Annotated in this window: 37 protein-coding genes, 1 tRNA gene, 1 rRNA gene and 1 other annotated feature (1 of these 40 running past the window's edge); of the genes, 34 read left to right on the forward strand and 5 right to left on the reverse strand. The window is 39.5% G+C overall.

From position 1 onward, the window contains the following. The 18 genes from BN1082_RS07895 to BN1082_RS07980 form a co-directional block, all read left to right on the forward strand. A protein-coding gene (locus BN1082_RS07895) for a cell wall hydrolase (protein ID WP_090632974.1) crosses the window boundary here: on the forward strand, positions 1-186 show its final stretch. 411 nt of this gene lie to the left of the window's left edge; 186 of the gene's 597 nt are visible here — the last part of the coding sequence; its start codon lies beyond the left edge, outside the window; its stop codon occupies positions 184-186. A 418-nt stretch (positions 187-604) separates the two neighbouring features. Further along, positions 605-1,957: an APC family permease gene (locus tag BN1082_RS07900; RefSeq protein ID WP_090632976.1), complete on the forward strand. Its 1,353-nt coding sequence runs from the start codon at positions 605-607 to the stop codon at positions 1,955-1,957. Positions 1,958-2,519: 562 nt separating this feature from the next. Then, on the forward strand, positions 2,520-3,809 hold the full coding sequence (locus tag BN1082_RS07905) for a Glu/Leu/Phe/Val family dehydrogenase (protein ID WP_090632978.1): 1,290 nt from the start codon (positions 2,520-2,522) through the stop codon (positions 3,807-3,809). Positions 3,810-3,825: 16 nt separating this feature from the next. Further along, positions 3,826-4,116 carry an SAV0927 family protein gene (locus BN1082_RS07910; protein WP_090632980.1) on the forward strand — a complete coding sequence of 97 codons (291 nt, stop codon included), beginning with the start codon at positions 3,826-3,828 and terminating at the stop codon, positions 4,114-4,116. A gap of 17 nt (positions 4,117-4,133) precedes the next feature. Next, entirely contained in the window at positions 4,134-4,382 is a 249-nt protein-coding gene (locus BN1082_RS07915; protein ID WP_090632981.1) for a biotin/lipoyl attachment domain-containing protein, read from the forward strand. Between the two features lie 154 nt (positions 4,383-4,536). Then, a complete protein-coding gene (locus tag BN1082_RS07920) occupies positions 4,537-6,669 on the forward strand; it encodes a sigma 54-interacting transcriptional regulator (protein WP_090632983.1) in 2,133 nt (710 codons plus the stop codon). Positions 6,670-6,866: 197 nt separating this feature from the next. Further along, entirely contained in the window at positions 6,867-8,360 is a 1,494-nt protein-coding gene (locus tag BN1082_RS07925) for an aldehyde dehydrogenase family protein (RefSeq protein WP_090632985.1), read from the forward strand. Between the two features lie 21 nt (positions 8,361-8,381). After that, complete coding sequence (locus tag BN1082_RS07930; protein ID WP_090632987.1) at positions 8,382-9,755, forward strand: putrescine aminotransferase; 1,374 nt, start codon at positions 8,382-8,384, stop codon at positions 9,753-9,755. 42 nt (positions 9,756-9,797) lie between these two features. Beyond that, positions 9,798-11,165, forward strand: coding sequence for a 4-aminobutyrate--2-oxoglutarate transaminase (gabT, locus tag BN1082_RS07935; protein WP_090632988.1), 1,368 nt, complete (start codon positions 9,798-9,800; stop codon positions 11,163-11,165). 42 nt (positions 11,166-11,207) lie between these two features. After that, positions 11,208-12,626: an NAD-dependent succinate-semialdehyde dehydrogenase gene (locus BN1082_RS07940; RefSeq protein WP_141650843.1), complete on the forward strand. Its 1,419-nt coding sequence runs from the start codon at positions 11,208-11,210 to the stop codon at positions 12,624-12,626. Positions 12,627-12,827: 201 nt separating this feature from the next. Continuing rightward, positions 12,828-14,012 (forward strand): CaiB/BaiF CoA transferase family protein, encoded by a 1,185-nt coding sequence (locus BN1082_RS07945; RefSeq protein WP_090632991.1) that lies wholly within the window; start codon positions 12,828-12,830, stop codon positions 14,010-14,012. A gap of 13 nt (positions 14,013-14,025) precedes the next feature. Next, positions 14,026-15,234, forward strand: a complete 1,209-nt coding sequence (locus BN1082_RS07950; protein WP_090632993.1) for an acyl-CoA dehydrogenase family protein — start codon at positions 14,026-14,028, stop codon at positions 15,232-15,234. Positions 15,235-15,241: 7 nt separating this feature from the next. Next, on the forward strand, positions 15,242-15,565 hold the full coding sequence (locus tag BN1082_RS07955) for a DUF3870 domain-containing protein (RefSeq protein ID WP_090632995.1): 324 nt from the start codon (positions 15,242-15,244) through the stop codon (positions 15,563-15,565). A gap of 97 nt (positions 15,566-15,662) precedes the next feature. Further along, positions 15,663-16,340 carry a helix-turn-helix domain-containing protein gene (locus tag BN1082_RS07960; protein WP_176699691.1) on the forward strand — a complete coding sequence of 226 codons (678 nt, stop codon included), beginning with the start codon at positions 15,663-15,665 and terminating at the stop codon, positions 16,338-16,340. Then, a complete protein-coding gene (locus BN1082_RS07965; protein ID WP_245640357.1) occupies positions 16,301-17,227 on the forward strand; it encodes an IS3 family transposase in 927 nt (308 codons plus the stop codon). Before BN1082_RS07960 ends, BN1082_RS07965 begins: the two co-directional genes overlap by 40 nt. 130 nt (positions 17,228-17,357) lie before the next feature. Then, complete coding sequence (locus BN1082_RS07970) at positions 17,358-18,488, forward strand: HAD family hydrolase (protein WP_090633000.1); 1,131 nt, start codon at positions 17,358-17,360, stop codon at positions 18,486-18,488. Positions 18,489-18,698: 210 nt separating this feature from the next. Then, positions 18,699-19,085, forward strand: a complete 387-nt coding sequence (locus BN1082_RS07975; protein ID WP_090633002.1) for a nucleoside 2-deoxyribosyltransferase — start codon at positions 18,699-18,701, stop codon at positions 19,083-19,085. A gap of 670 nt (positions 19,086-19,755) precedes the next feature. Next, the gene (locus BN1082_RS07980; RefSeq protein ID WP_425412136.1) at positions 19,756-23,088 is read left to right on the forward strand and encodes a trifunctional glycoside hydrolase family 18/polysaccharide deacetylase/glycosyltransferase family 2 protein; all 3,333 of its coding nucleotides are present in this window, start codon (positions 19,756-19,758) and stop codon (positions 23,086-23,088) included. Between the two features lie 144 nt (positions 23,089-23,232). On the opposite strand, the gene serA is transcribed toward BN1082_RS07980, so the two are convergent. Together serA and BN1082_RS07990 are read right to left on the reverse strand one after the other, a co-directional pair. Beyond that, positions 23,233-24,876, reverse strand: a complete 1,644-nt coding sequence (serA, locus tag BN1082_RS07985) for a phosphoglycerate dehydrogenase (protein ID WP_090633006.1) — start codon at positions 24,874-24,876, stop codon at positions 23,233-23,235. Then, the gene (locus BN1082_RS07990) at positions 24,869-26,026 is read right to left on the reverse strand and encodes a pyridoxal-phosphate-dependent aminotransferase family protein (protein ID WP_090633008.1); all 1,158 of its coding nucleotides are present in this window, start codon (positions 26,024-26,026) and stop codon (positions 24,869-24,871) included. The genes serA and BN1082_RS07990 overlap by 8 nt, the downstream gene beginning before the upstream one ends. Before the next feature lie 102 nt (positions 26,027-26,128). Further along, positions 26,129-26,339 (reverse strand) — a binding site (T-box leader). Between the two features lie 316 nt (positions 26,340-26,655). Between BN1082_RS07990 and BN1082_RS07995 the strand changes: the two genes are divergently transcribed. The 13 genes from BN1082_RS07995 (at position 26,656) to BN1082_RS08055 (ending at position 42,133) form a co-directional block, all read left to right on the forward strand. Continuing rightward, entirely contained in the window at positions 26,656-27,951 is a 1,296-nt protein-coding gene (locus BN1082_RS07995; protein WP_090633009.1) for a homoserine dehydrogenase, read from the forward strand. Next, the gene (thrC, locus tag BN1082_RS08000) at positions 27,948-29,018 is read left to right on the forward strand and encodes a threonine synthase (RefSeq protein WP_090633012.1); all 1,071 of its coding nucleotides are present in this window, start codon (positions 27,948-27,950) and stop codon (positions 29,016-29,018) included. The genes BN1082_RS07995 and thrC overlap by 4 nt, the downstream gene beginning before the upstream one ends. Continuing rightward, a complete protein-coding gene (gene thrB / locus BN1082_RS08005; RefSeq protein WP_090633014.1) occupies positions 29,005-29,922 on the forward strand; it encodes a homoserine kinase in 918 nt (305 codons plus the stop codon). Before thrC ends, thrB begins: the two co-directional genes overlap by 14 nt. A 148-nt stretch (positions 29,923-30,070) precedes the next feature. Then, positions 30,071-33,334: a winged helix-turn-helix domain-containing protein gene (locus BN1082_RS08010; protein ID WP_245640358.1), complete on the forward strand. Its 3,264-nt coding sequence runs from the start codon at positions 30,071-30,073 to the stop codon at positions 33,332-33,334. Between the two features lie 364 nt (positions 33,335-33,698). Further along, entirely contained in the window at positions 33,699-34,883 is a 1,185-nt protein-coding gene (locus BN1082_RS08015; RefSeq protein WP_090633247.1) for a substrate-binding domain-containing protein, read from the forward strand. Positions 34,884-34,954: 71 nt separating this feature from the next. After that, a complete protein-coding gene (locus BN1082_RS08020; RefSeq protein WP_090633018.1) occupies positions 34,955-35,710 on the forward strand; it encodes an ABC transporter ATP-binding protein in 756 nt (251 codons plus the stop codon). Further along, the gene (locus tag BN1082_RS08025; RefSeq protein ID WP_090633020.1) at positions 35,707-36,414 is read left to right on the forward strand and encodes an ABC transporter ATP-binding protein; all 708 of its coding nucleotides are present in this window, start codon (positions 35,707-35,709) and stop codon (positions 36,412-36,414) included. Before BN1082_RS08020 ends, BN1082_RS08025 begins: the two co-directional genes overlap by 4 nt. A gap of 17 nt (positions 36,415-36,431) precedes the next feature. Beyond that, positions 36,432-37,292, forward strand: coding sequence for a branched-chain amino acid ABC transporter permease (locus tag BN1082_RS08030; RefSeq protein WP_090633022.1), 861 nt, complete (start codon positions 36,432-36,434; stop codon positions 37,290-37,292). A gap of 4 nt (positions 37,293-37,296) precedes the next feature. Further along, on the forward strand, positions 37,297-38,295 hold the full coding sequence (locus BN1082_RS08035) for a branched-chain amino acid ABC transporter permease (protein WP_090633024.1): 999 nt from the start codon (positions 37,297-37,299) through the stop codon (positions 38,293-38,295). Positions 38,296-38,309: 14 nt separating this feature from the next. Then, positions 38,310-38,489, forward strand: a complete 180-nt coding sequence (locus tag BN1082_RS08040; protein ID WP_090633026.1) for a hypothetical protein — start codon at positions 38,310-38,312, stop codon at positions 38,487-38,489. 11 nt (positions 38,490-38,500) lie between these two features. Further along, positions 38,501-39,520, forward strand: coding sequence for a 3-oxoacyl-ACP synthase (locus BN1082_RS08045; protein ID WP_090633250.1), 1,020 nt, complete (start codon positions 38,501-38,503; stop codon positions 39,518-39,520). A gap of 1 nt (position 39,521) precedes the next feature. Further along, positions 39,522-40,409, forward strand: coding sequence for an intracellular short-chain-length polyhydroxyalkanoate depolymerase (gene phaZ / locus BN1082_RS08050; RefSeq protein WP_176699709.1), 888 nt, complete (start codon positions 39,522-39,524; stop codon positions 40,407-40,409). 230 nt (positions 40,410-40,639) lie between these two features. Continuing rightward, positions 40,640-42,133, forward strand: coding sequence for an acyl-CoA synthetase (locus BN1082_RS08055; protein ID WP_090633027.1), 1,494 nt, complete (start codon positions 40,640-40,642; stop codon positions 42,131-42,133). Positions 42,134-42,159: 26 nt separating this feature from the next. Here BN1082_RS08055 and BN1082_RS08060 read toward each other — a convergent pair whose 3' ends face one another. Further along, the gene (locus tag BN1082_RS08060; protein ID WP_176699692.1) at positions 42,160-43,056 is read right to left on the reverse strand and encodes an ABC transporter permease subunit; all 897 of its coding nucleotides are present in this window, start codon (positions 43,054-43,056) and stop codon (positions 42,160-42,162) included. Between the two features lie 52 nt (positions 43,057-43,108). Continuing rightward, positions 43,109-43,954, reverse strand: coding sequence for an ABC transporter permease subunit (locus BN1082_RS08065; protein WP_090633031.1), 846 nt, complete (start codon positions 43,952-43,954; stop codon positions 43,109-43,111). Between the two features lie 422 nt (positions 43,955-44,376). On the opposite strand from BN1082_RS08065, the gene BN1082_RS08070 reads away from it, so the two are divergent. After that, complete coding sequence (locus tag BN1082_RS08070) at positions 44,377-45,255, forward strand: alkaline phosphatase family protein (protein ID WP_090633033.1); 879 nt, start codon at positions 44,377-44,379, stop codon at positions 45,253-45,255. Positions 45,256-45,372: 117 nt separating this feature from the next. Here the strand turns inward: BN1082_RS08070 and BN1082_RS08075 are convergent. Beyond that, a tRNA-Ala gene (locus tag BN1082_RS08075) sits at positions 45,373-45,445 on the reverse strand. A gap of 227 nt (positions 45,446-45,672) precedes the next feature. Between BN1082_RS08075 and BN1082_RS08080 the strand changes: the two genes are divergently transcribed. Both BN1082_RS08080 and BN1082_RS08085 read left to right on the forward strand, forming a co-directional pair. Further along, positions 45,673-46,371 (forward strand): MgtC/SapB family protein, encoded by a 699-nt coding sequence (locus tag BN1082_RS08080; RefSeq protein WP_090633035.1) that lies wholly within the window; start codon positions 45,673-45,675, stop codon positions 46,369-46,371. Between the two features lie 806 nt (positions 46,372-47,177). Beyond that, positions 47,178-47,251, forward strand: a 16S ribosomal RNA gene (locus tag BN1082_RS08085); the annotation flags it as partial.

Below are 47,251 nucleotides of genomic sequence, written 5' to 3' on the forward strand. Positions count from 1 at the left end.
GTCCAAAATGGTGCCATTAATCAAGCGGCCGATGCTGATTCAATGAGAGCTGTGAATGAGGCATTAGCTTTAGAAGGACAAGGAAATGGTTCTTTATATTTCTACAATCCAAAAACGGCTAAAAGCTCTTGGATTTTATCACGTCCAGTAACAGTTACGATTGGGAATCACCGATTTGCCAAATAAATAAAAGTAGTGAACTAGGTATCTTCTTTTTGGGGGAAATGGGTTTAAGGAACCTAAATTTCTCCAAACAGTGAGATGCCTTTTTTTTGCTAAATGGAAAGTAAAAATTCAACTGCGCCTTATAAACACCTATCGAAATCGCCAATCATCGATTTTCATTTATGCATTTTAGAGTAAATTATGCAGAATTTCATAATCTTAATCGCTATTTCTTTATTAAATTTTTTTAAAAGCAAAAAATTACCTTGATTAGTATATAACGATAAATGGCATGAAAATTGCAACTATTTAAAATAGTATAATATTTTTTGTGATTAGGAAGGAGGGTCTGATAAAAAGCTGAATGCTTTAACCATTTACAGTTAAATGTAAATGCTTACATTTTTTTAAAAATTGAGCTAAAAAGGAGAGTTGATAAATGGAGAATGTTACTCTTAAGAGATCACTTGGAATGTGGGCTATCGTCGGCCTGGGATTAGGTTATATGACACCAACTATTGTGTTTGACACCTTTGGGATTGTTTCGAATCAAACGAATGGTGTTGTTCCGCTTGCGTACCTCACAGCCTTAGTAGTTATGCTGTTTACAGCTATTAGTTACGCGAAGATGGTAAAAGTGTTTCCAAGTGCTGGATCAGCCTATACGTATACAAGAGAGACAATGAACCCATATCTTGGATTTATCGTCGGGTGGGCAGCGTTACTTGATTATATCCTACTTCCAATGGTAAATGCCTTAATTATTCGAATTTATATGATGTCCGTATTTCCTTCTGTCCCGGCATGGGTTTGGGTTGTCACTTATGTAGCAGTTGTCACGGCTATAAATGTATGGAGTATTGGGAAAACATCAAGTTTGAATTCACTGCTTGTTATTTTTGAAATTGTCTTGATTGCGGCCTTTATTGTGCTGGCCTTTGTGAAGTTTTCCCAGGGGATGGGACAAGGTACCATTTTAACTACGGAACCGCTGTTTCACTCCAATATCCATTTTGGTTCAATTTTAACTGGAGCCACAGTGGTATGTTTCTCCTTTATTGGCTTTGACGCCGTAACAATGTATGCTGAGGAAGCCAAAGATCAAAAAGTAATGACAAAAGCAATTATGTTGACTGTTTTTATTGGTGGAGCGATCTTTTTTGTCGCTGGCTACTTCGCACAGGCCTTATTTCCAAATGTATCGCATTTCAAAGTGACTGACGACACGTTACCTGAAATAGGATTATACGTGGGCGGCACCCTCTTTAAAATGCTGTTTATTTCAGGGGCATTTGCTGCAACCGTTGCTTCGGGACTTGCCTCTCATGCCAGTGTCTCCCGGCTTTTATATGTTATGGGACGAAATGGCGTTCTTCCAAAAAAGTTCTTTGGTTATGTCCATCCTAAATTCCAGACACCTGCCTTTAATGTTATTCTGGTGGGAGTTGTCTCCCTGCTTGCCATAACTCCAAGTCTAGAGTTAATTTCTTCATTTATTAACTTTGGAGCATTAATCGCTTTTACTTTCGTTAATTTATCTGTTATTGCCCATTTTGCTGTACGGAAAAAAAGATATAAAACAATGAAAGATATTTTCTCTTTCTTGATTATGCCTATTATCGGAGCGGGATTAACGGGAATTTTGTGGGCCAATTTACATGCTGATGCTCTTATAGGCGGTCTAGTTTGGGCTGGGATAGGATTTATCTATATGCTCTTCCAAACAAAATTCTTTAAGATTAAGCTTATGGATTTTGACTTTGATGAAGCAGATAGATCGTCTACATTATAAGATTATGAAGAGTCTGTCCCAAAAGGTGACAGGCACCACTATATGTACAAAGTTCATGAAAATTTTTCCGCAATGTTGATTGGAGCGAAAGGCACTCGATTCCTGCGGGAGTACGGGGCAGGGGAGACCCCGCAGGCGCAATAGCGCCGAGGAGGCTCCCCGTACCGCCCGCGGATGCTCGCTTCTTGAGCGGAAATCAACAGACAAGTTTAATAGACCATTAATAAGAAAGGGGGTGCCCATAAAGGTTATACTTTTGGGACACTCCCTTTCCTTCTTTATTTTCTATGTCTTGTGATTCATCTACCTGCTGAAATCCTAATTGATACGTCAATCGGCTAAATTTATAGATGCAAAACCCAGGTATGCAGAAATGAATAATTGTTCCATTTTTTCATAGATTCTGAATATAAAAAATATGAAAACGGTCTTCATCGAGCACACAGCGATTCGAGTAGCTCAGGTCCAGTCTAGATGCAGCCTTAATGATCGCTTCGTTTTTCATGTTGGCACGAAAATTGCTAAATATTTAGATAACTTTAATTAAATGAGGTGTTATTTTATGACAATCGATTCATTAGATGTAAAAAAGAAAGAAGTTACAGAGGAAAAAGATAACTCCCTGCTTGAGTTTCAGGAAACGCTTAAGGAAGCTGTGGATATTTTGAATTATCCACCGCAGGTTTTTGAATTTTTAAAGAAACCATTGAGATTTTTAGAGGTAAGCATACCAGTTAAGATGGATAATGGGCAGACGGAGATTTTCCAAGGGTACCGTGCTCAGCATAATGATGCTGCGGGGCCGACAAAAGGAGGAATTCGCTTCCATCCGGATGTCACGCCGGAAGAAGTGAAAGCGTTGGCAGGCTGGATGAGCTTAAAATGCGGGATTACCAACCTTCCTTACGGTGGCGCAAAAGGTGGTATTATATGTGATCCTAGAAAAATGAGCCTTGATGAATTGGAACGGTTAAGCAGAGGATACGTACGAGCCGTCAGTCAAATTGTGGGTCCTACAAAGGATATTCCGGCACCTGATATGTATACAAACTCGCAAATAATGGCATGGATGCTCGATGAGTATGACCATATTCGCGAATTTGATTCACCAAGTTTTATTACAGGAAAGCCGATTGCGCTCGGAGGTTCAATGGGTAGGGAAACGGCCACTTCAAAAGGGGTTTTATATACGCTGCAGATCGTATGTGAAAAAAGGAAGCTGGAGTTAAAAGATACCAAGGTCATTATTCAAGGTTTTGGGAATGTTGGCAGTTATTTAGCACTATATTTACATGAATTAGGAGCAAAGGTTATTGGTATTGGGGATGTATTAGGCGGCCTATATGATGAAAATGGTTTAGATATTCCATATTTATTAGAGAGCAGGGACTCATTTGGAATTGTTTCTAATCAATTTTCTAATAGTATCTCTAACCAAGAATTATTAGAAAAAGAATGTGATATTCTGATTCCAGCAGCGATTTCTGGCGTGATCAATAAGCATAATGCATCAAAAATCAATTGTCAGATTGTCATTGAGGCAGCGAATGGTCCAACGACAAAAGAGGCACTTGGAATCTTGGACGAACGCGAAATCCTTGTGGTTCCTGATATTCTTGCGAATGCCGGCGGTGTTGTTGTTTCCTATTTCGAGTGGTGCCAGAACAACCAAGGATATTATTGGACAGAAGAAGAAGTGGATACCCGCCTAAAAGAAAAAATGACTCAGAGCTATGCAAATGTTTATAACACCGCTGAAAAATACAACGTAAATATGAAAACAGCTGCCTATATAGAAGGAATTCAAAAATTAGCTGAGGCTTCAAGATTGAGAGGCTGGTTGAAATATTAAAAGGAGGAATGAGTAAATGAAATTGGAAGTTATTTCTGAAACGAGAGAAAAACAGCTTTTACACTACTTTTGTCTTATTTCTCATAACCATCGTTACGATTTGACGATCGGTTACTCGGAACATTTTTTTGGGAAAGCAATGGTGACTTCCATTCAAACCGGAAAGATGGTCCTCCTTTGCCAAGAAGATACGTATGCAGATGATCATTGGGCTGGTCAATTGGGAATCGAAGCAGAGGATATTCCGGAGTTCAAGGAATTCTTTGGTCTCGTCTTACAGGAGCGGCCTTTTCAAGAGCAATATTAAAAAAAGGGGTGTAATTCATGTGTTTTGGCGTGATTATTAGCCCGTGCTACGGTATTGTTGATAAAATCACAATTAATCGTACAGATCGCCTTTATGAATGGGAAACGTTATTTTCAATCAAAACGGATGACGGTCCTACTGAGATGATTCAAACAAGTGTAAGCGGTGAAGTTGAATCGATTGAAGTGCAGGAAGGGGATAATGTCATCCCTGGGATGGTTCTTGCTTATATTAAAGAAGATATGTTTGTAACCGGTAGTGATTAATAAAGAGGAAGAAGCTCAATCTCTTAAATGAGCATTTTGCTTCGATCCTGTCAAAAAAGAAGATGGATTAATCATCTTCTTTTTTTTTTGAATGAATTTTTTATTTAAAATTTTCCAATAAGTTGATAGTATTAGAGGGAAGGGGGTTGAAATGATGTTTACCGTTGCAAATGAAAAAATAAAGCCGATTGAAACAATTTCAGTAGATGAAGAGTTTTTAATCCCGCAATTAAAAAAATCCAAAGAACCCTTTATTTTTTTAAAAAAACAAGGACAATTATTTGCTTATGCAACATTGAATAATCAATTGCTTAATAAGTTAGAAAAGGAAGGCGCTTCAAAAGATGTTTTGCTTGAACACGCCAAATCCATAGAAAGTATTTGTTATCTAACGGAGGAAATTTCTCTCCCCGGCTTGTTCCAAATAATCGGTGAGCCATTTGCTATAAAAATCGATGAGAATGGAAAACCAATGGGATACATACTAAGGGAAGATGTCCTCGCTGAACTTTTGAAACAGGAAAATAAGAGTGTAGATTTACTTAAAATCCTTCTAACCTCGATTCCAATGGGGATTTTTGTTGTGAATAAGGAAAAGAGAATTATTAATTACAATGAAGCTGGTTTGGAAATGATTAAATCCACTGCTGAAAAGGTATTGAATGTTCCTGGCGAAATCATTTTTAGCGGTGAGCACATTAATAATGTATTTTCGACAGGAAAAACCTTCCTTAATCATCTTGAGTTTTTGAATGGAATCGGTGTCCTCGTCGATTACAGTCCAATTTTAAACTATAATGATGGAGTTGAAGGAATCATTATCGTTATCCAGGATTTGCCTATGGTTGAAGAGATGGCACTGGAAATTGAACATTTTAAGGACTTATATAAAGATTTAAATGCGATTTTATCCAGTATTTACGATGAGATCCTCGTCGTCAATGCCAAGGGAGAACTAATTAGATTCAGTGAAAAAATTATTCAGGATTTTTGGCAAGTCGAATTAAGCGAGATGATTGGAAAAAATATAATGGAGCTTGAGGAGCAGGGACTTTTTACACCCTCAGTCACAAGACTTGTAATTGAAAAAAGAAAAAAGGTTTCCGTTGTCCAGGAAACACGATCGGGAAGGAAAATCCTCGCTGTCGGAAATCCTGTATTTAATGAAAAAAATGAACTGGATCGAATTATCATCGCATCACGCGATATCACTGAAACAACAAAGCTAAAAAATGAATTACAGGAAATGAGGAAAATATCGGAGCAATATAAAAAAGAATTGGATGATTTTAAAAGCAAGGATCGTTTTTTAAAAAAGCTGATTTATTGCAGTCCCAAAATGGAGAAAATCATGAACCAGGTGAAAAAAATTGCAGCCTTTTCATCGACTGTTTTGCTCTACGGGGAATCAGGAGTAGGAAAAGAAGTCATTGCCCAGGCTATTCACCAATTAGGCAGGCGTTCCGATAAGCCATTTCTCAAATTGAATTGCGGTGCCATTCCTGATAATTTGTTGGAAAGTGAATTGTTTGGGTATGCTAGGGGTGCGTTTACAGGCGCCGATAAAAACGGAAAAGACGGATACTTTAAACAGGCGGATGGTGGAATTTTGTTCCTTGATGAAATTGGCGAGATGCCGTTGTATTTGCAGGTAAAACTCTTGCGAGTACTCCAGGAGCAGGAGGTTATTCCGATTGGAAGCACAACACCGATTCCGGTAAATGTACAAATCATTGCGGCCACCAATAAAAAATTAGAAAAAATGGTGGAGGCTGGAACCTTCCGCGAGGATTTATTTTATCGTTTAAACGTTATTCCGATTCACATCCCAGCGTTAAGAGAACGAACGGAAGATATTTCGCTGTTGGCCTTTCACTTTCTCCAGCAGCTAAATGAAAAATACGATCGTAATTATCACTTAACTCCTGATGCGATTAATGTTCTGGAATTTTATCCATGGCCAGGAAATGTTAGAGAACTGCAAAATATTATTGAAAGATTAGTAGTTACTGCTGATCATCCTGCTATTAATGCCGAGTTCGTCAGTGAATTTTTATCGACAAACTATGAGCATAAAAAATTGAAGCCTGTTGTAACTCGGGTAATTCCGCTTCAGGAAGCCGTCGATTATGTGGAAGAGCAGCTGATCGTGATGGCGATGGACCAATACAAAACGACCACAAAGGCAGCAAAAGCATTAGGAATCAGTCAATCATCTGTGAGTAGAAAATATCAAAAAATCTTAAGCGATAAACATATTCAAATGGAAGACTTTTCTTCTAGATAGCGACAAGCTGTTTCGGATTTTACCAATCTGAAACAGCTTTTTTAGTTTATAAAGTGATATGCACAATGAAATAAGGTATGCAGAAATGAATAGAATTTTATAAATAAATTAAAAAATTTGCAATTTTTTCAATGTTTCGCGATTTGGCACAGTTCTTGCATTATAAGTATTGAGAGGTATAAAAGGAGGACTGAAGAATGGTCGAGGTAAAAAATCGAGTAATCAATTTGAAGATGTATATTGATGGTGAATGGAAAGAATCCGAAAATCTAGAAACACGTCCAGTCATAAATCCTGCTAATGGGGAAATTATTTCATACGCTCCAGAAGGAACAATTGCTGATGCACGTGTAGCCATCTATGCAGCACGGAAGGCTTTTGAAGAGGGAGTATGGTCCGGTATTTCCGCCCAGGAAAGAGCCTCCTATTTATATAAAGTTGCAGACAAAATCGATGAATATGCCGATGAACTCACACAGCTTGAAACAATGGATAATGGAAAAACATTGAGAGAAGCGGGTTTTGATGTTGCTGATGCCGCTGCCTGCTTTCGTTATTATGCAGGATTGATTACGAAGCCTGATGGACAGACCTATCATGTAGCAGACCCAATGCAAGCAATGGTTGTCCGTGAGCCTGTTGGGGTTTGTGGACTCATCGTACCTTGGAATTTTCCACTATTAATGAGTGTTTGGAAAATTGCCCCTGCACTTGCTGCAGGAAATACCATTGTTTTTAAACCTTCTGAAGTGACACCGGTTACCCCGACAAAGTTGTTTGAAATCTTTGAAGAAGTCGGACTTCCAAAGGGTGTTGCCAATATGGTAATGGGTGCTGGACCTGTGGTCGGTAATGAAATCGCTTCCCACCCAGAAGTGGACATGGTTTCGTTTACTGGTGGTACGAAAACCGGTAAGCATATCATGAAGACGGCTGCCGACACGATGAAAAAGGTTTCGCTAGAATTAGGCGGTAAATCACCTAATATCATTTTTGCCGATGCAGATTTTGAAACTGCAGTGGATTATGCTTTATTTGGAATCTATGCAGGTGCTGGTCAAGTGTGTTCTGCAGGTTCAAGAATCCTTGTTGAAGAAAGTATATTCGATCAATTCGTTGATCGCTTTGTGGAAAGAGCGAAGAAAATTCAAGTTGGACCTGGAAATGATCCTTCAACGGAAATGGGGCCGCTTGTCAGCCAACAGCACTTAGAAAAAGTCCTTTATTACATTGACCTTGGAAAGCAGGAAGGTGCAACCATTGCATGCGGTGGAAACCGAATTACAAAGAATGGCTTAGATAAAGGCAATTTTGTTGAGCCAACAGTTTTCGTCGATGTGAAGCAAGACATGAGAATTGTGCAAGAGGAAATCTTTGGTCCTGTCTGCGTCATTCAAAAATTTAAGGATGAAGAAGAAGCGGTAAAGCTTGCTAATGGTACTGTTTATGGTCTGGCCGGTGGTGTATTTACAAAAGATGGTGCTAAAGGATTGCGGGTTCTTAAAAAGCTGCGTTCTGGTATTACATGGGTGAATTCCTATCATCCTACTTATAATGAAGCGCCATGGGGCGGCTATAAGCAAAGCGGAATTGGCCGCAGCCTAGGAACATTTGGTCTAGAGGAGTTCCAAGAAATTAAACAGATGAATATCAATTTGCAGGTAGAGCCAATTGGCTGGTTTTCAAATTAAAACATAGAGGAGGCCCATTTTATGAGTATTGATTTATCTCGAGAGGCAAAGAGTGAGCAAATGAAAAACGTGAGCGCATACATTGATAAGGTTTTAAGTTTAATAGAAAAAGAGGAAGTAACTACTGAAGAGGCAGCATGGATTACAAAGGAAACTGTTGATGGATTCCGCGAGAATGTGAATCCTGGATTTCTTTCTTATCGTAAAACGGTGACGAAGGACAGCCAATTTGCTGCGGTGGAATGGTCCGATACTGGTTCTTGCTTCAAAGATGTTAACGGTAAAGAATATATTGATTGTCTAGGGGGCTTCGGTATTTATAATGTGGGTCACCGTAATCCCAAGGTTGTGAAGGCAGTTACTGATCAGTTGAAACGCCAAGCACTTCATAGCCAGGACTTGCTTGACCCGCTAAGGGCAATGCTGGCAAAGATTTTAGCAGATATTACACCTGGTGATTTGAAATATTCCTTTTTTAGCAACAGTGGAACAGAAAGTGTCGAGGCTGCATTAAAGCTTGCTAAGATGTACAGTGATCGAACAACTTTCATTTCCACAACTCGCGCTTTCCACGGCAAAAGTCTTGGCGCATTGTCAGGAACAGCCAAAGGAATGTTCCGTAAACCATTCCTGCCGTTAATTCCTGGCTTCCGCCATGTTCCATTTGGCGATATCGATATGATGAGAAAAACGTTTGAAATCTGCTCGTCTGTTGGCGAAGATGTTGCTGCTGTTATTTTAGAACCAATTCAAGGTGAGGGTGGAATTATTCTTCCGCCGGAAGGTTACTTAAAACAAGTTCGAGAGCTTTGCGACCAATACGGAGCCTTGTTAATTTTTGATGAAGTGCAGACAGGAATGGGCCGGACAGGAAAAATGTTTGCTGCTGAATTATATGATGTCGTTCCCGACATAATCTGTCTTGCTAAAGCTTTTGGTGGTGGTGTGATGCCGGCAGGCGCTGTTGTGGCCAAAGAAGAAGTATTCAAGAGCTGGTTCCCGAATCCGTTCATGCATACGACGACCTTTGGTGGCAATCCGCTAGCTTGTGCAGCGGCCATTGCGACAATTGGAGTTCTAATTGAGGAAAATTTACCGGAAAGAGCCGCAGTTGTTGGAGAATATTTCCTTAAAGAACTGAAAGAAGCAGCAAAAGGACATGAAGATAAGGTTCTTGAGATCCGCGGCCAAGGCTTAATGATTGGGATTGAATTCCATAAAGATGAAATTGGCTACGATGTATCAAAAGGAATGTTTGACAACGGAGTCCTTGTGGCAGGAACTCTTATTAATTCAAAAACCATTCGCATTGAGCCAGCGTTGACGATTAGCTATGAAGAAGTAGATCAAGTCGTCAGTATCTTCAAAAAGGTGTTATCACAAGTAGAAGCATAAGACTAAATACATTAAGGATAATTTAGAAGGAGGAGCAGTAAATTGGAAAAAAAGTATGTTAAGCTCCAAACGGCGATACCAGGACCAAAATCAAAAGAAATTTTGGAGCAAAGAAATAAGTATGTTCCTAAAGGAATCAGCAATAATTGCAACTCCTTTGTGAAAAAGGCACAAGGTGCCCTTGTGGAGGACGTTGATGGCAATGTTTACATTGATTTTGCCGGTGGGATCGGAACTATAAATGTTGGGCATTCTCATCCGAGAGTCGTAAGGGCTCTCCAGGAGCAGGCAAGTCAATTTATCCACACCAGCTTTAATGTCATGATGTATGAATCATATATCAACCTTGCCGAGAAACTGGCTAAACTTGCACCGGGGGATTTCGATAAGCAGGTTGCCTTTTTTAACAGTGGTGCAGAAGCGGTTGAAAATGCTGTGAAAATAGCGAGAAAGTATACGAAGCGCCAAGGCATTATCTCTTTTACAAGAGGCTTCCATGGCAGAACGTTAATGACAATGACGATGACAAGTAAAGTAAAGCCATATAAGTTCGGCTTTGGTCCATTTGCACCTGAGGTGTACAAGGCTCCATATCCATATGTTTATCGTCGTCCTGAAGGAATGAGTGAACAGCAATATAGCGATATGATTATTGAACAATTTGAGCACTTCCTTCTTGCGGAAGTGGCGCCTGAAACTATTGCTGCTGTCGTGATGGAACCCATTCAAGGGGAAGGTGGATTTATCGTGCCTGACACCGCCTTTGTGAAACGGGTAAGAGAAATCTGTACGCAGTATGGAATTTTGTTTGTTGCCGATGAAATTCAAACAGGATTTGCTCGGACAGGAAAGACTTTCGCAATCGAACATTTTGACGTTGTACCGGACTTAATGACGATTTCTAAATCAATGGGTGCTGGGGTACCTATTAGCGGTGTCATCGGTAGAGCAGATATTATGGATGCAGCGGAAGTAGGGGAAATTGGCGGAACCTATTCCGGAAACCCGCTTGGCTGTCGAGCGGCACTTACGGTGTTGGATATCATTGAAAGTGAAAATCTCAATGACCGGGCTGTGAAGATAGGTGCTAGAGTGATAGAAAAAATGAACCTTCTTGCAAACCGTTTTGAGTGTATTGGAGACGTCCGCGGACTTGGTGCCATGATTGCCATGGAATTGGTAAAGGATCGACAATCAAAGACTCCTGACAAAGAAGGGGTTTCAAAAATTGTGAAAGCAGCAGGTGAGAGAGGGCTACTGTTACTTAGCGCTGGACTTCAAGGAAATGTTATCCGTTTTCTCATGCCATTAACGATTACAGATGATCAGTTGGAAGAAGGATTACAAATCCTTGAAGAGTCCTTTGAAGCAGTATATCTCAATGACCATGCCATTTCATCTGGGAGGTAGAACAAAATGGATACCATTAAGCAAAAATATGAAATCTATCCAATGTATCTTGATGGAAAATGGGTCGGCAGTGACTATGAGGTTTTGACTGAAGTAATAAATCCAGCCACAAAGGAAGTTTTAGGAGCCATCCCTACCGGAGGTGCTTTTGAAGCAGAGCAGGCTGTCGATGCTGCTCATAAGGCCTTCAAAACATGGTCGAAAAAAACAGCTGATGAGCGCTATCATCTGCTTATGAAATGGTTTCAGCTAATTGATGAACACAAGCATGAAATTGCAAGGATCATGACAATGGAGCAAGGGAAACCATTAAAAGAGGCGTTAGGTGAGGTCGTGTATGCCAATGGTTTTATTTCCTGGTATGCAGAAGAAGGGAAAAGGGTTTATGGTGAAACGATCCCCGCCTCCCATCCTAATAAACGGATTTTGGTTAGAAAAGAACCAATTGGGGTGGTTGCGGCCATTACACCATGGAATTTCCCTGCAGCCATGATTACAAGAAAGGTAGCTCCAGCACTTGCAGCAGGATGTACCTGTGTCGTAAAACCGGCCAATCAGACTCCGTTGACTGCATTAAAAATGGCTGAGCTTGCTCATGAAGCTGGAATTCCTGACGGTGTATTAAACGTCATCACCGGCAGATCCTCTGAAATTGGTGATACTTGGCTAAAGGATCCGCGCGTGACGAAAATTACGTTTACCGGTTCCACAGAGGTAGGTAAAACTCTAATGCGCGGTGCTGCCGAAAATGTTAAAAAAGTATCTTTAGAGCTTGGTGGTAATGCTCCATTCATCGTGATGGATGATGCGAACTTAGCCAAAGCGGCTGTTGGGCTTGTGCAATCAAAATTCCGCAATGCCGGTCAAACCTGTATTTGTACGAATCGTGTCTATGTCCAAGAAGGGGTTAAAGACGAATTCATTAAGCTATTCCAAGCCGAATTAGAGAAACTTAAGGTTGGTAACGGTCTTGAAGAAGGAACGGATATTGGTCCATTAATCGATCAATCTGCTTACAAGAAAGTAGAGGCACTAGTCAATGATGCGGTTAATAAGGGTGGAAAAATTACTTACAGCGGACTTAAACCTGCTGAAGAAAACGGCTATTTCCATGCCCCAATGATATTGACCGACATCGACGACGATATGGAATGTATGAAAGATGAGATTTTTGGTCCACTTGCACCAATCTCTATCTTCAAAACAGAAGAGGAAGTTATTGAAAGAGCAAATAACTCACGTTTCGGATTAGCTGCATATGTGTTTACAGATAATCTGAGCCGTTCCTTTAGAATAACTGAACAGCTTGAGTATGGAATCGTTGGTCTTAATGATGCCCTGCCTTCAGCCGTACAAGTTCCATTTGGCGGTTATAAGGAAAGCGGACTTGGACGCGAAGGCGGTCATTTCGGAATCGAAGAATTCCTCGAAGTAAAATATATTTCGATTGGGTTGGACTAATTGAGTTGACTAAAGGCGTAGCTGCCAAATTCGTTTGAACCTCCTTCCAGAGGTCAATCCACGAATCAAAGCCAGCGAAACTTTCAGTGCGTTTATTTGTCATTGATTGTGTTCGCTGGCTTTTTCCAAATTATTTCACTGGTGGACGTGGATCAAACAATTTTAATTGAATTACATTTTCATAAAAAAGGATGGAATTACATGCCAGGACCTTTGCATGGAATAAAAATAGTTGATTTGTCTCGTGTTCTCGCTGGTCCCTATTGCACGATGATTTTAGGTGATATGGGAGCAGAAGTAATTAAGATTGAAAATGTTGATACGGGGGACGAAACAAGAGGGTGGGGGCCTCCGTTTATGGATGGAGAGAGTGCCTACTACTTATGCGCCAATCGAAATAAGCAAGGAATGACCTTAAATCTAAAATCAGAAAAAGGCCTTGAAATAGTAAAAAAGCTTATTTCAGAGGCAGATGTTGTGGTACAGAATTTTAAGTCCGGGACTATGGAAAGATTAGGTTTGGGCTACGAGGAAATAAAGAAGATCAATGAAGGAATTATTCTTGCGTCGATTAGCGGTTTCGGCAATACAGGTCCTTACTCTCATCTACCAGGCTACGATTATATTGTTCAGGCAATGTCCGGTTTAATGAGTATCACAGGAGAACGGGAAGGACAGCCAACTAAGGTTGGTGTTGCAATTTCCGATGTCCTTACGGGCCTTTATACATGTATTGGAATTTTAGGAGCAATCCAGAATCGTAACAGAACCGGAGAAGGGCAGGTAGTGGATATCTCCTTATTTGATTCCCAACTCGCTTCGTTGGTGAATGTCGCAAGCAACTACTTGTGTTCAGGTCAAATCCCTGAACGGCTTGGCAACGCTCACCCAAATATTGTGCCATATCAATTGTTTCCGGCGAGTGACGGCGATTTTATTATCGCAGTTGGAAATGACAGGCAATATCGTAAACTAGCGATCCTCCTTGGGGATGAGACGCTGCTTGCAGAAAAATATGAGAAAAATTCTGACCGTTTGCTACATAAAAACGAGCTAATAAATAGAATTTCCTTGACGATTGGAACGAAATCAAGGGCTGAATGGAAACAACTGCTTGATGAAGCAGGGATCCCGAATAGTCCGATTTACAATGTAAAGGAAGCGCTAGAGTCTGATCAGGCCATTTCAAGGGAAATGGTCGTGAATGTCAAGCATCCTATCATCCCGGATCTGAAGCTTGTCGGCTCGCCATTAAAATTCTCAAAAACACCAGTAACCATTGATAGGCATCCACCTATTTATGGCGAACATACTGAAGAAGTTTTAATGAAACTTGGCTACTCCAAAGCTGAGATTGAAGAAATGAAACAAAACCAAATTATTTAAGGGGGAAATGAACATGAATTTTTCATTTACAGAAGAACAAAAAAGTGTCAGAAAGGTAGTAAGAGCATTCGTAGATCGTGAAATTATTCCTTATATTAAGGAGTGGGATGAGAAAGTACATTTTGAAGAAAATATTCTTAAACGCTTAGCAGATTTACAGCTCATGGGGGTATGTATACCAGAGGAATATGGCGGCGTTGGCATGGATTACAATACACTTGCAATCGTTTGCGAGGAGTTAGAACGCGGGGATACCGCTTTTCGTACTGCTGTTTCCGTTCATACTGGATTAAACAGCATGACTCTTCTCCAATGGGGAACAGAGGAGCAGAAGCAGAAATATCTTGTTCCGCAAGCAACTGGAGAAAAAATTGGTGCGTTTGGATTAACGGAACCGAATGCCGGCTCTGATGTGGTTGCAATGGAAACTACTGCTGTAAAAGCAGGAGACCACTATATTTTAAATGGATCGAAAACTTGGATATCTTTATGCGATGTGGCCGATCACTTCTTAATTTTTGCAAAAACAGACACAAAAGCTAAGCATCACGGCATTTCCTGCTTTATTGTCGAACGTACCTTTGAAGGTCTTTCTACTAAAGCGATTAAAGGAAAAATGGGTATTCGTGCAGGTAATACTGGGGAAGTATTCTTAGACAATGTAAAGGTGCCAGCTGAGAATTTGCTAGGTTACGAGGGTGAAGGTTTTAAAATTGCGATGTCCGCGCTCGACAATGGCCGATTCACTGTTGCTGCGGGAGCATGTGGAACCATTATGGCTTCGCTCGAAGCAAGTGTAAAATATTGTGAGGAAAGAAAAACATTTGGGAAAGAAATAGGCAAGCATCAGCTCGTACAGCAAATGATTGCAAAAATGTCGGCCAACTTAGAGATTTCCCGTTTACTAGTCTATAAAGCTGGCGAGTTAAAAAATAACGGCAAACGCAACACGCAGGAAACCTCATTGGCAAAATGGATTTCATGTGACGCTGCTTATGAGGCAGCAAACGACGCAGTGCAAGTTCATGGCGCTTATGGATTCTCAAATGAGTTCCCTGTCGAGCGTTATTTACGAAACGCCAAGGCACCTGTAATATATGAAGGAACAAGAGAAATCCATACGATCATGCAGGCAGAATATGCACTAGGATACCGCGAGGACAAAACTCTTAGAAAAATGCTTCCTGCCTGGCCATTTGCAGAAAGTCTCGTAAGAGGATAGGTGGAAAATGACAGGTTTAAAAACCCATTTCCTCGCAGGTCATTCTCGGCTACCTCAGGGAATGGCGGCTCAAAGTGTTTTTGACTCTTTGACCATCACGGTTGAGGTCGATAAAAAATATGGTGTCATTGTCGAATCCTCCTGTACGCTGGCAACTGAACATGGAAGATCCTATGTTCAGCATCTTCTAAAAGGACATAGCCTGCAGGATGGTATTGATGAAATCATAGAGATGTTAAAAGAAGGCTATCGGGGGAAAGCCGTTAACGCTTTAATCGCTGCAATAAAAGATTTAAATACTCAGTATATTAATTACGAGAGCTCTTTGTAAAAAATAGAAAAAGCCGTTATGCTTGAAAATGATATGCTCCCCTTAAAGTAGACAGATGAAAAAACAAAAATCTGTTGTTACTTTAGGGGGATTTTTTATGTCTAAAAGAAGTAAATATTCTTCTGAGGAAAAGTACCAAATTCTAATGAAATATTTAGAAGGGGAAATAAGCCCCAGCAGATTAATAAAGGAATACAAAATTTCTAATTCCACACTTCTCAGTTGGAAAGACAAATATGAATTATATGGTATTGATGGTTTAGAGGAATCACATGGATGGAAAGAGTATTCAGATGAATTAAGATTAAGTGCCATTCAAGATTATTTATCGGGGGCTTATTCGATATTGGAAATATGTAGAAAGCGTAAAGTAAGCCGTGGCGCTCTCAGAGTCTGGATAAAGAATTATAATAATCATAAGGAAACGAAGAATACTCATCGGAGGAAATCCCTTATGATTCAATCAAAAAAATTATCATTTGAAGAGAAAGTTGAAGCAGTTCATCTCTGTATAAAAAATGGACATAATTATTCAGCTGTAATAGAAAAATATCATATTAGCTACCAGCAAATATACAGCTGGACAAAAAGGTATGAAGCAGAGGGACCAGAATCCCTACGGGATCACCGGGGAAGAAAGAAACCTGTAGAAGAAATGACAGAACAAGAGAAATTAAGGATAAAGGTTAAGGAATTAGAAGCGAAAAATTATCGATTAGAAGTAGAAAATGCTTTATTAAAAAAGTTGGAGGAAATCGAAAGAAGGCGGTACTAAGCAGGGTTCGGAATGAAGTAGTTTATTGTGCTATACGCGAATTAAATGAGGAGAAGAATTGCCCTATTCATCTTCTTTGTTCATTATGCAAGACCAATCGATCTTCATACTATAAATGGCTTAATCGAAAAGAAACGGATCAAGAACGTGAAAATCGTGGTTTATTTAAAGAAATCAAAGCAATTTATCAAAAAGTGGAAGGAATTTATGGTTATCGAAGAATGACAATGAATCTTAACCGCAAAATGAATAAACATTATAATGCGAAAAGGATTCATCGTTTAATGAAATTAGTTGGATTACAAGCGAAGATACGACGGAAAAAGAAATGGGATCATCGTCCTTCAGATAATAATGTAGCAGATAATATCTTGAATCGGGAATTTACAGCAGCACATCCCAATGAAAAATGGGTAACCGATATAACAGAATTGAAATACGGAGAAGGCCAAAAAGCCTATTTAAGCGCTGTTTTAGACCTGTATGACAATTCTATTGTTTCCTATGAAATTGGACATCGAAATGATAATGAGCTAGTCTTTAAGACCATTAAGCGTGCTTTAGCTACGGCTACTTTAGAAGATGAAAAATTATTAATACATAGCGACCGTGGGTTTCAATATACATCAAATGGATTTAAAAAAATAGTCAAAAAAAAACATCTTACTCACAGTATGTCTAGAGTAGGAAAATGTATTGATAATGGATGTATGGAATCATTCTGGGGGACTTTGAAAGTAGAAAGATATTATCTTCATCATTATCAATCCTTTAAGGAACTTCAAAAGGATATAAAAAACTACATTCAATTTTATAACCAAGACCGTTTACAAGCTAAATTTAATGGCCTTAGCCCGATAGAATATCGAACTAAGGCCATTGCCTAGTTTTAGTTTTTGATACTGTCTACTTGACAGGGTGCAGTTCAAAAAGCTACGGCTTTTTTTAATTTAACAATTTATAGATACTGTGTTACGATAACGTATAAAAGTAAATTCGTAATGGGGGGCGGGATTGTTGGTTAAAACGATTTTATTTGACGTAGATGGAGTTCTCTTAAGCGAGGACCATTATTTTGATGCTTCTGCATTAACAGTTTGGGAAATGCTCGTAAGTGAGAATTATCTGGGTTTGTCACCTGAAAATTTTAAAACAGATTATAGCGAAGCCGAGATTAAAACCATTAGACAGCATGTCTTTGAAAGAAATGATGAGGTTCTAAAATTTATGAAATCCCGAGGCCTAAACGCCAACTGGGACATGATTTATTTATCATTCACACATCAACTAATCCACCTACTGTCACAAATTAAAGATAGAGAGTTTGTGAAAATAAAACAATGGTGTCAGGCACCCATTAATCGCGAAACGTTATTGGAGATAGGAAAGGTTTTAAATAAATATGAGGTAGAAACAGATTTCACTTTGTTTGTGAAGGATTTCGAGCGTTCTGAGGCTGTGAAACAGGAATTGCTTGGATACTTAAATGAACTTGTTAAGGAGAAGCTTGGGGTGGAAACGGACACTTTTGGAGGTAAGAATGAGCTTTGGTCCGTCTGTGAGCATGTTTCCCAGGAATGGTATGTTGGCGATGAACATGTCATTGCTTCAACTGGTAGACCATCTACGCAAACAGGCAAAAAAGGCTTCTTTGCAAACGAAACAACATTAGCTCCGAGAGAGATGATTGCTGAGCTTTTTGAATTTCTTAAAGACTCCGGTTATGAAATTGGAATTGGAACTGGCCGTCCGGCATTAGAGACGATTCAGCCATTTCAGCATTTAAACTGGCTAATATACTTTGATGAAAACAGAATCGTAACAGATGACGAAGTTGTCAAGGCGGAAAAAGAGCTTTCGGAAGGGAAATCATTATCAAAGCCGCATCCATTTACCTATATTGCTGCTCTTTATGGTAAGAGCACATCTGTTCAAGAATGCTTGCAAAAAACATTACCGCTGAAAAATGGAAATGAAGTCTTAATTGTCGGAGATTCTTTAGCAGATCTGCTAGCAGCGAGACAAATAGGCTGTCAGTTTGCAGCCGTTTTAACTGGTCTTTCTGGTAAAGATGCCAAAAGTGAATTTGAAAAGCACGAAGCGGACTATATTCTTGATTCTGTACTGGACATAAGAGGAATTTTATAAAACAACCATTATAATAATCTAAAGTATAAGACCAGATCACTCACATATCGATTTGGTCTTATTTTTTTCTGATAAATCTATTTTTTAAGAATCTTAAAGATGAAAAGTTTATTTAATGGACTAATGGTATACGAAATAAATTCGTTTAAGGTTTGTTAAACAGTGTTTTTTGGTTACCTCTGACATTAAATGTTGAAAGTAGGATAAAAAATGAAGTTTTATATTGCATCTGGTTTTAATAATAAAGATTCAGTTAGGTACGTTAGCGAAAAGTTAAAAGACAAAGGTTATCTTCATACATATGATTGGACTAAAAATGAAAGAGCATCAACAATAGATGAACTTAAAGAAGTTGGTCAGAAGGAGAAAAGTGCTGTAATTGAGGCCGACATATTAATAGTTTTATTACCAGCAGGAAAAGGGAGTCATATTGAATTAGGTATTGCACTAGGACAAGGCAAAAAGGTTTATCTTTATTCACCAACTGAAGAAGTATATAACTTTGAAACAACAAGTACATTTTATCATTTACCAGGGGTCGAAATATTTATTGGAAAATTAGATGAGTTAATTGAAGTGGTGTCTTCCCGACGATAATTTAAAAAAATTGGAGGCCAAAATGAATACAAGTTTAAATAATGATTGGAATTTCGAAGTGATGGAAAAACTCAGTAACAAACTTCATCAAATATTAAAAGAGGCATATTAAATTGGAAATTATTTGTGATTACATTGACTTAAATGATTAAGATATAATCCAAATAACACTTGGTAAATAGTTCTGTTACCCTCTTACCCCATAATATTTAAGTGGACCTACGAATGGTTTAGATGAAAACGAGATGTTTTCGGTTGAGGTTGTTATTGGAGGTATTGAATGAATAAGATTTTAAGTGCAATTATTCGCGCATTATTTGCACCGGTCAATGCCAAAAAGGGAGCGGTAGGAAGCTCACTTGGTATCATTTTAGGTTTAATGCCATTGAATGGGGCAGGAATTCCGCTTTTATTTGCGCTATCTATTTTGTTTCGGCTTAATATTATGGCCATCCTATTGGGCATGATCATCGTCATCTTTATTCCATTTTTTAAATCAATGGCTTTTCTAGTTTCTCAAACACTGGAATATCATACGCAATTTTTAGAAAAAATAAACATTTGGTTATTTTCGACCAATCAACACGTAATCCCCTTTCCTGTTTATTCTTTTTTAGGGCATTTCCTTACGGGGATATTGTTTGCAATTCTGTTTTTTCCTCTGTTTTTCATGTTTTATAACTGGGGAATAAAGGTGAATCACACTGAAAAAGATAGTATTTTTGTGGATTCATCAAGGCGGCGCTGGACAATTATAAAAAGAATGATTATTGGATTTTTAGCGTTTTCACTTCTTATCAGTATCTTTTTCTTTGAAAGTATTTATATTAATCCATCTTTTCCTGATTTACAGTTGAATAATGGTGGAAAGTCATCCTCCATTACACCTATAGCTGAAAAAATTAGTGAGCAAAGACTCGTACAACAATTAAAACTAGAAGAAAAACAGCATCATTCCTTACAAAATCAAAACCAACACAAAAAACATTCGACAACTAGTGATCAAGAAGTTTATGGTTTCTATGTAAATTGGGATGAAAATAGTAAAGAATCGTTAAAGAAAAACATAGGATCTCTTTCCGTTTTAGTTCCGGAGTGGCTGCAATTACAGCCAGATCTCTCTGTTAAAAATAGTATCGATCCAGAGATTACCGATCTAGCCAAAAACCATAATGTCAAAATTATGCCTTTGATTAATAACTTTTATCAAAATAAATGGAATAGTGAAGCATTAACTCAATTGTTCACTAATCCTGAGAAAGAAAACATTTTTATTAAACAATTGATCGAAGTAGTGACGAAAAATCACTTTTCAGGTATTAATATTGACTTTGAAAATATCAATCAAGATGATCAACCCCATTTTACTCAGTTTATGAGTTTACTAGCTAATCAATTTCATCAGAATGGGTTAGAGGTGACAGTAGATGTACCAGCCGATGATACTGACTATGACTACAGTGCTATTGCCAAGTCGGTAGATCGGATGATTGTGATGATGTATGATGAGCACAGTTCAGATAGTGATCCAGGTCCGATTGCTTCTGCCAATTGGGTAAAACAAAGTCTGGAAAATCTCGACGTCCCTGCCAATAAGCTTGTTGTAAGTTTGGGGAGCTATGGCTACGATTGGACGGAACATTCAAGTGCACCGGCTGACCCTGTAACGTTTGGTGATTTGATGGACATGGCTCGTGACACCCATCTTGATGTGCAGTGGAACAAGGAAACCGGGAACCCATACCTTCGCTATAAATCAGACGGTGACCAACATACGATTTGGTTTTTAGATGCTGCAACTTTTTATAATCAAATGAAAGTGGCGATCGATAATGGTTCAAAAGGGATCGCGGTTTGGCGGCTTGGCTCCGAGGATCCATCGATTTGGAAATTGTTAAATCACTCAAGTGAAATGAAGAATCCTGCCCCTGTCTTAAAAAAACTAGTTAATCCAGATCCTGTTCATTATTCTGGACAAGGTGAAGTATTAAAAATTGTTTCGTCTGCAAAGGATGGGAATCGAAGCATTCAAACGGATAATAATGGATTCATTTCTAATGAGACCTATGACGATTTTCCAAAGCCCTTCGAAGTAGTTCGGTACGGAAAACCGAAAGATAAAGAAGTGGCACTGACATTTGATGATGGTCCAGACCCAGTCTATACACCGCAAATATTGGACATTTTGGATCGCTATCATATCAAAGGCTCCTTCTTTATTGTCGGAGAAAATGCAGAATTACATCCGGAAATTATTAAGCGCGAGTTTAACGATGGCGATGAAATTGGAAATCATACGTTTTCACATCCTGACGTAGCGTCCGTTTCGCCCATGAGGACAAAAATGGAGTTAAACGCGAATCAGCGGTTGTTCGAAGAGATTACCGGTCATTCGATGACGATGTTCCGAGCACCTTATGCTGCAGATGCGGAACCAAGTACTCCAAATGAAATACTGCCCATTCTCCGGGCACAAAGTATGGGGTATACGATGATTGGTGAATTGATTGATCCGGAAGATTGGCAAAGGCCCGGTACTGACGAAATTGTAAAAAGGGTTTTGAAACAGCTGCCGAACGGGAATGTGATTTTATTACATGATGCAGGCGGGGACCGGTCACAGACGGTTGCTGCCCTGCCAAAAATTATTGAAGAGCTGCAAAAACGAGGATACTCCTTTACGACCATTAGTCATTTGATTGGTAAAAGCAGTGCAGATATCATGCCCTCTGCAACAAAGGACAAGTCCTATTTCGTTTATGACAAAGCTGTGTTTAGTGTGTTAAAGGGATGGCGTGAGGGCATCTCTATCATCTTTTATTCAGCGATTATTTTAGGGCTCATTCGTTTGGCCTTTCTCGTCTTTTTATCGAGGAGACAGGTGAAACGATATAAAGAGATTCCTTTCGACCCTGACTTTACACCGCTTGTTAGTGTTGTGATCGCAGCTTTTAATGAAGAAAAGGTTATTTGTCAGACGATCGATTCGATTTTAACTAGTGATTATTCAGCATTTGAAATTATCGTTGTTGACGATGGATCAAAGGATCGTACCTCTCAGGTAGTGGAGGAAGCATTTAAGCAAAGTAGCCAAGTCCGATTGCTCAGGAAAGTAAACGGGGGAAAATCCTCTGCCATCAATTATGGGATTAAAGAGGCAAGTGGTGAGATCATCGTCGCGCTTGATGCCGATACGATCATTTCCCGTGATGCTATCTCATTGTTAGTTCGTCATTTTAAAAATGAAAAGGTCGCTGCTGTTTCGGGGAATGTGAAAGTAGGCAACAAACGAAATCTTTTAACCAATTGGCAGCATATTGAGTATGTAACGGGATTTAATTTAGAGAGAAGGTCTTTTGCTCAATTGAATTGCATAACCGTTGTTCCGGGTGCAATAGGAGCTTGGAGAAAGACTGCGGTTGTGGAGGCCGGGTATTTTAGGGAAGATACACTCGCAGAAGATACGGATCTCACTCTTTTATTATTGGAACTCGGATACAAGATTGAGTTTGAGGAAAAGGCCTATGCCTATACAGAGGCACCGGAAGACATGAAAAGCTTAGCGAAGCAGCGCTACCGCTGGACATATGGTACCCTGCAATGTTTATGGAAACATAAGGGGAAATTGTTTAATAAATCTCACAAAACACTTGGGTTTATCGGGATGCCTAATATGTGGATTTACCAATATTTTTATCAGGTTTTTTCGCCAATCGCCGATCTTCTGTTCATTCTTGCTCTGTTTGGAAATCATCCAAAGAAAGCGGCAATCGGTTTTGTGGTCTTCTATTTAGTTGATTTTCTAACATCCTTGTATGCATTTCGTCTTGAAAAAGAAAGTCCAAAACCGCTTTTTTCATTATTTTTACAGCGAATACTATATAAACAGCTAATGACCTATGTGGTATTTAAATCCATATTCTCCGCCCTTAAGGGAGGAACAGTCGGATGGAATAAGCTGAAGCGGAACGGAAATGTAAACAAGAAGGCTCATGTAGGGTGACAGCGGACAGAAAAACTTGCTTTTATTAACGCTTTATAACAATAAACCTTCGAAACTTATCATTATATTTTCGAAAACATTTTTCGAGAAACTTTTATTAAAAAAAGAGGGATGCTCCACTTCAGCAATCCCTCTTTCTCTTTCCTATATACTTTCCACTTTCTGCGGCTTGACCCGACCAGCCTCGAAAGAGTCCACACTTGCCAGCTCCAGCAATTGAGCTTCGTTTAATCCATCGATTAAAGTTAACGCGCGAAGAACATTGGCATCGACCTTTTTATCAAGGGTTAAGCACATGATGGCCTCGCCGCCGATCGTTGTTCGTCCTACTTGCATTGTTCCAATATTGATTTGATAATCTCCTAGTAAAGAACCAACCTTGCCAATCATACCAGGCATATCTTGGTGTTTTACATAAAGAAGATGTTTTTCCGGTTTAATGTCAATTCGATATTGGTTAATCTTCACTATTCTTGCACCGTAGCCATTTAAGACGGTTGCACCGACTTTTGCTGAATCCTTGCCCTGTGACACGGACAGTTCCATATAATTCGCAAACCCTTTGTTGGTCGCATTTTTTTGGACATTGTAGGAAACACCTTGTTCCTTTAGCAGATGGAGAACATTAATGAGATTCACTGAATCGCTTAAATGATAGGAAAGGATCCCTTTTAATAGAGTCCGCGTTAATAATTCCGTATCTTCACCGATTAAATCCCCATAATAGTTAATCTCGATTTTTGCAGGAGCGTTTCCTTTTAATAATTGAACAACTAACTGCCCCATTTGATCGCCGAGAAGTAAGTATGGCTGCAGTTTTGCCTGTGTCTCACCTGACATTTGCGGCATATTGACAGCATTTTGAATGGATTGTTTTTCAAAAATTTCAATGATTTCAGCGCTGACCTCTTCGGCAACTTTTTCCTGCGCTTCCACAGTTGATGCCCCAAGATGTGGCGTGACGATAATATTTGGATTTTGCAGTAATTCTGGGTTAGCAACTGGTTCCTTTTCAAACACATCGAGTGCTGCTCCTGCTACATGACCCTCTTGAATCGCACGAACTAATGCTTTTTCGTCGATAATACCACCGCGCGCACAGTTGACAAAACGGACTCCTTTTTTGGTTTTTCGTAAATATTCATCATTGATCAGTCCCCTTGTATCATTTGTCAATGGGGTATGGACTGTTATAAAGTCAGATTCTTGAGCAATGATATCTAAGCTTGCCTTGGTTATTCCTAGTTTGTTCGCTCTTTCTTCGGTTAAATAAGGGTCGAAGCCTAATATATTCATCCCGAAGCTTTTTGCTCTTTTGGCAACTTCGACCCCGATTTTACCCATCCCAATCACACCGAGTGTTTTCTTGTATAGTTCCACTCCTTTAAAGGAGTTCCTATCCCAAATTCCTGAAACAGTTTTCTCATGTGCCTGGGGAATTTTTCGCGCTAGGGACAGCATCATCGCTAATGTATGCTCTGTTGCCGCAATGGTATTCGCGCCAGGTGCGTTGATCACGATAATCCCTTTTCTTGTGGCCGCATTCACATCAATGTTATCAACGCCAACGCCAGCCCGAGCAATCACCCGGAGCTTATCAGCAGCTTCGAGCAGCTCCTCTGTCACCTTTGTTTGACTTCTCACAATCAAGGCGTCGTAATCCCCAATGATATTTTTTAATTCCACTGTTGGAAGTGTTGGCTGACGCTCAACAACAAAATGAGGATGATCAAATAAACTTTTTAGTCCTGTATCGCTAATACCGTCTGTCACTAATATTTTATACATTTTCCATCCAAACCTCCTCTGCTCTTTTCAATGCGATTCCCATTACGTTTTTACCTTCTAGAATTTTAATAGTCATTTCAATACTTGCTAACACTTTCAGAACATCAAATGGCGTGCAATAGCCCATATGGCCAATACGGAAAATTTCTCCCTTCAGCTTTTTCTGGCCGCCGCCAAGGGTAATAGCAAATTTGTCTTTTAAAAGTTTTTTGATTTGTTTAGACGGTTCGTCAATGGTCCTTACAGCCGTAACGGTTGGTGAAGCATCCTCATCTGATGTTAAGAGCGGAACCTCAATGGCTTTTAATCCTTCACGGACCATCGTTTTTAAAACCTGATGACGGTTAATGACATTCTCAAAGCCTTCCTCCTCAAACATATTGCATACCTCTTGTGCACCATAAATGAGTGAAACCGCAGGTGTAAAAGGGGTTGATTTATCATTTTCATAGGATGATAGATAGTGATTTAAATCTAAATAAAATCTTTTTGCTTTGCAGTTGCGAATGACTTCTTTTGCTGTATCGTTTACAGCAACAAACGCTAGACCTGGTGGAAGCATTAGTGCTTTTTGAGAGCCGGAAACTAGAATATCGATCTTCCACTCCTTCATATCAACGGGTACAGCGCCAATACAACTAACACCGTCAACGATAAAAAGCGCGTCGGTTAATCGTTTCGTAACATGACCTAATTCCCTTATAGGATTTACTACGCCAGTAGACGTTTCGCAGTAAGTTGCAAAAACGGCTTTAAGATTTTTGGGGTTTGACCTTAGAAAGTCCTCGAGCTGCTCAGGAGTACAAGCTTTTCCCCATTCAACATTCAAACGGTGGACATGGGCGCCCAATGTTTCGCAAATAGAGGCGAAGCGATCCCCAAAAGCTCCGGCAATAATCACAACAACGTGATCATTCTCTTCAATAACATTGGCAGCAGCAGCCTCGAGAGCAGATGTTCCACTGCTGGCGAGAATCGTAACTGGATGTTGTGATCCAAAAACAGGCATAAGGCGGGTTGAAACTTCTTCGAGTAATTTAGGAAATTCAGGGCTGCGATGCGCAATCATTGGTTGATTCATCGCGTGTTTCACGCGATCGGGAACGGGTGTTGGCCCAGGGGCAAACAGGTACTGCTGATCAAGTAACATTTACATTCATCCTTTCGATTTTTAATTAGAAACCTAACGGAAACGGGTGCTTCCGATATTAAAAATAAAAAAGCCCCTCATAACAGACAAAAGTGCCATGTTATGAGGGACGTGGTATACGTGGTGCCACCCTCTTTTGCTGCATAAAGCCTAAGCAGCCTCAAGGAAATAACGGTTTTATACCGGGCTAACCTACTAATTCTTCAGCAGCCAGTTCAGAAGGGCTAGGCCTTTTAAGAAAAATGCATCGGTTCGCAGCAACCACCGACTCTCTGGAGCTATTTCTTAATGCCGTCTTCGTCATCACATTTTATATTGTTCGGAAAAGCGCCCATGTTTGAGGTAATTTCGCTTTTCTTTTTCCTAGTTCAATTCGCAAGCTCAATTCTGATTAGCTTGAATATACAGAATTATTTTCGTGCTGTAAAGGGATAAAAATAATATTTTTAAAAAATTTTTTTCGGTAATATTTAATAAAAAAAATAATATTCTTGCTATTATGCTATAGTAAGCGATTACATTTTGAGTTGCAGGATAGTAATCTATTGTAAAAAAATTCAGAGAATAATATAATGTCTACTATACAAATACATTTGTACACCATACGTGTACAGTGTGGAGGGAAAAATATGAAATCAATCTCTGTTGGACTCCTAGGATTAGGAACAGTGGGTTCCGGTGTAGTGAAGATTATTGAAAATCATCAGAATAAATTAATGCATCAAGTCGGCTGTCCGGTTACCATAAAAAAAGTTCTTGTCCAAGAAATTAATAAAATGAGACAAGTCGATATTGATAAAAACTTATTAACTGATAATGCAAATGATATCCTTTTTGACAAGGAAATTGATGTGGTGATCGAAGTAATGGGCGGAGTGCTTGAAGCGAAAGAATATTTGCTGACTGCACTTCGTCAAGGTAAGAATGTGGTTACTGCGAATAAGGACTTGATGGCCTTGCATGGATCAGAACTGTTATCGGCAGCATCCGAATTTGGCTGTGATTTATTTTATGAAGCAAGTGTGGCTGGAGGTATCCCTATCTTAAGAAGTCTTGTTGATGGCCTTGCTTCCGATCATATAACGCAATTAATGGGTATTGTAAATGGAACAACGAATTATATCCTCACAAAAATGAGCAATGAAGGTCGTTCATATGATGAAGTGTTGAAGGAAGCTCAAGAGCTTGGGTTTGCTGAGGCCGATCCAACTTCTGACGTTGAAGGCCTAGACGCCGCACGAAAAATGACGATTCTAGCAACATTAGGCTTTTCCATGCCTGTTAATTTAGATGACGTAACGGTAAGTGGAATATCGAAAATAACAGAGGAAGATTTACGATACGGGAAGCAATTGGGCTATACGATGAAGCTAATCGGCTTTGCCCATCGTGAGGACGAAAAAGTGGAGGTAAGCGTACAACCAACCTTCTTATCGGATAACCACCCGTTAGCTTCTGTACAAAATGAGTATAATGCCGTTTATGTATATGGCGAAGCAGTTGGAGAAACAATGTTCTACGGTCCCGGGGCTGGAAGCCTTCCAACGGCAACGGCAATTGTATCGGATTTAGTTGGGGTTATTAAAAATTTAAGGCTTGGGGTCAATGGTCGTAGTACGGTGTCACCGCAATTTCCGAAGCGATTAAAGGATGACAGCGAAAAATACTCGAAATATTTCGTCCGGATTCACGTCCAGGATGAAGTAGGGGTCTTTGCAGAAATTACGTCTATTTTTGCTAAATACGGAGTAAGCTTTGAAAAAATCCTCCAGCTGCCTGTGAAGAAAAATGAAATTGCTGAAATTGTATTAGTGACACATCATGCATCTTTAACGAATTATGAAGCTATATTAAACCAGTTAAGAAGTCTTGCAGCAGTGAAGGAAATCAAATGCTCTTATCGGGTGGTGAGGAAATCAATATGAGGTGGCCTGGGTTATTAGCAGCATATAAAGAATACTTACCAATTAACGAACAAACACCTTTCCTTACATTAAATGAAGGAAACACACCGTTAGTTAAGCTTGAGCGTCTTTCTGCTGAGCTGGGTGTTGAGCTATTTGTAAAACTAGAAGGGGCAAACCCGACGGGGTCGTTTAAGGACCGCGGGATGGTTATGGCCGTTGCCAAAGCGGTTGAAGAAGGAAGCAAAACAGTGATCTGCGCTTCAACAGGCAACACCTCCGCATCTGCGGCCGCTTATGCCGCCAGAGCAGGGCTGCGTTGCATTATTGTCATTCCTGAAGGGAAAATTGCCATGGGCAAGCTTGCTCAAGCAATGATGTATGGGGCTGAAATTATCTCGATTGAAGGGAATTTCGATCAAGCGCTAAAAATGGTGCGAAATATTAGTGAACAAGAACCCATCACTCTAGTAAATTCCGTGAATCCCTTCCGTTTAGAAGGGCAAAAAACGGCCGCCTTTGAAATTTGCGAGCAGCTAGGCTTCGCTCCGGAAATTCTAGCGATACCAGTAGGAAATGCTGGCAATATCAGTGCCTATTGGAAAGGATTTAAAGAATATGCGGCAAAAAAAGAAACCAGACTGCCGAAAATGTTCGGCTTTGAGGCTGCCGGCGCTGCAGCGCTTGTCCATAATCGGGTGTTCGAAAACCCGGAAACAATCGCAACAGCGATTAGAATTGGGAATCCTGCGAGCTGGGATTTAGCTGTTTCTGCTGTCCAGGAGTCGAGTGGCCGCTTTGATGAAGTCAGCGACGAAGAAATCTTATTTGCATACAAAAAGTTAGCTTCTTCAGAAGGTATTTTTGTAGAACCTGCTTCTTGTGCATCGATTGCAGGCATTTTGAAAAATATTAAAAATGGCAGCATTGAAAAAGGCGCCAAGATTGTTGCAGTTCTCACTGGAAATGGCTTGAAGGATCCAGATACGGCAATCAACAGCAGTCAAACGAAGGTGATTCGATTAGCAAATGATGAAAATGCCGTAACAGAACATATCCGAGGGGTTGTATTGGATGGAGCCAAATAACCGCTTTACTATCAGAGTTCCAGCTAGCACGGCCAATCTTGGTCCGGGATTTGATTCGATTGGACTGGCTCTTAATTTGTTTTTAACTCTAGAGGTTGAAAGCAGTGGAAGGTGGGAGTTTTATTCCACCAAAGACGAATTGAAATTATTTCCTAATGATGAACAGCATTTTATTTGCCAGATTGCACTGCAGGTTGCTGAAAAATATGGCAGGACTTTAACTCCGTGTAAAGTTCAGATGGACAGTGAAATTCCTTTAGCAAGAGGACTTGGTTCAAGTGCTGCTGCCATTGTTGCCGGCATTGAGCTAGCTGATTATGTTGGCGATTTAGGATTAACAACAGAGGATAAGCTTTTGATTGCGACAGAATTGGAGGGCCATCCAGATAATGTTGGGGCTTCTATATATGGGGGATTAATAGTTGGAAGCTACCATCGAGGAGAGGTAGATTTGATAGCTTTTCCTGACCTAGGGTTTGAAGGGGTCGTAGTTATTCCAGATGAGATTTTATTGACGAAGGATTCTCGTGAAGTATTGCCATCCACCTTTTCGCGCAATGAGGCGATTCAAGCATCGTCCACCGCTAATTTATTAATTGCCGCCATTCTTACGCAAAACTGGGAGCTGGCGGGCAAAATGATGGAACAGGATCTGTTTCATCAACCATATAGACGACCGCTAATTCCTTTGTTTAGTGAAATTGAAAAAATAGCAAAAGCAAACGGTGCGTTCGGAGTTGCTCTTAGCGGTGCAGGGCCGACTGTTATTTGTTTTACTGTAAAAGGTCAGGGAGAGGAGCTTTCCCAAGCGATGAAACGTGCATTTTCTGAAATGACGGTAAAACTTTTAAACATCGAAAATAGGGGAAGTCGTGTTTGTGAGATCGTAAAAGATGTAAAATAACTAGATTAGTGACCGAAAGAGTGGCATTTTCGCTTTTTCGGTCACTATTTTTTTAAAAATGTTAAATTTCACCATACAAAATTACTAATCGGTTAGTTTTTTGTGGATGCAATATGGTAAAATAGTTATAATATTGTGAAAATTGGAAGTGGTGATTCCGTTTATGATGCTGCCAATCATTCAAACAAAGCTCAGGATTCCAGTTGTGAAGGATGATTTTATTAGAAGGGCAAAGCTTACGAGGAAAATGAAAAGGATTCCGGACTATCCTTTGACTATGATCCATTCCGGGGCGGGTTATGGAAAAAGTACAGCACTTGCCTTATTTATGAAGGACGAAAGCATTCATGGCTGTTGGTACTCAATCTCCTCGACAGATGACGATATTTTGCCATTTCTAACCTATATAATTCATTCAATTCGCCGCATGGTTCCTGATTTCGGGAAAGAGCTTGCTTCCTATATTGACACAATCGACCGCTATATCCGAGACGAAGAACTCAGTTTCCTATGTTCCTTGTTTATTAATGAAATCCTTGCAGTCCATTCGGAGATTACTCTTATTTTAGATGACTTTCATCAAATTGAGCATTCATACATGATTAACAATTGGATGGATAAATTACTTGAGCATATTCCGCCCAATTTACATATTGTGGTTTCAAGTCGAAGCCGTCCTGGCTGGAAGCAGCTTACGAAGATGAAGGTTTGCGGACAGCTGTTGGAAATTACGAAGGAAGACCTTGTCCTGACGATGGAAGAAATGGAGCTATTATTAACGGACTTATACGGACTACAAATGAATCCAGGTCATCTCCAAACGATCTATCAAATGACAGAGGGGTGGATTATTGCATTATGTATGATTGCACAGCAGGTTCCCCATAAACATGACCTTTCAGACCTCTTCGAATACACATCAACCTCACTTCAAGATTTATTCCAGTATTTAGTGATGGAAGTCTTTTCAAAGCAGCCGCCTATGCTCCAACAGTTTTTAGAGCAAACATCCATTTTGGAAGAAATAGAGGAGGAAATAGTGGATGAGGTCATTGGCATTCGCGGCGCTTCCGGAATGCTTGAACAATTAAAGGAACGAAATTTATTCATTCAAAAGGTAGGCGGTAAGAACTATCGCTATCATGCCTTATTTAAAGAGTTTCTAGAAAAGGAATTTCAAAAAAATAATCCAAGTAATTATTTTATTTTAAATGAAAGATGTGCTCGCTTTTATGAAAAAAGACAACAGTGGGAAGAGGCGCTATTTCATTATAAAAAAATTAAGCTAACGAAGTCTATTGCTTCAATTTTGCAAGTGAATGGGATCAGTATGCTTGGAAGTGGCAAATTGGAGAGTTTATATGATCAATTAACCTTTATTCCTTTGAAGGAAATAGAAGAAAGCTATCTTCTTTCCTATTTAAAAGCGGAGGTTCATCGTTTTCGTTCCCATTACAAAGAGGCTGAGGATTGCTATAACAATACTTATTTACTCGCTGAAAAAAGGCAGGATAATTTTTGGATGAGCAAAGCGCTTGAAGGAAAAGCGAAAATTTTTTTGGATACGATTCAGCCTCAGCATGCTGAAAGGCTTCTATACGAGGCCATTTCCTATAGAGAGAAAAGCACGAGCTCAAATGAAGAAAAAGGGCAACTCTATCAATTGCTTTCAGAGAATCTTCTAAACTCGGGAAAATCTCGGGAGGCGGAAAAATGGCTGCAAAAGACGAAAGAATCGAATATTTCAAATCTGGATGGGAATCTCGAAGCGAGATTGTATTTGCGAACCGGCCGCTTTGAGGAGGCCAAGACAGTTCTTTACTTGCAAAAAGAAGGATTAAAAGGAAAATCTCTTACTACATTGCCTCAGTCTCATAGAGAAACAGATTTGCTGCTATCATTAATAGAAGCCTTTACCGGAAACGGATTGAAAGCGAAGGAGCTCGCACAGGCAGCTATTCAACAAGGTATAAGTTTAAAGGCTCCATTTGTCGAAGCGTGCGGCTGGATTCGAATGGGGCATTCCGTGCAAATTCTCAACAAATATGATTTGAAATTGGCGGAAAACTGCTATCAAACGGCGTTGGAAATCATGGATCAAATCAAAATAAATAGAGGAAAAGCAGAACCACTAATGGGTCTTTGCATTTTATTTGGAACAAAGGGAGATTTTGAAAGAGCTTTGGAGGCAGGTAAAAAAGCATTACAAGAAACCGAGAAAGTACATGATGCTTGGCTTTCAGCATTCATTACTCTTTGTATGTCGATTACGTGCATTTACAATGAACGTCTACAGAAAGCTCTTGATTATCTAAATAAAACAAAAGCTTTATTTGAGCAGTGTGAGGATTCCTACGGTTTAATGCTCAGTTCATTCTGGTTATCTTATGTTTTTTACTTAGAAAATAAACAAGACCTATTTAAACAAAATATGGATACATGTTTAAGCATTACGCAAATGCAAAATTATGAATTCTTTTTTCATAAAAGAGCCATTTTTAGTCCAAGAGACTTGCAAATGATTGTTCCTCTATTACTTGATTGTACTAAGCTAGAAATTCAATCATCATATGCTGTAAAAATTCTTCAGGATATGGGGATTACTTCGTTTGAATCCCACCCAGGCTACTCCATTCGTGTGCAAACTCTCGGTCAGTTTAAAATTTGGCTAGGTGAGAAAGAAGTGGGAGAAAAGGAATGGCAGCGAGAAAAAGCAAAAGAATTATTTCAGTTATTCATTACGATGAACGAACCGATTTCAAAGGATGAAATCACCCAAATCCTTTGGCCGAATCCGACGAGGAAAAATGCTGACCGAGATTTCAAGGTTGCCTTAAATAGTCTGCAGAATGTATTGGAGCCATCAAGGAAGGCGAGAGCCACGCCATTTTTTATTATTCGAGAGGGGTTATTTTACGGCCTCAATTCGCATGCTGTGTTCGATTTAGATACGGTAGATTTTCAAGGCTTGATTCAGGACGGGCTTCATGAAAATGATGCTGAAAAAGCCATTCCTCTCCTTGAAAAAGCGTTATCCCTTTATCAAGGAGAATATTTGCCAGAACGTCGCTATGATGATTGGTGCATGAGCAAAAGGGAGAGCATGCAGGTTCTATTTTTAAGAGGGGCGGAGAAAATGGCGCAATTGATGGTCCGTACCGAAAACTATGATGGGGCAATTAATTGGTGTGAAAAAATCGTAAACCGAGATCGTACGTGGGAAGAAGCTTACAGGCTACTTATGTATTGTTATTACCGAAAAAACAACCGGCCAAAAGCCATTAAATGGTATCAAACCTGTACGAAGGTTCTAGAGGAAGAACTGGGTGTTTCCCCATTAGAACCAACAAAGCATATGCTTGAGATGATTATGGAATCGGAAAAATATAGTGATCTAACAGAACAGCCTTAAATAGAGGCTGTTTTTTTATTTGAAATCAGAGAAATATTGACTTCGAGAATTGTCCAGCTCCATAAGAGTAAGCTACGAAAGCGTTACCTCGCACGCCGAAAAACGCGAGTTTTTCGGCGGAGCGCCTAGCCCCTCGAGGTCATAAGCCAATCCGTCAAGAAGGTTAAAAAGCAACCTTCATGCCGGCTCGTCTTATGCTTGTTGGGGCTGCCCAAGGCGCTTCCGCTTTTCTTTTTTGTAACTGATTTGTAACTCCCTTCTTCTATTCTTAATTCAAAGCACCGCCATTCTTTATTTCAAATATTAAGGGGGAACAAGTGTGAAGAAGGGAAAATTGGCTTTAGTAGGTCTATTTGCTTCGCTGATGATGTTTGCTAGTGCCTGCAGCTCGGAAAAAAGCACAACAGAATCAAAGAACACAAGTGGAAAGAAGGATCTTCCTCCCATTAAAATTGGTGTCCTTGCCTCTAAAACTGGTGCCTTAGAATCTTACGGGAAGCAAACTCTGAGAGGCTTTGATCTTGGACTCCAGTACGCGACAGATGGGAAGATGGAAGTAGAAGGAAGGAAAATCGAAGTTTATATTGAAGACACTGAAACGAAGCCGGAAGTAGCAGTCCAAAAAGCAACAAAGCTATTAGAAGAAAATAAAGTAGATTTTCTTGTGGGATCATCAAGCTCAGCAGATACATTAGCTGTTTTGCCTCTGGCACAGGAATATAAAAAGGTTATGGTGGTAGAACCAGCGGTAGCTGATAGTATTACAGGTTCAGAGTTTAATAAGTATATATTCCACTCAGCTCGTAACTCCTCTCAAGACGCGGTGGCCGGTGCTGCTGCTATTGCAAAAAAAGGAGTAAAAATTGCCACTCTTGCACCAGATTATTCTTTTGGACGGGATGGTGTAGCGGCCTTTAAGGATGCAGCCAAAAAGCTTGGGGCCGATATTGTGAAGGAGGAATACGCCGATCCGAAAGCAACAGACTTCACTTCGAATATTCAAAAGATTATCGAAGCGAAGCCTGACTATTTATTTGTAGTTTGGGCAGGGGCAAATTCACCGTGGAAGCAAATTGCTGATATGAAAGTTCAAGAAAAGGGAATCAAAATTTCCACAGGAGCACCGGACATTGCGGCATTATCGACAATGGAGCCACTTATTGGCATGGAAGGCTTCACCGTTTACTACAACGACTTACCAAAAAATAAAATAAACGACTGGCTCGTCAGTGAACATAAGAAAAAATATAATGGCGAGGTCCCTGACCTATTCACTCCTGGCGGTATGAGTGCTGCGATTTCCATTGTAGAAGCTGTCAAGAAAACAAAGGGTGATACTGATGCTGATAAACTCATCAGCAAAATGGAAGGGATGAGCTTTGACACACCAAAAGGGAAAATGACCTATCGGAAAGAAGATCATCAGGCCCTGCAAAGCTTGTATGCTATTAAGCTAGAAAAGAAAGAAGGGGTTCCATATCCTGTTCCAACACTCATTAGAGAACTAACTCCGGAGGAGACTGCCCCTCCAATTCGCAATAAGAAATAATCATTATCACTGGGGTGTAACCATAAACTCATGGTTACCCTCTTCCTTATTTCCATCGGGAGGTGAAACAAATGGAAACCTTAATAGAAACAAATGATTTATCCATTTCCTTTGGTGGTCAGTTGGCGGTGGATTCAGTCAACATTACTGTTCCTGAAAAGCATTTTAAGTCGATTATTGGACCGAATGGGGCGGGAAAAACAACCTTTTTTAATCTGCTAAGCGGCCAATTAACCCCGACAAAAGGAACTATCCATTATCGTGGAAAAGATATTACGAAATTTTCGCCCACGAAAAGAACACGAGAAGGCATCGGCCGTTCCTTTCAAATTACGAATGTTTTCCCAAATTTAACGGTGTTAGAAAACGTACGGCTTGCTGTACAATCGCAGGCGGGAATTCGTTATCAAATGCTGTTCCATTTTAAAAAATACCGGTCATTCGAAGAGAGGGCCCTAGAGTGGCTAAAACTTGTGCTATTAGATGATAAAAGAGATTCGCCCGCTTGTAATCTGGCTCATGGAGAAAAGCGAAAACTTGAAATCGCTATGCTGTTGGCCCTCGAAACGGATGTTCTTTTACTTGATGAACCAACAGCGGGAATGTCGCTTGAAGAGGTTCCAGCGATACTAGAAGTGTTAAAAAGAATTAAGGAACAGGGGAAGAGAACGATTATCCTGATTGAACACAAGATGGACATGATCTTGGATTTATCGGATTCGGTGATGGTCTTGCTTAATGGCAGGCTGCTGGCTGACGGGACACCGGAAGAAATTATGAAAAACGAGACAGTTCAGTCCGCTTACTTAGGAGGGCATGTTGAATGAGTGAGCTACTTACACTTAACCATGTGGAAACATATATCGGTCAATACCATATTCTTCAAGGTGTTTCCTTAGAGGTAAAAAAAGGTGAAGTAACCGTTCTTCTGGGAAGAAACGGTGCGGGAAAAACAACGACATTAAGGACCATCATGGGACTTAATCCTGCCTCAAAAGGAACCGTTGTTTTGAAGGGAGAGGAGATTCAAACTCTTCCTACTTACTCCATTGCAAAAAAGGGAATCGGCTATGTCCCGGAGGATCAGGGGATTTTTGCTGGATTGACCGTTGAAGAAAATATGAAGGTAGCTATTCAAAAAAACAATGAGGAAACGGCAAAAAGATTGGATTGGATTCTCAATTGTTTTCCTGACTTAAGAAAGTTTTGGAAAAAGCCTGGCGGGTACTTAAGCGGCGGACAAAAGCAGATGCTCTCCATCGCAAGAGCGTATGTTAATGAAAATGAGCTGCTGCTGATTGATGAACCTAGTAAAGGATTAGCACCGATTATGGTGGAGAAGGTAATGGAATCGATTTTGCAAATAAAGGATCAAACAACAATTGTTTTAGTTGAACAAAATTTTATGATGGCAAGTACAATTGGGGATTGTTTTTACATGATCGATGATGGGCGAACTGTCAGTCATGGCACGATGAACCAATTGAAAGAAAATGAAGAAATGAAACGGAAATATTTAGGAATTGCATAGGAGAGGAGGTTTCTACTTTGGATTTATTCATGAATTTAACCTTAAATGGCCTGGCAACAGGGATGCTCATCTTCCTGCTCGCAGCCGGATTAACGCTCATTTTTGGCTTAATGGATGTTTTGAACTTCGCTCATGGCGGATTGTTTGCGTGGGGAGCGTACAGCGGTCTTTGGATATATTCGAAAACAGGTAGTTTTTTGATTGGGATTATTGGAGCCATCCTGACCGGATTTCTTTTAGGCATATTGATGGAAAAATGGATCATTAAGCCAGTATATGGGAATCATGTGCAGCAAATTTTGATTACCCTTGGACTCATGCTTGTTCTATCAGAAATGCTAAAGGTTATTTGGGGCCCGAATCAAATTACTGCCTCCCCGCCTAATTATTTAAATGGCAGCTGGGAACTAGGTGGCATAATCATCATTAAATACAGGGTATTTATCATTTTAATAGGATTGCTTATTTTTGCCGGGGTACAATTTCTGCTAAAAAAAACAAAAATCGGCCTTGTGGTACGAGCTGGTGTCATGAATAAAGAGATGGTTCAGGCGTTAGGAATTAACATCCAAAAAGTGTTTATGTTTGTTTTTATGCTTGGTGCTGGGATGGCAGCACTCAGTGGTGTCCTTCTTGGACCTTATTCAGGCGTCATCCATGCTGAGATGGGGATGGAATTTGCGATTTTGGCTTTCATTGTGGTTGTAATTGGCGGAATGGGAAACTTTACGGGTTCCATTTTAGCAGCAATCTTAGTCGGAATTTCAGGTTCCTTTATGGCGTATTATGTTCCGGACCTGTCCCTTGCGGTAAATATGCTGTTGATGGCGGTTGTGTTAATCATACGACCTCAAGGTCTATTTGGGGTAAAGGGGTGAGAGCATGAGCTGGATCAAACAGAATCGTATGATGGTCATTTTTATGATCATTGTCGTTTTTTTATTCTTTTTACCATTTGTTTATGAATCGAGAAATCTTCTTATATTGTTAACGCAGGTATTTGTGTTTTCAATTTTTGCGATGAGCTATGATTTGCTTCTCGGATTTACGGGCATTGTTTCTTTTGGGCACGCGATGTTTTTTGGAATCGGCGCCTATTCAATTGGAATTTTTATGAAACGGTTCGAGCCAACAATGGCAAACTTTTTCTGGGCAGTCCTTACAACGATCGTTATTACAGCAGTTGTCAGCTTTCTAGTTGGCTTGCTTACACTGAGGTTAAAAAGCCATTTCTATGCAATGCTGACATTGTCGTTATCAGGTTTATTTTTAGTTTTAGCTGAAAAATGGCGCTCCTTAACATTTGGGAATGACGGTTTTACTTTCCGGATTCCCGAGCAGTTTATTGATCGAACAAATTTCTACCTTCTATGTCTGTGCGTGATGGCAGCGGTTTTTTTATTGTTGAAACGGTTTACCAATTCGCCGCTTGGAAGAGTGCTGCAGGCAATCCGCGAAAATGAACAACGAACTGCAATCTTAGGATTCCATGTTCTTCATTATAAAATTGCCGCAAGTGTTGTTTCGGGAGTTTTAGCCGGAATTGCCGGAATTCTTTATGCGATTTCGTTACGATTTGTAAATACGAGTGTGTTTTCAATGGATATAACCCTAGACGCATTATTAATGACGATTATTGGCGGGGTTGGTACATTAATTGGCGCGATGATTGGTGCTGGCTTAATTGAGGTAGCACATCATTGGTTAACGGAGCTTGCGAAACAGAATTGGATTTTCGAACGCTGGATTATTTTCTTTGGAATTCTCTATATATTGGTTGTCATGTTTTTCCCTAAAGGGATTGTTGGAACAGCCAGTACTTTAACGTTGAAAAGAAAAAAACGCCATCATGTTAAAAAAGAAGAAAAATTAGTGGGATAGAAGGGGGAATCAATGTGGATTTACAACAGATTGCTTCCTTCGTTGTTCGTTTTCAACTGGCGGCGATTGAAATGGAAACAGGCAAAAAACAATGGCGAATTAAGGTGACTCATGTGCAAGAGGATAGGGAGACATTATTTGAGTCGATGGAAGATGCGTTTATGTTTATGAAGGAGATAGCTGAAGACGTTTAATGGAGTAGGTGATCGGATTGCAGATTGGCATACTAAGTACAGGAGTATACTTACCAGATGAATTTATAACCGGAACAGAGATTGCAAAACTGGCAGGTATTCCCACACAGGTTGTCGAAGAAAAAATGGGCATTAAGAAAAAGCATGTTCCCGGCCAAGAGGATCATACATGTGCGATGGGAATAATTGCAGCAAAGAAGGCTATAGCCAAAGCCGGAATTGACCCGCTTGAAATTGATCTTGTTATTTATATCGGTGAGGAGCATAAGGAATATCCGCTGTGGACAGCTGGAATAAAACTTCAGGAAGAAATAGGTGCTTTCAATGCATGGGCATTTGATGTGGCTCTCAGATGCAGCACGACCGTTATGGCATTAAAGGTTGCGAAAAGCATGATGATCGCTGATCCTGACCTGAAAACCGTCCTTCTTGCTGGCGGTTATCGAAATGTCGATTTTATAGATTATGAGAATCCGAGAACTAGATTCATGTTTAATCTTGGGGCAGGAGGGGGAGCCATCCTTTTAAAAAAGGGACATAACGAGAATCTATTGTTGGAAACAGAGTTGATGACAGATGGTTCTTTTTCTGAAGATGTCGTAGTCGTGTCAGGTGGGACAAAAAATCCTATTTCTAAAGAGGCCATTGATCAACGGTTGAACAAACTCGATGTTCTCAATCCTGCTGGGATGAAAGCGCGTCTTGAAGAAAAATCGATGGCGAATTTTTTGAAGGTGATTCGTGAATCGGTAAGAAAAAGCGGTTATCGCGAGGGAGATATTTCCTATTTAGCCATACTTCACATGAAAAAATCTGCTCATGAATATGTATTAAGAGAACTAGGTTTGTCTGATTCGCAATCAATTTATTTACAGGACTATGGGCATATTGGGCAAATTGATCAAATCCTTTCACTAGAGCTTGCCGTGAACGAAGGAAAAGTAAAAGATGGCGATCTAGTTGTTTTGGTGAGTGCTGGAATCGGTTATGCCTGGGGGGCAACCACTATTAAATGGGGGAAGGGTGATTAATATGGTTAAGGTGACAATGAAGGAAGTCTTATTACCTAATGGGGAAACGCTAGCTTATCGCGAAAGAGAAGGTGGAGAAACAAAGGTATTATTGATTCACGGCAATATGACCTCTTCTAAGCATTGGGATCTTGTTCTTGATCAAATGGATGCGAAGTATAAACTGTATGCTGTGGATCTTCGCGGCTTTGGCGCCTCCACTTACAACCAGTTGATTATGTCGATTAAAGATTTTTCCGATGACGTAAAGCTGTTTGTCGATGAAATTGGGTTAAAGGACTTTGCACTTGTTGGCTGGTCAACGGGAGGTGCCGTTTCGATGCAATTTGTTGCTGATTACCCGAGTTATTGTAATAAATTAATTTTAATAGCATCGGAATCAACAAGAGGTTATCCTTTTGACGGAAAGATAAAGGAGCATGACGAGCTGCGGCGTTTTGCTCTTCACGAAGAAATTAAGCAGGACGTAATCCGTACCATTCCTGTGCAGATTGCTTATGACACTAATAATACGGAGCTATTAAAATTGATTTGGAATTCTGTTATCTATACACATAAGCAACCTACGCCAGAGCTCTATGATGAATATGTTCAAGACATGAGAACTCAAAGGAATTTAGCAGAAGTACATCATTCCAATAACACGTTTAATATTAGTCATCATCATAATGGTCTTGTTGAAGGGAATGGCAAAGTAGATGATATTCATGTGCCCGTTCTTGTGCTGCGTGGTGACCGCGATTTGGTTATTACCGCAGAAATGACTCAAGAACTTTTGGAAGATCTAGGAGAAAAAGCGGCTTTTATCGAATTAAAGAATTGTGGACATTCTCCATTAGTGGATGATCTTCCACAATTATTACATGCAATGACTTCATTTTTAGAATGAGGTGTAAAAAAGAGATTGCTGAAAAAGTAGCTATCATTGTAACTTTTTACGACCTTTTTTGAGGTCGTTTTCTTTTGGATTAGAATTAATAAATTTTCCCTTTTTTGAACTTTGTAGCAAGGGAGAAGAGAAATTTGTAGTAATTCCAGTTCGCGTACTCCTTTGTAACTCCTCTGTAACTAAAAATAAGTAAAATAGTGCCATCAATTACAGTGAAGGAGCGATTGAGGGTGAGCTGGGAACTGGATTGGCTCGAAAATAGAGCAAGATTATCGCCAAAGAAAACTGCTATTATAGATGAAATGACAAACAAGGCGTGGACATATCAAGAATTAAATGACCGGGCCATCTCTACTGCAAGTTGGCTTCACAATCAAGGCGTTAAAAAAGGCGATCGGATTGCTTTATTGTCGCCTAACCATATTTGTTACTTCGATCTATTATTCGCCTGTGGAAAAATGGGTGCCGTTTTTGTCCCGCTTAATTGGCGACTTTCGGTACAAGAAATAAACGAAATATTGGAGGATTGTAAACCGATTCTGATTGGAGTCCACCTTCAATTTTCATCCATTGCTAATCAAATTGATGGCCCAAGTTCTTTTTTAATCGGAGGGACCATCTATGATGAAATCGTTTCCTATAAAAAGGATGAATGTTGTAGTATCGACATCTCCGAAACCGACCCAATGGTGATGATTTATACAGGTGGAACGACCGGCAAACCAAAAGGTGTTGTGCTAAGCCATCGGTCTATCCTTTGGAATGCTATCAACACGGTATTAAGCTGGAACCTAGATGCTGAAGAGGTAACTATCAACTACTTACCGATGTTTCATACAGGTGGGTTAAATGCTTTATGTATACCTATACTTTTGAATGGCGGGACAGTGGTGCTTGCTGATCAATTTACCGGGCCAGGAGCAGTGGATTCCATCAATCAATTTCGCTGTACCGTTATTCTTTTGGTTCCTACCATGTATCATATGCTCATCCAAACACTTGAATTTCAAAACAACAAATTTCCAGACATGAAATTCTTTTTATCCGGTGCGGCACCATGTCCGTTACAAATTTATGATGCCTTTCAGAGAAAAGGTTTAGCGTTTAAAGAAGGATACGGGTTAACAGAGGCTGGGCCGAACAATTTTTACATTAGCCCGGAAGATGCCCAAATCAAAAGGGGCTCAGTAGGAAAACCGATGTTAATGAATGCTATAAAAATACTAAAAGCAGATGGTAAGGAAGCAGGGACAAACGAAGTAGGCGAATTGTTGATAAGAGGAAAGCATTCCTTCACATACTATTGGAACAATGACCGAGCAACACAGGAAACATTTAAGGACGGCTGGCTTTGTACAGGAGATTTGGCAAAAAGGGATGAGGATGGGTTCTATTATATTGTTGGCCGGAAAAAAGATATGATCATTACCGGTGGTGAAAACGTCTACCCACTTGAAATAGAGCATTGGCTTGCAGCCCATCCAGCGGTAGATGAAGTAGCAGTTACCGGATTGCCTGATGAAAAATGGGGGGAAATTGTCGCTGCCTTCATCGTGACAAAACCACCTATTACGTTGCAGGACGAAGAATTAAGGGCCTACTGCGAACCTAAGCTGGGAAGGTACAAAATTCCGAAGCGTTTTATTTACTTGGAGGAACTGCCAAAAACCCATGTTGGAAAAATAGATAAAAAGAAATTAATCGAATTATGCAACAAAATGTAAAAAGAAGGATGTTGTCATCCTTCTTTTTACATTTCCTCCTTGCTATATCGAATCATATCCCTCTTTTGAAAATAAGTTTTGATGGAATCATTGATCGATGCGACGCATATAGCTGTGATGATGAAGAATCCAATCGGGACCAATATAATCCATTGCTGAACAAAGAGGTAGCCAAGGCTGTCACCGATGAGTCCGGACCACTCATAGGATATCGATTTTGGAGGGTCACCATAAATCCCGTAGGATACAAATGTCCCACCAAAGAAGAGTTTCATAAATCCGAGATGGGCTAACAGCTGTAAGCTTTGAATAAACTGTTGTCCGAATAACAGAATCCATTTTTCATAAAGATGTGGGACAATATGTTTAAAGAAAATATACGGCTTGCTTGCACCAAGTGTTTTTGATACCTCAATGAACGGTTCTTTTTCGACAATCCTCATTTCGTTGCTTAAATGGATCGTAAGGTTTGGAATGGCAATGATAACCAGAATAAAGGTTTCAAACAGGGCACGCTGCCAAAAAGGATGCTGGAAGCCATCAACCGACATCCAAAGAACGCTTTTTAGGATAAAAAAAGCGATAATCGTTTGCGGAACGATTGAAAAAGGTTCAAATACAACCTTTAATCCATTATATATTCGCGGTTTTAACGAATAGATAAAAGCGCTCAATATTAAGGACAAAAGCATTCTACATAGCGTAACGACAATCGTAATCCCAATCGTATATTTTGCCCCTTCGATCATCATATCAAGCAAACTGTATCCGTTTCGATCTGAACCGAGTAAAAATACTTTAAATGGCGGATAGGGAGGGGCGGAAAGCATATTTCCTTTGGTGTCGGTTTGAAACATTACCTGATTAATTTTCCCGTGGGAGACGACATTATGGATCACGCTTGCTGTTAGAAGTGTGAGCATAAAAAGGACACTGAAGATGAACCTTTTTCTTTTTAATAAAAAAACAACCATTTCAGTGTGTATCCTTTCTGTGATCAAAGCTAGTCCACTCATAGATTCGATAGAGTATAAAAAACGGAATGAAAATCATCATGCAGCCGACAATAAAAGCATCGGGGGTTGTGGCCATCATCCTAAGCAGACCGTTCATATTAAACAAGTAATCTACCACTAACAGGGTGGAAAGCATCGACCAGATCACCGTTTTTGAAGTTCCATGCATTCCTTCCACAATATTTCGTAGAACATGTTTATTTAAAATATATACAAAGGAGAATCCCTTCGATTTTGCTAATACAATATAGTTTTTCTCCATTTCTTCCTCGATATAATGGATTAATACCTTTGTGATGTAAAAGCTAATCGGTACAGCCATACATATCACGGGAAGAAGGATCGCTTTTTCCCTAAGAGAAACAACCTGGGCAATTCTGACGCCGGTTTTCTTATAAATGTAGATGACCAACATCTGCAGTAGGAGAATAAACATTAAATCGGGAATGGATTCTAATAACTCTATTAGTTTTTTAATCAAATTGATTTTTTTTCGAAAAAAGATAAGAGCTACATATGAATTTAACAGTGCAATGATTACAGCAAGGATCAGACCTAATCCGAGAATTCTCATAGAATCAAAATAGAGAAAAAAAATGACGGAAAATATAGAGTTTCTATCGTTATATGATAAGTGAGTTAAGGTGAAAAGATGAATGGCTTCATTATAGATCGCTTGCACATATTCATCCGGATGAAAGGATAGATCATGAAATAAAACGGGGAGAACGCCTATTAAAATAAGAATGGCAATAGCGATCTTACACTGCAAAATTAACGACATTATTTTTTTTATAACAATCATAAAAGCATCCTTTTAGTTAAAATTTTCCTTCTCTTTAAAATTAACACAATTTATGAATAAAGTGCAAAAAATTAACAAACGTTAACTGATACTAAAGAGAATCGTAAAAACGGTTCGATTATATGAATCCCTTTTTTTATTTTCATTTGCTAATATATAATAGTAGTCTATGTTAAAGTTTATTGTTGATTTTGCCACTATGTTGATTAGAGCGGAAGGCGCGAGATCCTCGAAAATGCTATCGCATTTCCTTCGTGCGGTGTTAATTCAAGGATGCTGATTCAACGTCCTGCGGGAAAAACGGGTCAAGGGAGACCCCGCAGGCGCACAGTGCCGAGGAGGCTCCCGAACCGCCACTAGAGTGAAATTCAACAGGCTAGTTTAACAGAGCTAATAGTAAAAAAAGAAAGAAGGCGTGGAGTTTGTTTAGACAATGGGGTTTGCTCTTTCTTTTACTCGTATTTCTATTAAGTGCTTGTACAATAAATCAGACAAAAAAGCAGGCGCCGGTTAAAAAAAATACCGCTGCAGTATCAGTGAAACTTCCGAAAATTGATCATATCGTCATTGTGGTGGAGGAAAATCATTCACAAAAAGCAATCCAAGGGAATCAATCTGCTCCTTATATAAATTCTCTAATGAAGCTGGGGACCAACCTAACGAACTATTACGCTATAGAGCATCCTAGTCAGCCTAATTATTTGGACTTGTTCTCCGGCTCTAATCAAGGGGTCACGAATGATAGCGTACCGAATACGAAATTTTCCACGAGGAATTTGGCGAGTGAGCTATTGGAAAAGAAACAATCATTTGTCGGCTACTCAGAGGATCTGCCATCTGTGGGCTTTAATGGGGAATCAACTGGTTCAGGAGGTTATGCCCGCAAGCATAATCCATGGGTAAACTTCACCAATGTACCTAATCAAGCAAATCAGCCATTGGTAAACTTTCCTACAGATTTTAATCAATTGCCCACAGTTTCTTTTGTTATTCCTAATCTCCGGCATGACATGCATGACGGAACAGTAATGGAAGCAGATCAGTGGCTGAAAGATCATATCGATCCATATGTTCAATGGGCACAAACACATAATAGCTTACTGATTGTGACATGGGATGAAGACGATTTCTCTCAAGAAAACAAAATACCGACTTTTGTTGTCGGACCAATGGTGAAAAAAGAAGAATTCACTGAAAAGGTTAATCACTTTAATCTTTTAAGAACGATTGAGGATATTTACGGATTATCACACGCAGGAAAAAGTGAATCGGTTAAACCGATTATAGGGATATGGAGATAGACAATCGTGAAGCATGTGGTGGATAACAAATAAAAATAATGAGAAAAGAAGAGTTTAAAGATTTCAGAATGTGATTACAAACAAAAAAGACCATGCTTATGCATGGTCTAAAATGTATGGAGACTATCGGGATCGAACCGACGACCTCTTGCATGCCATGCAAGCGCTCTCCCAGCTGAGCTAAGCCCCCGTATTTAATTGGTACAAAAAAGATTATATCTGTATCATTCAATTCTTGCAAGAGGAAATTTCGCGAATGCAGAAATATAAAAAAGAATGATTAATTATTTTTGCAAAAAATATATATTTAGTACCTTGAAATTATTTTTTGACAATAGGATAATTTCAAAGTTGATTAATCTAATAAAATATCAAAAGAACAAATAAAATGAGAGAAATAAACTAACAGGGGGAAATATGACAGAGTTGTGGCAATTTATTAATAATGACGTCCTTTTAAAATTAACCTTTTCTGCAATAGCTGGGATAGGAATTGGATTAGAAAGAGAATTAAAAGGAAAACCGCTAGGTGTAAAAACATGCTTCATAATTTCAGTTATGGCATGTTTGTTAACAGTTGTCTCATATGAATCTGCTTTCCTTTATTCTAAACCATACTCGCGGCCTATGGATCCAGGCCGAATACCATCTTATATTATTAGTGGAATTGGCTTTTTAGGCGCAGGGGTCATATTAAGAAGGAGTAACGAAGTAATATCTGGCTTAACAACCGCTTCTTTAGTACTCGCTTCAGCTGGGATTGGGATTACCATTGGCGCAGGGTTTTATTTTGAGGCAATCACGGGAGTTATTTTTCTAATTATAGGTGTAAAGGTTCTTCCCACTTTATTTGAAAAAATTGGCCCTAAAAAACTAAGGGAAAAAGAAATAAAAGTAAGGCTGACAATCGAAAAGACGACAAACTTAACCGATTTGTTAAAAGAAATGAAAAACAATAAGCTGGGTGTAAAACACGTTAAAGTTAAAGAGGAATTCGAAGATATTGTAATTAGTTGCATTGTCATTACCTATAAAGGTGTCTATACTACAGATATTTATTATGTCTTGAAATCATTAATTGGTGTCATTCAAGTAGAAGTGGAAGCCGTGGACTAACAAAAGGAAGCCTGTGAGGCATCCTTTTTTTATTTTGGCTGTGTTAAAAGTCATTGTTGATTTTTGAAACTTTGTTGATTGGAGCGGAAGGCGCGAGACTCCTGCGGGAGTACGGGGCAGGGGAGACCCCACAGGCGCAAGCGCCGAGGAGGCTCCCCGGAACGCCCGCGGAAAGCGAAGCGCCTGGAGCGCAAATCAACAGACAAGTTTAACAAAGCCTTTATTTTTAAAATCCGAAAAGATCATGAAGCTTCGATACATTTAGAAGATGGAATAAATGAATCTGCGCGAGGGTTCTAAACTATTATGAAGAAAAAATTATTAGGTCAGAAAGATTTTATTTGATGTGGAGATATTATAGAAGAATTATTCACACTCTGTGGATAAAGTGTATTTTAGATTTCTATTAATACCATCTCAATGATTAGATGCTGGGGATAAGGTTGTGAATAATTGGTTTAAACAAATTAAGACGAAAAAGTAATTGAAAAACTTCAATAAAAAAATTATAAAATTATGTTGCAATCATTTTTTTATCATGGTATATTTGATCTCGTCCTCATCAAGAGAGTCAAACGGTTAGAAAGAAATTTAAAAAACTTGTTGACATGATAATGAGCGATATGTTAAGATAAAGAAGTCGCTTTTTGGGCGGATGAGAAAAACTTGATAGTACAAACTAATGTTAAATCGAGTTTTAAACACATTGTTCTTTGAAAACTAAACAAACAAAAACGTCAACAAACAATAATTATTCACTTCATTTAATGATGTGAAGCCAACGTAAATTTCGAGCTAAATCAACTTTCTTGGAGAGTTTGATCCTGGCTCAGGACGAACGCTGGCGGCGTGCCTAATACATGCAAGTCGAGCGAATCTT

The sequence above is a fragment of the Neobacillus massiliamazoniensis genome (assembly GCF_001048695.1).
GTDB classification, from domain to species: Bacteria; Bacillota; Bacilli; order Bacillales; family Cytobacillaceae; genus Neobacillus; species Neobacillus massiliamazoniensis.

Excerpts from the sequence above, each read along its gene's own strand:
- thrB (WP_090633014.1), top strand. The coding sequence starts at position 29,005 with ATGGAGCCAAATAACCGCTTTACTATCAGAGTTCCAGCTAGCACGGCC.
- BN1082_RS07955 (WP_090632995.1), top strand. The coding sequence starts at position 15,242 with ATGACAGGTTTAAAAACCCATTTCCTCGCAGGTCATTCTCGGCTACCT.
- BN1082_RS08020 (WP_090633018.1), top strand. The coding sequence starts at position 34,955 with ATGGAAACCTTAATAGAAACAAATGATTTATCCATTTCCTTTGGTGGT.
- BN1082_RS07900 (WP_090632976.1), top strand. The coding sequence starts at position 605 with ATGGAGAATGTTACTCTTAAGAGATCACTTGGAATGTGGGCTATCGTC.
- BN1082_RS07980 (WP_425412136.1), top strand. The coding sequence starts at position 19,756 with ATGTTTTATAACTGGGGAATAAAGGTGAATCACACTGAAAAAGATAGT.
- BN1082_RS07925 (WP_090632985.1), top strand. The coding sequence starts at position 6,867 with ATGGTCGAGGTAAAAAATCGAGTAATCAATTTGAAGATGTATATTGAT.
- BN1082_RS07975 (WP_090633002.1), top strand. The coding sequence starts at position 18,699 with ATGAAGTTTTATATTGCATCTGGTTTTAATAATAAAGATTCAGTTAGG.
- BN1082_RS08035 (WP_090633024.1), top strand. The coding sequence starts at position 37,297 with ATGAGCTGGATCAAACAGAATCGTATGATGGTCATTTTTATGATCATT.
- BN1082_RS07905 (WP_090632978.1), top strand. The coding sequence starts at position 2,520 with ATGACAATCGATTCATTAGATGTAAAAAAGAAAGAAGTTACAGAGGAA.
- BN1082_RS08015 (WP_090633247.1), top strand. The coding sequence starts at position 33,699 with ATGATGTTTGCTAGTGCCTGCAGCTCGGAAAAAAGCACAACAGAATCA.
- BN1082_RS07960 (WP_176699691.1), top strand. The coding sequence starts at position 15,663 with ATGTCTAAAAGAAGTAAATATTCTTCTGAGGAAAAGTACCAAATTCTA.
- BN1082_RS07945 (WP_090632991.1), top strand. The coding sequence starts at position 12,828 with ATGCCAGGACCTTTGCATGGAATAAAAATAGTTGATTTGTCTCGTGTT.
- BN1082_RS07930 (WP_090632987.1), top strand. The coding sequence starts at position 8,382 with ATGAGTATTGATTTATCTCGAGAGGCAAAGAGTGAGCAAATGAAAAAC.
- BN1082_RS07920 (WP_090632983.1), top strand. The coding sequence starts at position 4,537 with ATGTTTACCGTTGCAAATGAAAAAATAAAGCCGATTGAAACAATTTCA.
- BN1082_RS08060 (WP_176699692.1), bottom strand. The coding sequence starts at position 43,056 with ATGCTCACACTTCTAACAGCAAGCGTGATCCATAATGTCGTCTCCCAC.
- BN1082_RS08025 (WP_090633020.1), top strand. The coding sequence starts at position 35,707 with ATGAGTGAGCTACTTACACTTAACCATGTGGAAACATATATCGGTCAA.
- BN1082_RS07950 (WP_090632993.1), top strand. The coding sequence starts at position 14,026 with ATGAATTTTTCATTTACAGAAGAACAAAAAAGTGTCAGAAAGGTAGTA.
- BN1082_RS08080 (WP_090633035.1), top strand. The coding sequence starts at position 45,673 with ATGACAGAGTTGTGGCAATTTATTAATAATGACGTCCTTTTAAAATTA.
- BN1082_RS07910 (WP_090632980.1), top strand. The coding sequence starts at position 3,826 with ATGAAATTGGAAGTTATTTCTGAAACGAGAGAAAAACAGCTTTTACAC.
- phaZ (WP_176699709.1), top strand. The coding sequence starts at position 39,522 with ATGGTTAAGGTGACAATGAAGGAAGTCTTATTACCTAATGGGGAAACG.
- serA (WP_090633006.1), bottom strand. The coding sequence starts at position 24,876 with ATGTATAAAATATTAGTGACAGACGGTATTAGCGATACAGGACTAAAA.
- BN1082_RS07995 (WP_090633009.1), top strand. The coding sequence starts at position 26,656 with ATGAAATCAATCTCTGTTGGACTCCTAGGATTAGGAACAGTGGGTTCC.
- BN1082_RS07940 (WP_141650843.1), top strand. The coding sequence starts at position 11,208 with ATGTATCTTGATGGAAAATGGGTCGGCAGTGACTATGAGGTTTTGACT.
- thrC (WP_090633012.1), top strand. The coding sequence starts at position 27,948 with ATGAGGTGGCCTGGGTTATTAGCAGCATATAAAGAATACTTACCAATT.
- BN1082_RS07990 (WP_090633008.1), bottom strand. The coding sequence starts at position 26,026 with ATGTTACTTGATCAGCAGTACCTGTTTGCCCCTGGGCCAACACCCGTT.
- BN1082_RS08065 (WP_090633031.1), bottom strand. The coding sequence starts at position 43,954 with ATGATTGTTATAAAAAAAATAATGTCGTTAATTTTGCAGTGTAAGATC.
- BN1082_RS07915 (WP_090632981.1), top strand. The coding sequence starts at position 4,134 with ATGTGTTTTGGCGTGATTATTAGCCCGTGCTACGGTATTGTTGATAAA.